47 protein-coding genes and 3 tRNA genes (1 of these 50 running past the window's edge) are annotated in these 57671 nt (G+C 61.2%); 31 read left to right on the top strand and 19 right to left on the bottom strand.

Annotated features, from left to right (window positions below; translation table 11 throughout):
- Positions 1-85: 85 nt before the first annotated feature.
- From LJ738_RS03615 to LJ738_RS03630, 4 genes are all read right to left on the bottom strand, one after another.
- On the bottom strand, positions 86-1555 hold the full coding sequence (locus tag LJ738_RS03615; RefSeq protein ID WP_227784954.1) for a T9SS type A sorting domain-containing protein: 1470 nt from the start codon (positions 1553-1555) through the stop codon (positions 86-88).
- A 300-nt stretch (positions 1556-1855) separates the two neighbouring features.
- A tRNA-Arg gene (locus LJ738_RS03620) sits at positions 1856-1929 on the bottom strand.
- Between the two features lie 19 nt (positions 1930-1948).
- Positions 1949-2022, bottom strand: a tRNA-Pro gene (locus LJ738_RS03625).
- A gap of 78 nt (positions 2023-2100) precedes the next feature.
- A tRNA-Ser gene (locus tag LJ738_RS03630) sits at positions 2101-2188 on the bottom strand.
- 156 nt (positions 2189-2344) lie between these two features.
- Here LJ738_RS03630 and LJ738_RS03635 point away from each other — a divergent pair.
- From LJ738_RS03635 to LJ738_RS03685, 11 genes are all read left to right on the top strand, one after another.
- Positions 2345-3319: a VWA domain-containing protein gene (locus LJ738_RS03635; protein ID WP_227784955.1), complete on the top strand. Its 975-nt coding sequence runs from the start codon at positions 2345-2347 to the stop codon at positions 3317-3319.
- Positions 3316-4323, top strand: coding sequence for a hypothetical protein (locus tag LJ738_RS03640; protein WP_227784956.1), 1008 nt, complete (start codon positions 3316-3318; stop codon positions 4321-4323). Before LJ738_RS03635 ends, LJ738_RS03640 begins: the two co-directional genes overlap by 4 nt.
- A gap of 141 nt (positions 4324-4464) precedes the next feature.
- Positions 4465-5649 (top strand): acetyl-CoA C-acyltransferase, encoded by a 1185-nt coding sequence (locus tag LJ738_RS03645; RefSeq protein ID WP_227784957.1) that lies wholly within the window; start codon positions 4465-4467, stop codon positions 5647-5649.
- A gap of 118 nt (positions 5650-5767) precedes the next feature.
- On the top strand, positions 5768-7210 hold the full coding sequence (locus tag LJ738_RS03650; RefSeq protein ID WP_227784958.1) for a toxin-antitoxin system YwqK family antitoxin: 1443 nt from the start codon (positions 5768-5770) through the stop codon (positions 7208-7210).
- Positions 7211-7693: 483 nt separating this feature from the next.
- Positions 7694-10243 (top strand): TonB-dependent receptor domain-containing protein, encoded by a 2550-nt coding sequence (locus tag LJ738_RS03655; protein ID WP_227784959.1) that lies wholly within the window; start codon positions 7694-7696, stop codon positions 10241-10243.
- A 198-nt stretch (positions 10244-10441) separates the two neighbouring features.
- A complete protein-coding gene (locus tag LJ738_RS03660) occupies positions 10442-10906 on the top strand; it encodes a transposase (RefSeq protein ID WP_227784960.1) in 465 nt (154 codons plus the stop codon).
- An 83-nt stretch (positions 10907-10989) separates the two neighbouring features.
- Entirely contained in the window at positions 10990-12414 is a 1425-nt protein-coding gene (gene hisS / locus LJ738_RS03665) for a histidine--tRNA ligase (protein ID WP_227784961.1), read from the top strand.
- Between the two features lie 107 nt (positions 12415-12521).
- Positions 12522-14015, top strand: coding sequence for a histidine ammonia-lyase (gene hutH, locus LJ738_RS03670; protein ID WP_227784962.1), 1494 nt, complete (start codon positions 12522-12524; stop codon positions 14013-14015).
- Between the two features lie 112 nt (positions 14016-14127).
- On the top strand, positions 14128-16125 hold the full coding sequence (locus LJ738_RS03675; RefSeq protein ID WP_227784963.1) for a T9SS type B sorting domain-containing protein: 1998 nt from the start codon (positions 14128-14130) through the stop codon (positions 16123-16125).
- A 131-nt stretch (positions 16126-16256) separates the two neighbouring features.
- Entirely contained in the window at positions 16257-16595 is a 339-nt protein-coding gene (locus tag LJ738_RS03680) for a YbaB/EbfC family nucleoid-associated protein (RefSeq protein WP_068194319.1), read from the top strand.
- Positions 16596-16674: 79 nt separating this feature from the next.
- The gene (locus tag LJ738_RS03685; protein ID WP_262907564.1) at positions 16675-17775 is read left to right on the top strand and encodes a glycosyltransferase family 2 protein; all 1101 of its coding nucleotides are present in this window, start codon (positions 16675-16677) and stop codon (positions 17773-17775) included.
- Here LJ738_RS03685 and LJ738_RS03690 read toward each other — a convergent pair.
- Both LJ738_RS03690 and LJ738_RS03695 read right to left on the bottom strand, forming a co-directional pair.
- Positions 17750-18049 (bottom strand): hypothetical protein, encoded by a 300-nt coding sequence (locus LJ738_RS03690; protein WP_227784964.1) that lies wholly within the window; start codon positions 18047-18049, stop codon positions 17750-17752. The genes LJ738_RS03685 and LJ738_RS03690 overlap by 26 nt on opposite strands.
- 46 nt (positions 18050-18095) lie before the next feature.
- Entirely contained in the window at positions 18096-18314 is a 219-nt protein-coding gene (locus LJ738_RS03695; RefSeq protein ID WP_068194309.1) for a PspC domain-containing protein, read from the bottom strand.
- Positions 18315-18476: 162 nt separating this feature from the next.
- Here LJ738_RS03695 and LJ738_RS03700 point away from each other — a divergent pair, with 162 nt between their 5' ends.
- Positions 18477-20285 (top strand): tetratricopeptide repeat protein, encoded by a 1809-nt coding sequence (locus LJ738_RS03700; protein WP_227784965.1) that lies wholly within the window; start codon positions 18477-18479, stop codon positions 20283-20285.
- 72 nt (positions 20286-20357) lie between these two features.
- Entirely contained in the window at positions 20358-21341 is a 984-nt protein-coding gene (locus LJ738_RS03705; RefSeq protein WP_227784966.1) for a pyruvate dehydrogenase complex E1 component subunit beta, read from the top strand.
- A gap of 74 nt (positions 21342-21415) precedes the next feature.
- Here the strand turns inward: LJ738_RS03705 and LJ738_RS03710 are convergent, their stop codons facing one another.
- Positions 21416-22819 (bottom strand): hypothetical protein, encoded by a 1404-nt coding sequence (locus LJ738_RS03710; protein WP_227784967.1) that lies wholly within the window; start codon positions 22817-22819, stop codon positions 21416-21418.
- Positions 22820-22977: 158 nt separating this feature from the next.
- Between LJ738_RS03710 and LJ738_RS03715 the strand changes: the two genes are divergently transcribed.
- Positions 22978-23544: a DinB family protein gene (locus tag LJ738_RS03715; protein ID WP_227784968.1), complete on the top strand. Its 567-nt coding sequence runs from the start codon at positions 22978-22980 to the stop codon at positions 23542-23544.
- Position 23545: 1 nt separating this feature from the next.
- Here LJ738_RS03715 and LJ738_RS03720 read toward each other — a convergent pair whose 3' ends face one another.
- Positions 23546-23974 (bottom strand): thioesterase family protein, encoded by a 429-nt coding sequence (locus LJ738_RS03720; RefSeq protein ID WP_227784969.1) that lies wholly within the window; start codon positions 23972-23974, stop codon positions 23546-23548.
- A gap of 70 nt (positions 23975-24044) precedes the next feature.
- The gene (locus LJ738_RS03725; RefSeq protein WP_227784970.1) at positions 24045-24776 is read right to left on the bottom strand and encodes a class I SAM-dependent methyltransferase; all 732 of its coding nucleotides are present in this window, start codon (positions 24774-24776) and stop codon (positions 24045-24047) included.
- A 142-nt stretch (positions 24777-24918) separates the two neighbouring features.
- On the opposite strand from LJ738_RS03725, the gene LJ738_RS03730 reads away from it, so the two are divergent.
- On the top strand, positions 24919-25092 hold the full coding sequence (locus LJ738_RS03730; protein WP_227784971.1) for a DUF2256 domain-containing protein: 174 nt from the start codon (positions 24919-24921) through the stop codon (positions 25090-25092).
- Between the two features lie 103 nt (positions 25093-25195).
- Positions 25196-25588, top strand: a complete 393-nt coding sequence (locus LJ738_RS03735; RefSeq protein WP_227784972.1) for a hypothetical protein — start codon at positions 25196-25198, stop codon at positions 25586-25588.
- Between the two features lie 174 nt (positions 25589-25762).
- On the opposite strand, the gene LJ738_RS03740 is transcribed toward LJ738_RS03735, so the two are convergent.
- The 5 genes from LJ738_RS03740 to ffh form a co-directional block, all read right to left on the bottom strand.
- Positions 25763-26596 (bottom strand): molybdopterin-dependent oxidoreductase, encoded by an 834-nt coding sequence (locus LJ738_RS03740; protein ID WP_227784973.1) that lies wholly within the window; start codon positions 26594-26596, stop codon positions 25763-25765.
- A gap of 13 nt (positions 26597-26609) precedes the next feature.
- Positions 26610-27335, bottom strand: a complete 726-nt coding sequence (locus LJ738_RS03745; protein WP_227784974.1) for a cytochrome b/b6 domain-containing protein — start codon at positions 27333-27335, stop codon at positions 26610-26612.
- Positions 27336-28478: 1143 nt separating this feature from the next.
- On the bottom strand, positions 28479-30371 hold the full coding sequence (locus LJ738_RS03750; RefSeq protein ID WP_227784975.1) for a CHRD domain-containing protein: 1893 nt from the start codon (positions 30369-30371) through the stop codon (positions 28479-28481).
- Positions 30372-30725: 354 nt separating this feature from the next.
- The gene (locus tag LJ738_RS03755) at positions 30726-31433 is read right to left on the bottom strand and encodes a DUF1345 domain-containing protein (RefSeq protein ID WP_227784976.1); all 708 of its coding nucleotides are present in this window, start codon (positions 31431-31433) and stop codon (positions 30726-30728) included.
- A gap of 56 nt (positions 31434-31489) precedes the next feature.
- Entirely contained in the window at positions 31490-32854 is a 1365-nt protein-coding gene (ffh, locus tag LJ738_RS03760) for a signal recognition particle protein (RefSeq protein WP_227784977.1), read from the bottom strand.
- A 156-nt stretch (positions 32855-33010) separates the two neighbouring features.
- Here ffh and LJ738_RS03765 point away from each other — a divergent pair, with 156 nt between their 5' ends.
- Positions 33011-34324, top strand: a complete 1314-nt coding sequence (locus tag LJ738_RS03765; RefSeq protein ID WP_227784978.1) for a glycosyltransferase family 4 protein — start codon at positions 33011-33013, stop codon at positions 34322-34324.
- A gap of 252 nt (positions 34325-34576) precedes the next feature.
- Here the strand turns inward: LJ738_RS03765 and LJ738_RS03770 are convergent, their stop codons facing one another.
- The 3 genes from LJ738_RS03770 to LJ738_RS03780 all read right to left on the bottom strand — a co-directional run bounded on the left by LJ738_RS03770 (position 34577) and on the right by LJ738_RS03780 (position 38196).
- Positions 34577-35461, bottom strand: a complete 885-nt coding sequence (locus LJ738_RS03770; RefSeq protein ID WP_227784979.1) for an SGNH/GDSL hydrolase family protein — start codon at positions 35459-35461, stop codon at positions 34577-34579.
- Between the two features lie 35 nt (positions 35462-35496).
- Positions 35497-36969, bottom strand: coding sequence for an MBOAT family O-acyltransferase (locus tag LJ738_RS03775; RefSeq protein ID WP_227784980.1), 1473 nt, complete (start codon positions 36967-36969; stop codon positions 35497-35499).
- Positions 36970-37236: 267 nt separating this feature from the next.
- Positions 37237-38196, bottom strand: a complete 960-nt coding sequence (locus LJ738_RS03780; RefSeq protein WP_227784981.1) for a S1C family serine protease — start codon at positions 38194-38196, stop codon at positions 37237-37239.
- Between the two features lie 142 nt (positions 38197-38338).
- Here LJ738_RS03780 and pseB point away from each other — a divergent pair, with 142 nt between their 5' ends.
- The 14 genes from pseB (at position 38339) to LJ738_RS03850 (ending at position 54552) form a co-directional block, all read left to right on the top strand.
- A complete protein-coding gene (gene pseB / locus LJ738_RS03785; protein WP_227784982.1) occupies positions 38339-39358 on the top strand; it encodes a UDP-N-acetylglucosamine 4,6-dehydratase (inverting) in 1020 nt (339 codons plus the stop codon).
- 16 nt (positions 39359-39374) lie between these two features.
- Positions 39375-40562, top strand: a complete 1188-nt coding sequence (gene pseC / locus LJ738_RS03790; RefSeq protein WP_227784983.1) for a UDP-4-amino-4,6-dideoxy-N-acetyl-beta-L-altrosamine transaminase — start codon at positions 39375-39377, stop codon at positions 40560-40562.
- Positions 40563-40641: 79 nt separating this feature from the next.
- On the top strand, positions 40642-41292 hold the full coding sequence (locus LJ738_RS03795; protein WP_227784984.1) for a pseudaminic acid biosynthesis-associated methylase: 651 nt from the start codon (positions 40642-40644) through the stop codon (positions 41290-41292).
- The gene (locus tag LJ738_RS03800) at positions 41292-42026 is read left to right on the top strand and encodes a cytidylyltransferase domain-containing protein (protein ID WP_227784985.1); all 735 of its coding nucleotides are present in this window, start codon (positions 41292-41294) and stop codon (positions 42024-42026) included. The genes LJ738_RS03795 and LJ738_RS03800 overlap by 1 nt, the downstream gene beginning before the upstream one ends.
- Entirely contained in the window at positions 42023-42961 is a 939-nt protein-coding gene (locus LJ738_RS03805) for a class I SAM-dependent methyltransferase (RefSeq protein WP_227784986.1), read from the top strand. The genes LJ738_RS03800 and LJ738_RS03805 overlap by 4 nt, the downstream gene beginning before the upstream one ends.
- 19 nt (positions 42962-42980) lie before the next feature.
- The gene (locus LJ738_RS03810; protein ID WP_227784987.1) at positions 42981-43733 is read left to right on the top strand and encodes a class I SAM-dependent methyltransferase; all 753 of its coding nucleotides are present in this window, start codon (positions 42981-42983) and stop codon (positions 43731-43733) included.
- A 164-nt stretch (positions 43734-43897) separates the two neighbouring features.
- On the top strand, positions 43898-44491 hold the full coding sequence (locus LJ738_RS03815; protein WP_227784988.1) for a GNAT family N-acetyltransferase: 594 nt from the start codon (positions 43898-43900) through the stop codon (positions 44489-44491).
- Entirely contained in the window at positions 44475-46430 is a 1956-nt protein-coding gene (locus LJ738_RS03820) for an NAD-dependent epimerase/dehydratase family protein (protein WP_227784989.1), read from the top strand. Before LJ738_RS03815 ends, LJ738_RS03820 begins: the two co-directional genes overlap by 17 nt.
- A 7-nt stretch (positions 46431-46437) precedes the next feature.
- A complete protein-coding gene (locus LJ738_RS03825; protein ID WP_227784990.1) occupies positions 46438-47115 on the top strand; it encodes an HAD family hydrolase in 678 nt (225 codons plus the stop codon).
- A 75-nt stretch (positions 47116-47190) separates the two neighbouring features.
- Complete coding sequence (gene pseI, locus LJ738_RS03830; RefSeq protein ID WP_227784991.1) at positions 47191-48234, top strand: pseudaminic acid synthase; 1044 nt, start codon at positions 47191-47193, stop codon at positions 48232-48234.
- Positions 48234-49523, top strand: coding sequence for a glycosyltransferase family protein (locus LJ738_RS03835; protein ID WP_227784992.1), 1290 nt, complete (start codon positions 48234-48236; stop codon positions 49521-49523). The genes pseI and LJ738_RS03835 overlap by 1 nt, the downstream gene beginning before the upstream one ends.
- 29 nt (positions 49524-49552) lie before the next feature.
- Positions 49553-51622: a LamG-like jellyroll fold domain-containing protein gene (locus tag LJ738_RS03840; protein ID WP_227784993.1), complete on the top strand. Its 2070-nt coding sequence runs from the start codon at positions 49553-49555 to the stop codon at positions 51620-51622.
- A 190-nt stretch (positions 51623-51812) separates the two neighbouring features.
- A complete protein-coding gene (locus tag LJ738_RS03845) occupies positions 51813-53030 on the top strand; it encodes a DUF7033 domain-containing protein (protein WP_227784994.1) in 1218 nt (405 codons plus the stop codon).
- A gap of 34 nt (positions 53031-53064) precedes the next feature.
- Positions 53065-54552 (top strand): oligosaccharide flippase family protein, encoded by a 1488-nt coding sequence (locus tag LJ738_RS03850; RefSeq protein WP_227784995.1) that lies wholly within the window; start codon positions 53065-53067, stop codon positions 54550-54552.
- A gap of 156 nt (positions 54553-54708) precedes the next feature.
- Here LJ738_RS03850 and LJ738_RS03855 read toward each other — a convergent pair whose 3' ends face one another.
- Together LJ738_RS03855 and LJ738_RS03860 are read right to left on the bottom strand one after the other, a co-directional pair.
- Positions 54709-55761 (bottom strand): methyltransferase domain-containing protein, encoded by a 1053-nt coding sequence (locus LJ738_RS03855; protein ID WP_227784996.1) that lies wholly within the window; start codon positions 55759-55761, stop codon positions 54709-54711.
- Between the two features lie 187 nt (positions 55762-55948).
- Positions 55949-57671, bottom strand: partial view of an efflux RND transporter permease subunit gene (locus tag LJ738_RS03860; RefSeq protein WP_227784997.1) — the 3' portion only. It continues 1427 nt past the right edge of the window; 1723 of the gene's 3150 nt are visible here — the last part of the coding sequence; its start codon lies beyond the right edge, outside the window; it ends in the stop codon at positions 55949-55951.

Genomic DNA, 57671 nt, shown 5'->3' on the forward strand with positions numbered 1-57671 from the left:
GTACATCTTTGGTCGGATGAGGAAAAGGAAATAACCTGGCTGATTTCTTTTTGTCTACCAACTACTTGTGTTTCTTAACAGGCTCTTAGTCAATCACCAGCTTTTGCGTGGCAATGCCTGCGTCGGTGCGCACCTGCAGGGTGTACACGCCGGCTTTTTCGCCGCTCATGTTCAGGGTCACATTTCTGGAGCCAATGGCCGTGGCACTCAGGCCTTGAGAACGTACCTGACGGCCCAGAGCATCCACCACGGTAAGCTGCGCACTGCCTTTTAGCAAAGTACCCAGCTCAACTTTGAACACACCCGAATGGCTGGGGTTTGGGTACGCGCTGAGTACGCTTTGCAGGGCCGCATCGCGGGTAGCGGTCACCGTGCTGTTGGCTCTGAAGATACCGCCCACGCCGTTGGCGTCGGTAGCGGCGCCGGCGTAGCCCGTGGCACTGCCTGCCGGAGCACCCGCGGGGCCCGCAATCAGGTCAAACGAAAAGAAGCCCTGGCTGTTGTTGAGGTTGGTCCAGTTGATGCCGTCGGTGCTATAAGAAGAGCCGAAATCGGCGGCCACTGGCGTGGGGGTGGTCACGGGGAATCGGGCCCCCACGCTGTAGTAGCGCCCATCCACGGCATCAATGTCAAAATGAAAAAAGCTGCCGGTGGCGGTGTTCACTGGCGTAATGGGCGACCAGGTGGCCCCACCATCAGAAGTGCGAATGACATTGACTTCTGAGAAAGCGTTGTTGGCAACCTTATTATTGTAAGCGATGCCGTTCAAATCGTCCTTAAAAGCCAAGCGGGTGATGCCGCCCAGCAAGGTGGTGACGGCGCTGGCCGTCCAGGTGAGCCCCCGGTCAGTGGATTTCAATACCCGCACGGGGGCATTGTCGTTGGAGGACCCTAAGCCAGCCCAGATGGTATTGCCACGGGCAAAAAAGGAGCGGGTGAGGCCGAATTCGTTGGTCAACGGCGCCGGGATGCTGGTTTGGGGCACCCGCGTCCAAGTCACCCCGCCGTCGGTGGTGCGCAGTATTTCAAAATAGCCATTGGTGGGGTCGCCCAGCGAAATGCCCACGCTCGCATCGAACATGTGCACGAAGTTGCAAAAGCCGCCCTGCGTGCCCACAAACTGCGAAGCGGTAGTGACTTTGGTCCAGCTGATGCCGCCGTTGGTGGTGCGCAGTATCTCGCCCCCCGCCGCGCCTTGCGCAATTGGGAAAGTAGCGGCTACGGCCGTGGTAGCCGAAACGCCCACGCTGGAGATATTGCCCGTTTGGTAATTCTGCGAACCGTTGGCGGCGCTCACGGTGCCAAAATTGAACTGGTCGCCCGCCGCATTATTGGTGACAAAGAATGCTGTGGGCTTGCCAATGCTGGAGTTTTCCTCCGCCACCATCCAGGCAATGGTGGGCGACGTCGTTTTCACATCATCTATAAAGTAGCCCGGCGCGAAAGCCCCGCTTCCGACTTTATTAACCTCCACCCACGGCCCCAGGTTGGGGGTTTGGGCGTGCAGGCCAGCGGCAAAGCCCAGCCAGCCCAATAAGAGTAATGTTTTTTTCATGACGAGAAAATGGTAATTACGGGTGGATGACAAAAGCGGGTGATGGCAATGGGGCAACGTGCAAGCAGGCAGCCACCGAACTCAGGCAGGCCCGTTTTTGCGCTCAAGATAAGCAACATGGTTAATGTCTGACAACTACGAAGACTTAAGCACTTGGGAAGTTAGATACTGTATGCGCCTTCTTGAAGTTGAGCTATTCCATTACGGTTGGGCTAATGCACATTGGGAAATCGAGGCCTAAGCCCAATGAGGCTAAAACAAAAAAAGACCCTTCCCGGACGGGGAAGGGTCTTAAAAGAATGGCCCCGTTTGGATTCGAACCAAAGACCGACTACTTAGAAGGTAGTTGCTCTATCCAGCTGAGCTACGGGGTCGAAACGGGGTAAACAAATGTCGGGGTGGCAGGATTCGAACCTACGACCTCCTGCTCCCAAAGCAGGCGCGATACCGGGCTACGCTACACCCCGAAAAAAATAATGTTGAGTTTAGAAAGCTACCTACTGGGTGGAGCCCCAACGGGAAGCTTTCGCAACCCAACATTATAGTGGAGAGGGGGGGATTCGAACCCCCGGTAACCTTTAGAGCTACGGCAGTTTAGCAAACTACTGGTTTCAGCCACTCACCCACCTCTCCAGGCTGGTTTCGCTTCCGTCCGAAGCGGGTGCAAATATACGGGCGGAACTCAAAACGCCACACTTTGGGCGAAAAATTTATCTTTGAGGCACGCAAAGCTGGACATGCGCCGGGCCGGAGGCTTCTTTGCGGTTTGCTATTTCACCTGTATTTCAATTGCTAACCTGGGCATATCCTGATTTTGTAGCGGTGGGGCTGGCCGTAATGTTGGCGCTGCTGCTGTTGCTGGGGCACTGGCAGCGCACGGGCCGGCTGGCCAACGCGCTGAACACCCGCCCGCGGCGCCGCGGCTGGAAGCTGGCGCTCCGGGTGCTGGCCGGCGCCGCGCTCCTGGGCGCGGCGCTGGGCCCCGCCATCGGGGTGAGCCAACGTCCGGTGCGCACCGCCGGTAAAGACGTGTGGCTGCTGGTAGATGTGTCGCGCTCGATGGATGCGCCCGACGTGGCCCCGACCCGACTGCTGCGCGCCCAAGCCGAATTGCAGCAGCTGGTAGCTCAATTTCCGGCCGACCGGCTGGCGCTGGTGGTGTTCGGGACTGAGGCAGTGGTGCAATGCCCGCTGACCTACGACCAGGAAGCGGTGCAGGTGTTCATCAGCACGCTGCGCACCAGCTTGCTGCCAGTGGGCCCCACTACCCTGCGGGCCCCGCTTGAGCTGGTGCTGAGCCGGCTGGTGCCGGGCCGTAGTGCGGCAGCCACGCCCCGGGCCACGACCTTGGTGGTAGTCAGCGATGGCGAGGATTTTGGCGAAAACCTGGAACCGGTGCTCCGGACTCTGGCCCGCACGGGGGCCCGGATTTACACGGTCGGGGTGGGAACGGCTGAGGGCGCTACTATTCCCAAACCCGGCGGGGGCTTTGTGAAAGATGGCCGGGGGCAGTTGGTGCAAACCCGCCTGCAGGAAGCCCCGCTGCTGCAGCTTTCGGCCCAAACCGGCGGGCAGTATGTGGAGCTAAACAACAAGCAAAACGGGTTTGGGACGCTGCTGCGGTCGTTGCGCACCATGCAGGGGGCAGCCGAGCAGGTGCGAACCGTGGCCGTGGCCGACAACCGCTACCGCTATCCACTAGCTGCCGCATTGCTGCTGTTGGCATTGGATATCGTGCTTACCATTACCATTATTCGCCCATGAAATACCTAGTGCTGCTGGTATTGGCATTCGGTGGCCCCACCTGGCGGCTGCTTACGTGGGTGCACGACCGCAATACGGCCGTAACCGTCGGTACGGCCGCTTATCGGCGAGGCGATGCGGCTACGGCCGCAAAAGCATTTGAAGCGGCTTTGGCCGCGAAAGCCCGGCGCACGCCCGACCCTCGGCTGGTGCTCAATCTGGCCCATGCGCAGGCCCGGGCTGGGCAGCTGGGGCTGGCTCAAGCCAGCTACGAGCGGTTGCTGACCGGCAGCCCAGCTCAATTGAGCAGCGTGGCGCGCCAACAACTGGCGGTGCAAGCGGCTCAAAAAGGTGAAATAGCGCAGGCCTTGGGCCTGTTGCGGCAGGCGTTGCTGCTCGACCCCGATAATGCCGGAGCCCGCTTCGATTACGAAGTGCTCAGCGATTATTTAGCCCAACGGCCAGAGGGCCCGAAGATTCCGCCGCCTCAGCCCAAATCGCAGCCCGGTGCCCGCAAGCCCGCCCCGGAAAAGAACGGCGCCGAAAAAAACAAGCCCGCCGAAAAAGCTGGCACTGACCACCAAGGCGAAATTAACGACCAAAAGCCAGCGTCCACCCAGCCTAACTCACCTCCTGAGCAGCGCCCCGATGCGGCCGGCCAGCCCAACAGCAAGCAGCCCAATGCCGCGCCCGGCAAAGCCGCCGCGGGGGGCCGCACGCCCGGCGCGGGCACCCCGCAGCCCGTGGCCAGCGGCGAGACGCCCGGCACCCAGCGCGGGCTCGACCGCGGCAGCAATGCCCCCGCTTCTGCTCCCAACGGCCGCAGCGACCGCCCGGGCACCGATGCGGCTACGCCGGCCGACGTGCGGCTGCAAACCCAACGCGAGCGCCTGCAGGCCATGAATCTGAGCCCGGCGCAGGCTCGCCAGCTGCTGGAAACCCTGCGCGCGCAGGAGCAGCAGTACCTGCAGCAGCAAACCCGGCCCGCCCAGCAGAAGCCCGACCCCAACAAGCCGACCTGGTGATTTCGTTTTCAGCCTATGGCCGTTGGGCCGCCAACTAAATTTCCCGAACGACCGTTAGGCTGGCTACCGTTTTGGGGGTTGTAAATCCGTACTTTTGCGGCCTAATTGAACCTCCCACCCAACCCTTTTACCGTACCTCGTATGCAAACCAGAGAAGTTGTCATCATATCTGCCGTCCGCACGCCCATTGGCTCATTTGGCGGAGCGCTGTCGTCGTTGTCGGCCACGGAGCTGGGCGCCATTGCCTTGAAAGGGGCGTTGGAGAAAGCCGGCGTGGCCCCGTCGGAAGTTGAGCAGGTTATCATGGGCAACGTTATTTCGGCCAACCTCGGCCAGGCTCCCGCCCGCCAGGCCGCAAAGAAAGCCGGCCTGCCCGACACCGTGGAGTGCACCACCGTGAACAAAGTATGCGCTTCGGGCTCCAAGGCCATCATGTTCGCTTCCCAGGCCATTATGCTGGGGCAGGCCGATGTGATTCTGGCCGGCGGCATGGAGAGCATGAGCAACGTGCCATACTACCTCGACAAGGCCCGTTTTGGCGCCAAGTACGGCAACGGCCAGATGATTGACGGCCTGGTGCGCGACGGCCTCTGGGACCCCTACCACGACTACGCCATGGGCAACGCGGCCGAGAACACGGCCAAGGAAATGGGCATTACCCGCGAGCAGCAGGATGCCTTTGCCATCGAGAGCTACACCCGCAGCGCCTCGGCCGCCAAAGCCGGCAAGAAGAAAGACGAAATTGTGCCCGTCACCATCGAGAGCCGCGGCAAAACCACGGTGATGGAGGACGACGAAGAGTACCTGAAAGTGGACTTCTCGAAAGTGCCCGGCCTGAAGCCGGCCTTCATCAAAGAAGGCGGCACCGTGACGGCCGCTAACGCTTCCACGCTGAACGATGGCGCGGCCGCTGTGCTCCTCATGAGCCGCGAAAAGGCCGACGCCCTGGGCCTCACGCCCATCGGCCGCATCCTGGGCTTTGCCGATGCCGAGCAGGCCCCCGAATGGTTCACCACCTCGCCGGCCCTGGCCATTCCGAAAGCGCTGAAAAACGCCGGCAAGACGGCAGCCGACGTGGACTTCTACGAAATCAACGAAGCTTTCTCAGTAGTAAGCTTGGCTAACAACAAGCTGCTGAATCTGGAAGGCACGAAAGTGAACGTGTACGGCGGTGCCGTGAGCCTGGGACACCCACTGGGGGCTTCCGGCGCGCGCATCGTGACCACGCTAATGAACGTGCTCAAGAACGAGGGCGGCAAAATCGGCGTCACCGGCATTTGCAACGGTGGCGGCGGCGCCAGCGCCATTGTAGTCGAGCGACTGTAAGCGGCCCTAGCCACACCAAGTAAGGCCCCATCGAGCGTTCGATGGGGCTTTTTTTGGCCCGAATTTTAGTAAGCTCCTCTCACTGCACGCAAAACCCTTTTTCTGCGTTCTTTCGCCTATGAAATACCTATTGCCTTTTGTTCTACTGATGCTGACCTTGCCCACGCACGGCCAGAAGCTGCGGCGGCTCGTGACGTATTACGACTCGACCAACGTGCACAAGCGCGAGGTGTACACGGCCCGCGTGGCCGCCGACACCGTGCCCCAGGGCACTTACCGGCGCTATTACCGCAACGGCAAACTGGAGCAGCAAACCAGCTTTACCAACGGCAAGCGCGACTCGGCTTACGTCGAATTTCACCCCACCGGCAACCGCCGCCTAGAAACCACCTACCACGACGGCATCCGGCAGGGCCTGTTCAAAACCTACTACGACAACGGCAAGGTGGCCCAGGAAGGCCTGTTCGAGAACGACGAGCCCAACGGCGAGCTCACCTTCTACCACCCCGATGGGTCGGTGAAGCTGCGCACCACCCTCACCAAAGGCCAGCCCAACGGCGCCCTCAAAGCGCTGTACCCCGACGGCAAGACCCAGGCCGAAATCACCTATGTGGACGGCCAGCCCAACGGCGCGGTGAAGTTCTTTTACCCCAACGGCGCGGTGCAGAGCGAGGGCACCTTCACCCGCGGGCTCTTGTCGGGGCCGTACAAAACGTACTATCCCAATGGCCAGATTGAGAACGAAGTACTGGCCGATAAAAACGGCCGCGGCCGCTACCGGAGCTACTACATGAGCGGCAAGCTCCAAACCGAAAGCACCTACGCCCCCGCCCCGCTGGTGCAGCGGCCGGTGAAAAACCGGCTGGGCGACGACCTCACCAAGCGCTTGGCCCCTATCACCGGCACCAACAACCTAGAAGGGCCCTCGACGAGCTACTACGAAAGCGGCCAGGTGAAAACCAAGCTGACCTACCACAACGGTGTGCCCACCGGCCACGCCCTAGAGTACTTCGAAAACGGCAACCTGCGCGAAGACATCGACTACAGCAACAACGGCCACGACCGCAAAATCACCCGCTACCACGACGTGGCTGGAAAGCTGCCACAGGCCGAGGAGCAGTACAAAAACAACCGCCCCGCCGGTACCTGGAAAGAGTTTTATCCCGATGGCAAGACCCCGCGCAAGGCCGAAACCTACGGCCCCACCGGCCGCCTGCTCGGCGACCGGCTGACCTACTTTGAGAACGGGCAGGTGCAAAGCCGCCAGCCCTTTGTCAATGGGTTTTCGTCGGGCGTGGCCCAGGAATATTTCCCGTCGGGCAAGCTGCGCAAGGAAACCACCTACGTGCGCAACGTGCTGCTGGGCCCCTTCAAAGAGCTGCGCGAAGACGGCACGCTTGCCGTGAGCGGGCAGTACCGCAACGGCAAGCAAAGCGGCGTGTGGACCTACTACAAGGAAGACGGCACAACGGAAGCCCGCTCTGTGACTTACCGCAACGGCCTGGCCGTGGACCCCGTGAAGCAAGCTGCCAAGCCCCGCGTACCGGCGAAACGCAAGTAACTATTGAGCTGAACGGGCCGGCCCCTATTAGCCTCATTTTTTGTAAACATCACACAGAGCCCCGGCCATTTGGTCGGGGCTTTTTTGATTTTAATAGAAATAAGCGAAGTCTTCAGGCAACTGCGAGCCGGAGCCTTGCATCTATTCCCGCGTACTGGCGAGGCTTTATCAGCCCAACCATAGGGCAAGCGACTTTTATTTAAAAATTTCTTTTGGCTGAATACCAGCAGCTAAGCTATGACAAACTTGAGCTAGATTAAAAAAATTTGCAACAGTACCTTGCTTTGCAAAGTACCTGCTTTACTTTTGTTCTGTCCTTAGCCCAGTAGCTGAGGTTAGCGTGTACCAAAGATGGCCCGCTACCCAGCCACCGCCACCTCACTCACCTGATAAGGGCGCCCGAGTCACTCCTCTCTCCAGCGGAACCGCGGCCGCTGCCAGACCCAAGTGGCGCCTCGCCCACCTCACCCTCACCTCTGCATTATGAAACTCTTCTCCACTCCAAGTACCCTGATTCATGTTAGCCGCTCCCTGCGCATGTGGGCTTTTGCCTCGCTCCTGCTGCCGTTGGGCGCGGCGGCCCAAACTGCGGGCCCGGGCAGCGTGAGCGGCAGCCTGAAGGAAGACGGCACGGGCAACCCCGTTCCCTTCTCGGATGTGCTGCTGCTCCGCGCGGCCGACTCCACATTTGTGGCCGTGGCCCAAACCAACGACCAGGGCGCCTTCAAGGCCGCTTCCCTGCCGCTGGGCACCTACCTGATGCGGGTGCAGGATTTGAACTACAAGCCCCTGCGCCGCCGCTTCACCCTCACCGCAGCCGCACCGGCAGCCCAACTGCAAGGGCTGAAGCTAACCGCCGCCACCGCCACCAAGCTCAGCGAAGTGGTGGTGACGGGCCAGAAAGCCACAGTGGTAGAAGAGCTGGGCAAGCGCGTAATTAACGTTGAAAAAGACCTGGGCAGCGTGGGCGGCACCGCGGCCAACGTGCTGCAAAACGTGCCCTCGGTGAGCGTAGACGTGAACGGCACCGTGAGCATGCGCGGCACTTCGAACGTGACCATCCTCATCGACGGCAAGCCGGCCGGGGTTAGCAACGGCAACTCCGGCGGCGGCCAGCGCCTCGACCAGATTCCGGCCTCTCGCATCGCCCAGGTGGAGGTGATTACCAACCCCTCGGCCAAGTACGACGCGTCCGGCGGTGGCGGGGTCATTAACCTCATTACCAAGAAAGAAACCAAGGCCGGCACCAACGGCACCGCCGCCCTGAACGTGGGAACCGGCGACAAATACAGCGGCAACCTGAACCTAAGCCGCAAGGTGGGCAAAGCCACGTGGTCGGCAGGCTACAACGGCCGCGACGTGACCTACCAAAGCCACGGCCACTCCGAGCAAACCGCCCTGCTGGGCACCGATTCGGCCCCGCAAACGGTGCGCACCACGCAGGTAGGCATTGGCAGTGAAGTGCACCGCAACCACAACGTGCGGGTGGGCGTTGAGCTGGAATTGCCCAAAAGCCAGACCCTGAGCCTAAATGTGTCGCCCGGCAAAGAAGTGAACCTGGAAGGCGAAGGCCAGGAGCTGACCCAGCAAACCAACAACGGCGCCGTGCAGCGCGCCCGCGGCCGGCAAGACCTCGACGTGCAAGTAAAGGTCCTGAACTACGACGGCAGCTACCGCCGCACCTGGGCCGAGCACAAGGGCCGCGAGCTGACGGCCAACTTCGGCGGCGTGGTGATTGACGCCAATGTGCCAGTAGTGCAGCGGCAGTTTGCCGAAGCCGGCTCCACGCAGGTGGCCCAGCCTGGCACCCGCCAGCAACTGAGCCTCTTGGGCAACATTCAGTTTGGGCAGGTGGATTATACCCACCCCCTGGCCGCAGGCAAAGGCCGCCTGGAAATGGGCGTAAAACTGGAGCGGCAGGCACAGAAGGGCGCCAATGCGTTCGGCTACGCCAGCAGCGAAAGCCGCCCCAACGACTTCCAGGACGACCCCACCCGCTCGCTCACCTACACCTCGGAGCAACTGGTGCCCGCTGCTTACGTGACAGTGCAGCGCCCCCTCGGCCCCAAGTGGAGCGCCCAGGCCGGCCTGCGCTCGGAGTACACCATCCTCAGCGGCACGGTGCAGGGCGGGGCCGGCATTGCCCAGCGCGGCAGCCTCAACCAAGACTACCTCAACTTCTTCCCCTCGGCCACCATCAACCGCGAGTTTGGCAAAGAGCCCGGCCAGAACCGCCTGCAGTTCAGCTACGCCCGCCGCCTCAACCGGCCCAACTTCATGCAGCAGCTGCCCCTGGCCATCTACCAGGACCCACGCAGCTACCGCCTCGGCAACCCCCGCCTGCGGGCCGAGTTCAGCCACAACATTGAGCTGGGCCACCAGCTCAACCTTGGCCAGGCCACTATCACCAGCACCGTGTTTGCCCGCATCACCACCAACTCCATCCAGCGCCTGCGCTTCGTGGATACCCTGGCCACCCGCCTGGCCGGACCCAGCGCCGGCCTCGTCACCGCCGAAACTTACCTCAACGTGGGCCGCACCACCAACCTTGGCGCCGAGCTGAGCGTGAACCAGCCCTTAGCGAAGTGGTGGCGCCTGAATGCCAGCACCTCCATCTACCGCGCCCAGATTGCCTCCAACAGCCAAGGTACCAACCGCCAGGCCTTGGTGGGTACGCTGCGCCTGACCAACAACTTCACCATCCGCCCCACCCTGGACGTGCAGCTGAGCGGCAACCTGCGCTCGGCCTCGCTCACGGTCCAGGGCCGCCAGCTGGCCCAAGGCCAAATGGATATTGCCCTGCGCCAGCGCCTGTTCTCGGACCGCGCTGCCCTAACCCTCCGCGTGTCGGACTTGCTAAATACCCAGCAGTACCGCAGCGAAATCGCCACCGATGCTCTGAGCAGCTACCGCTACGCCAAAGACGAAAGCCGTGTGGGCTGGCTGGGCTTCACCTGGTACATCGGCGCTAGCAAGGCCAAGCCGGGCCGCATCGAGGCCGCGCCCCAGGGCGGTGGCGGCTTCGGCGGCTGAGTTGAGCTAATTCCTGCATAACATAACACCCTGCCTTTCTCTCCTTCTTTCTGCAAAACAGCCCCGTCGTCTGCATGTCAGGCGTCGGGGCTTGTTGTAGGGGCGGGGCTTGTCCCCGCCCGTCGTTGAACAAATCGGTAGCACAGCACATACATCAGGCGGAGGCAAGCCCTACCCCAACGCGTATGTTTGCGCCCAATGGAACTTCCTCCGCAACGGCGCAGCATTCGCTACCATGGCTATGACTACAGCATGGCTGGCTATTACGCGGTGACCATTTGCTGCCGCGATAAGGCCCATTTGCTTGGAGTTCTGGTGCCGGAAGCTTCTTTTCAACCTTCGGCATTGGGCCAGCTTGTGCTAGATGAGCTGCTGGCACTTCCTAATCACTACCCTACCGTTCGAGTCGATACGTGGGTGCTCATGCCCAACCATCTGCACTTCATCCTGGTGCTGACCCAGAACCAAACCTTAGCCGTTAGCCAAGTAGTGGGTGGGTTCAAATCGCGGTGTTATGGGCGGTGGCGAAGCCAACTGCTAGCTGCTGGCTATCAAGCTCCACCTTCGTGCTGGCAGCGCAACTACTACGAACGTATCATTCGCGACACTGCCGAGTTGGAGGGCCAGCGTCGCTACATTCTTGATAATCCCAACCGGTGGTAATGCCAGCTTCTGCACGTGCACTGTTCCAACGATTACGTGCAACGACGGGCGGGGACAAGCCCCACCCCTACCTTTGCCCCGTCATGCAAAAACCTAGTATTCCGAAAGGCACCCGCGACTTCGGGCCAGCCCAAGTGGCGCGTCGCCAGCACATTTTCAACGTTATCCGTCGCACGTTTGAGTCGTATGGCTACGCCCCACTCGAAACCCCGACCCTGGAGAACCTCTCGGTGCTCACCGGCAAGTACGGCGACGAAGGCGACCAGCTTCTCTTTAAAGTCCTGAACTCCGGCGACTTCGCCAAAGAAGTAACAACGGCTGACCTGGAAGTTGGCTCTAAAGCCCTGCTGCCCAAAGTGGCCGAGAAAGGCCTGCGCTACGACCTCACCGTGCCCTTTGCCCGCTACGTGGCCATGAACCGCGGCACGCTCACCTTCCCCTTCAAGCGCTACCAGATGCAGCCCGTGTGGCGCGCCGACCGCCCCCAGCGCGGCCGCTACCGGGAGTTTTACCAGTGCGATGCCGACGTGGTGGGCACCGATTCGCTGCTCTGCGAAGCAGAAATTGTGCTGATGATGGCGCAGGTGCTGAACGGCTTGGGCCTGCACGACTTCACCATCAAAATCAACCACCGCGGGGTGCTGCGCAACATTTACCAGGCCCTGAACGGCGAAGGCCGGGAGTCGGATTTGTTCGTGGCCATCGACAAGCTCGACAAAATCGGGCGCGACGGTGTGACTCGTGAGCTGCTGGAGCGCGGCTTTTCGGAGGCCACCATCGACACGCTTTTTGCGCTGCTGACCACCGATGGCGACTACGAGGAGAAGCTGGTGCGCCTGCTGGCGGGCTTCGTCACGGCCGGCGTAGAGCCAGACGGCCCCCGCCCCACCAACGGCGAAGAAACCGAAGACCCGCAAGCCAGCTACCGCGGCCTCACGGAGCTAGCCACCGTGCGCGACCTGCTCACGGCCTCGGGCTTCAAGCAATTCGACCGCCTCGAGTTTGACCCCACGCTGGCGCGGGGCCTCTCCTATTACACGGGCTGCATTTTCGAAGTCAAGATTAACAACGTGCAGATGGGCAGCGTGAGCGGCGGCGGGCGCTACGACAACCTCACCGGCAGCTTCGGCTTGCCGGGGGTGTCGGGCGTGGGCTTCTCGTTTGGCGTCGACCGCCTGTATGACTGCCTCGAGGCGCTGGACTTGTTCACGGTCACGGCCGAAACGCCTACCCGCTGCCTCATCACGCACTTCGACGTGGCCAGTGGCCGCGCCGCGCTGCCGCTGTTGGCTCAACTTCGGGCCGCCGGCATTCCCAGCGAGTTGTACCCCGACGTGAGCAAGCTGCAGAAGCAGTTCAAGTACGCCGATGCCAAGGGCATCCCGCTGGTGCTGGTGCTGGGCCCGGAGGAGCTGATGGCTGGCGTGGTCAAAATTAAAATCATGAAATCCGGCGAGGAAAAAATGCTGCCCATCGGCGAAGTCGTAACCGCCCTTACGGCGGAATAGCTCAACTACCCTATATACCGCAGCCCTACTCCGAAATCCCCTCCCTGGCAAGGAGGGGATTTTTTTTAGTTCTTTGCAGCCCCCCCGCTCACCCCACCCACCCCTCAATGCCCACCCACCTTATTTCGCCCACTCAGCCCCTCACCCTGGCCGAGCTGGCGGCCCTGCTGGCCGATGGCCGGCCCGTTGCGCTGAGCGACGACGCCAAAGTCCGCATCACCGCCTGCCACCAGTACCTGCATCAACGCCTGGCCCACGACAACTCGCCGATTTATGGCATCAACACCGGCTTTGGCTCGCTTTATAATGTGAGCATCGCTCCGGAGGCCCGCGCCCAGCTGCAGGTCAACCTGATGATGTCGCACGCCTGCGGCACCGGCGCCGAAGTATCCGGCAACCTCGTGCGGCTCATGCTGCTCCTGAAAGCCCAGAGCCTGAGCTACGGCCACAGCGGCGTGCAAGTGGCCACCGCCCAGCGCCTGCTGGATATGTACAACCGCGAAATGCTGCCCGTGGTGTACGAGCAAGGCTCCCTGGGCGCGAGCGGCGACCTGGCCCCCTTGGCCCACCTCTGCCTGCCGCTGCTGGGCTTGGGCGAAGTGAACTACCAGGGCTACCGCCTCAACGCAGCCGACGCCATGAGCCTATTCAGTTGGGCGCCACTTACGCTACAAGCCAAAGAAGGCCTCGCCCTGCTCAACGGCACGCAGTTTATGCTGGCCTACGCGGTCGATGGGGTGCTGCGGGCCCAGCGCCTAGCTGCTGCGGCCGATGTCATCGGGGCACTTTCGACCGATGCTTTTGGCGGCTGCTCCGACCCGTTTCAGCCCAACTTGCACCGCATCCGGCCCCATGCCGGGCAGGTGCGGGTGGCCCAGCGCCTGCGCGAACTCCTGGCCGGCTCCGAGCTGCAAACCCAGCCGCGGATGGCCGTGCAGGACCCCTACTCCTTCCGGTGCCAGCCCCAGGTGCACGGCGCCTCGCGCGATGCCCTGGCCTACGTGGCCCAAGTAGTGGAAACCGAATGCAACTCGGTGACCGACAACCCCAACATCTTCCCCGACGACGACCAGATTTTGAGCGGCGGCAACTTCCATGGCCAGCCCCTGGCCTTGGCGCTCGACCACCTGGCCGTGGCAGTGGCCGAGTTGGGCAGCATCTCGGAGCGCCGCACCTACCAGCTCATTTCCGGGCAGCGGGGCCTACCTACCTACTTAGTGGCCGAGCCGGGCCTGAACTCTGGCCTGATGATTCCGCAATACACCGCCGCGGGCATCGTGAGCCAAAACAAGCAGCTCTGCACGCCTGCTTCCGTCGACAGCATCGTGAGCAGCAACGGCCAGGAAGACCACGTGAGCATGGGCGCCAACGCCGCCACCAAGGCCCGGCGCGTCATCGAAAACGTGGAGCAGGTCTTGGGCATTGAGCTGCTTACGGCTGTGCAGGCGCTGGCCTTCCGCCGCCCAGGCCGTACGTCGGATGCACTGGAGCAGGTGGTAGCAGCGTTTCAGCAGGAGGTTAAATTCGTGGGTCAGGACCGGGTGCTTTACCCTGACCTGCACCGGGCTGCTGACTTCGTCCGTAAGTTTGACTGGCAATAAAGGCGCGGGCTTTTCGTAAAGCCTTTCCCACGGTCTGGCTTTGATAAAAGCAGCCGCCGGAATCTTGCCTTTGCGGGGCCCGGATACCTGCGCAGCGTTTTGAATGCTCCTTATGAAGTTGCTGAGCCGCATTGTTTTCATCGTTCTTCTCTGGCTGGGGGCTGGCGCGGCGCGGGCTCAGTCGTGCGCTTCGCCCAACCCACCGCCCTGCACCTTCACTGCCGTTGATGTGGCCACCGGCCAGGAGGTGCAGGCCTTTTGCGTGGGCCGCAGCGTGCGGTTCGAGCAGTGCGCGGGCCGTAATATTCCCACTAGCCTCCTGTTCTACGGTGTCCTGCCCGGCGTGGGCACCACGTTTCTGCCTTCCTGCAGCCCACCGAATGCGCTGCCGTATGTGTACACGCCCACCAAAGCCGAGGTGGGCCAGGTCACGGTATCGGAGTTGGCAAATGCGCAGTCCGGTGGGGTTGGTGCACCTTCTACGTACTACATCCGCACGTTTCGGGTCTATGATACGGTGGCGCCGGCCTTCAACGTGGCGCCCTGCCCCAGCAGCTCGGCCCTGGTAACCGTCACGGATGCGAACTACGACAGCTACACCGTGCAGGCGGGCGCTGTGCCAGCCCAACCCATCCTGCGCAATAAGCCGACGGTGGTAAACCTGCCGGCGGGCGCTACCTCCATCACGGTCACGGGCGCTTACACGGCCGTCGGCGCGTGCGGTGGCGCCAGCACGCAGACCGTAGTTCCGCTACCACCAGCGCCCGCACCAGCTTTCACCCGCTTGGCGTTGCAGGCCCCACTTCCGGGCGGCACGGCGACCCTGGACGTTGGCCAGCTGCCGGCCGGCTATACTTATACCTTGCAACGAGCCGATGCCAGCCTCCCGGGCGGCTTCCGCTCCGTTACAGCTATAGCCGCCAACAGTACCAGCCTCACCTTATCCAACGCCGCGGCCGGCTGCTACCGGCTGCGACGCACCGACCCCTGCCACCTCGATTCGGCCTTTTCGCCCCTGCTCTGCACGCTCAGCCTAACGGGCAGCTCCACCCAGAACCGCAACCAGCTGCTGCTCAACGATGCGGGCACCGGCAGTAAGTACAGCGTAACACGCAACGGCCAGTCCCTGGCAGGATTCGTTGCCATCCCCGGCGGGCTCGAAGACTCCAACGTGGAATGCGGCACCACTTACACCTACGTCGTCACCGCCACCCAGCCGGGCGGCGGAACCTCGGTTTCCAATTCCGTTTCCATTACCACGCAATCGGCCCTGCCGCCGGCGCAGCCGCGGCTGGTGGCTAGCTTCAACCTGCGCAACGTGGTGGAGCTGACCCCAATTCTGGCCAATGGCGGACTCGCCACCGGCAGTACCCTGCGCTACACCCGCACCGCCAGCGGCAAACCAGCCACCGACTTTGGCACCGCCACCAGCACCCGGGTGCAGCGCGATTCGGCGGGCGTGGATGCCCTGCTAACCCAGCGCCCCTGCTACGCGGTGCGCCTCACCGACGTGTGCGGCAACGCCTCGCCCGAAAGCTCCGAGGCCTGCCCGGCCCTGCTCTCCGCCACCGCGTCCGACCCCGATGGCACCACCGCCACGTTGAGCTGGACGCCCTTCACCGGACCCGACCCCAGCGTGGCCGCCCGCTACTCGCTGCAGCGCCTGGCCGCCGATGGCACCGTGCTGAGCTCCGTGGCCGTGAGCGGTAGCGCTTACACCGACCTAACCCCACCCACCGACCGGCAGGTGCTGCGCTACCGCCTGCAAATCAGCGGAGCCGGCCTGCCAGCGGGCACTTTTAGCTACTCCAACACGGCCACCGTGGTCCGGCGGCTGGCGCTCGTCATCCCCACGGCCTTCACGCCCAACGGCGACGGGCTGAACGACGTGCTGGAAGTAAAAGGCAAGTACCTGCAGAACTACACCTTCCTGATTGTGGACCGCAACGGGCAGGAGGTTTTTCGGGGCACCCAGCGCAGCGACGCCTGGGATGGCACCATCCGCGGGCACGCCCCCGTGCCCGGCGCTTATGTATGGCGGTTTGAGCAAGCCAACGAAGATGGCAGCAAGCCGTTTACGGCTACGGGCTCGGTTAATATTTTAAAATAATCAAACAGCCTTTGTCCGGTTACGAATTGGAGTCCGGCGGCACGGTGCCAAAGTTCTGCGCACTTTCCCGCCTTTTCCTTGTTCATTGCTAACCCGACAATTTCTCACCTGACAAACGACAACCAACGACTATGGCATTCGACCTAACTGGCATGATGGGCAAAGTGAAAGAGCTGCAAGACAAAATGCAGCAGGCCCAGCAGGAAATTCAACACATCACGGCCACGGGCGAAGCCGGAGGCGGCCTGGTGCGCGCTACGGCCAGCGGCCACCGCAAGCTCCTCAAGCTCGAAATCGACGAAACACTGCTCACCCCGCAGGACCGCGACATGCTGGCCGACCTGGTAGTAGCCGCCGTGAACAAGGCGCTGGACGAAGCCGCCGAGCTGGCCCGCCAGGAGCTGCAGCGCAAAACCAGTGGCCTGATGCCCAATGTACCGGGCCTCGACCTGAGCGGTTTTGGCGTCTAGCGCGGACGCCATGCTTAATGCGGAATTGGGAATGAGCAAAGAAGAATTGCAGGCTAAGCAAGCAGAAACAAGCCCTGACTTGAGTGGAGAAAATCCCTCATCTCTCATTCCTCCATCTTCATCGAAGCCCTGTGCCGACGTCGCAATTGTTATTCTGAACTGGAACGGCGCCAATTTCCTGCGCCGCTTCCTGCCCGGGGTGATAGACCACGCCGACGGCGCCCGCGTTATCGTGGCCGACAACGCCTCTACCGACGACTCGGTGGAGCTGCTCGCGCGTGATTTTCCGCTGGTAGAGCTGCTACTGCTGGACCGCAACTTTGGCTTCTGCGAGGGCTACAACCAAGCCATGGCTCAGGTCGACAGCGACTTTGTGGTGCTGCTCAATTCCGACGTGGAAGTGACCCTGGGCTGGCTGCGCCCCCTGCGCGGACTACTGGAAGCCAGCCCGCGCATTGCCGCCGTGCAACCCAAAATCCTGGCCCAAGCCGACCCTACCTATTTTGAATACGCCGGGGCCGGGGGCGGCTACCTCGACCGCCTGGCCTACCCGTTCTGCCGCGGCCGCCTGTTCGACACGCTCGAAAAAGACCACGGCCAGTACGACGACCCGCAGCCCGTGGCCTGGGCCAGCGGCGCCTGCCTGCTGGTGCGGCGCTCGGCGTGGCTGGAGCTCGGTGGGCTGGAGCCGGCCTTTTTCGCGCACATGGAGGAGATAGACTTCTGCTGGCGCCTTTGGAATGCCGGTCACGAAGTGTGGTACCACGGCGGCAGCGCCGTGCACCACGTGGGCGGCGGTACCCTGCCCAAAAGCAGCCCCCGCAAAACCTACCTAAACTTCCGCAACGGGCTGGCCCTGCTTTATAAAAACGCGGCCCCGGGCGAGTTATTTGGCGCCATGCTCCAACGCCTGCTGTTGGACGGGGTGGCCGGGATGCGCTTTTTGGCTAGCGGGCAGGGTGGCAACTTCATGGCCGTGCTAAGGGCGCACTTCAGCTTTTACAAGAAGTTGAGCTACTGGCGCAAGAAGCGGCTGGCCACCCGGCCGCACCTGCAAGTGAAAGACCGAGCCGGCGTGTACGCGGGCAGCCTGGTCTGGGCCTACTTTGCCCAAGGCAAAAAGAAGTTCTCCCAATTGGGTATTTCGGCAGTTGCTACGAGCGCAAAGTTGCCCGGATGAACTGCGCGAAGCGCTTGTACACCAGCAGATTTAGAAAGTGGGGCGCAAGTACCATGGTGCGGTTGTAGTCCCAATTCGTCAGAAAAACCATGCAAAGCGACTCGGCAACCACAAAGGGCAGAATTACCAGCAGCAACAGTCCTTTGAGGTAAAGCCAAACCCAGCCTTTTAGCTGCTTGGGCTGGGCCATCAGGCGGTCAAATGGTTCGCGTGCCAGTTTGGTGTAGCCGTACCAGAAAGCCAGCATCACCGCAATGTGAATGGTCAGAGGCATTGGGAGGTTCGTAAAACTGTCCCAAAATAGCTTGGGGCCAGCTGCTTTACAAATCCCAGACGGTGCTGCGCTGCTGGCGCATGGCCCGGCGTACATTCATCCAGAAAGCCCCTGCAAAGTACAGCACGATGGGAGAGCCAAACGTAAAAAACGAGGCGTAAACGAACGACAGCCGGACGCTCCGTGTGCTAAAGCCCCAGCGCTGGGCCAGCGCAGAGCACAAGCCGAAAGACTGCGTTTCCAAGTAGTTGGTAAACCGATTCATGGATGGGAGCGGGTAGCAAAAGATAGATTCCCTGGGCTAAGATAGGGCTTTAGCGGGGCCAGGGCAAGCGGATGAGCGTAAGTTTGCCAGCCCAGCGCCGACTATTTTAGGGGCTTTTACGTTTGAAGGGTAGGTTTTCGTTTTCCTGCGTTGCGCTTTTTAATGATAAATAATTCGCGGCCACTGGCCCACGGGCTCCTGGCAGCCACTCTTTTATTATCGGCTTGCACCCTGCCGCGGGTGCTGAAGCAAGCCGAAACCGGACGCACCGTGGTGGCCCGCCCCACGCCACTCACGGCCTCGGGCGAGTCGGTACCGTTTGAGGTGATAGCGCGCGCGCCGGCCAAGCACCTGCACAAGGGCGTAGCCTACGAGTTGCTAGTGCGCTACCGCTACGAGCACGGCCTGCGCGAAGACACTCTCGGCCGCATCGCCTTTACGTCCGGCAACTACGTGTACGACGACGAGAACAAAGGCTTTCTCGTGGCCACCCAAAAGTTCAGCTTGCCCAACACACCCGGCCGCAACCCCGGCGAGCTGCTGGCCCACGCCCAGGTGCGTGAGCTGAAAAAGAACGGCCGCGTGCTGCGCGCCGCCGATGACGTGCGCGTGGCCCGCGGCATCGCCGACCCGGCCCGGCAGGTCACCCGCGAAGACACCGTGCTGACTTTCCTGCCCGAGCGCGCCAGCAACAACATGAGCGGCACCCGCGTGCTGCCGTTTTATTTCGATGAAGGGCAATGGTTTATCCGGGGCTACCTCGGCACCAACGTGCAGGCCCTGGAAGACCTGATTGACGCCAACCAGCAAACCAAGCAGGTGCTCATCATTGCGGGCCACTCGCCCGATTCGCTCGATGCCCACAACCGCCTGCTGGCCAGCAAGCGCGTGCGCATGCTGCTCTACTACTACAAGCAGCGCGTGAAGAAATTCTCGTACCTGAATAAGGTCGAAGACATTCGCTTCGACACCCTGGCCTACACCCGGCGCTGGGACACCTTCCTGAGCAAGGTCACCACCTCGGCCCTCAAGCCCGAGCAAATGGATTCGGTGGTCAGCATTATCAACGACACCAAGGGCACGTTTGAGGAAAAAGAGAAGGCTCTGCACCGGCTCACGTACTTCGACTACATTGAGCAGTACATCTACCCCGTGCTGCGTTTCGGCACCGTGGCCGTGACGTACACCGCGCCCAAGCGCTATGATTCGGAGGTGTACCTGCTCTCGAAAAAGATTGTGGAAAAGCAAGTAGAGGCCGATGCCCTCACGCCCGAAGAGCTTCGCTACTCGGCCACACTCACGCCGCTGCTGGCTGAAAAGCAGCGCATCTACGAGACCGCGGCAGCCAATACCAACAGTTGGGAAGCCTTCCACAACCTAGGCGTGGTGCTGCTGCAGCGCGCCGAGAAGGAGCCCACCGAGAAAATTCGCAAGGCCTACTACCGCCGCGCTGCCGTCAACTTTACCCTGGCCGCCCACCGCAACCCCACCGCGGAGTTCTTCTACCACGCCGCCACGGCCTACCACCGCGCCGGCGACCGCCTCGAAGCCCTGCAGAACTACGACTATGCCATCAAGCTGGGCGGCGACAGGCCCCTGCTGCGCAAGATTTTCTCGGACCGCGCGGCCCTCGAAATCGAAGTAGGCCAACCCGACGAAGCCCTGCGCAGCCTGCAATACGCCGGCCCCTCCTACCAAAACGCCCTCAACCGTGGCCTGATTCTAGTGGGTCGCGAAGGCTACGAATCGGCCCTGGAGCAGTACAAACTAGCCCAATCCCTGCGCCCTACGGCCGCCGCGCCGGTGTACGGCATGGCCGTGGTAGCGGCCCGCCAAAAGGATGAAGTCACCATGGGCCAGCTGCTCAAGCAGGCCGTGGCGCTCGACCGCAGCTACGCCCAGCGCGCCGTCGAGGACCTCGAATTTCAGGACTATGCCCAGGGCAAGGTATTTCGGGAGGCGCTGCGCTAATCGTTGCCCATGCGCCCGGCTCATCGTAGCTTTGCCCAACGGCTCAAAACCGCTGTTTACCTAAAGAATATCATGCGTCAAATTCAATTTCGTGAGGCCTTGCGCGAGGCCCTGTCCGAGGAAATGCGCCGCGACCCGCGCGTGTTCCTCATGGGCGAAGAGGTGGCCGAGTACAACGGCGCCTACAAAGTGAGCCAAGGCATGCTCGACGAATTCGGGCCGGAGCGAGTAATTGACACCCCGATTGCTGAGCTCGGCTTTGCCGGCATCGGCGTGGGTGCCGCCGCCAACGGGCTGGTGCCGGTCATCGAATTCATGACCTTCAACTTCTCGCTGGTTGCCATCGACCAGGTGATAAACTCGGCCGCGAAGCTGTATTCGATGTCGGGCGGTCAGTATTCCTGCCCCATCGTGTTCCGCGGCCCTACCGGCAACGCCGGCATGCTCTCGAGCCAGCACTCGCAGAACTTCGAGAACTGGTACGCCAACTGCCCCGGTCTCAAAGTAGTAGTGCCCAGCAACCCATACGATGCCAAAGGCCTGCTGAAAGCTGCCATCCGTGACCCCGACCCCGTAATTTTCATGGAGTCGGAGTTGATGTACGGCGACAAGGGCGACGTGCCTGAGGAAGAATACATCCTCGAAATTGGCAAAGCCAACGTAGTGCGCCAAGGCAAGCACGTGACCCTGGTGAGCTTCGGCAAAATGATGAAAATTGCCTACGCCGCCGCCGATGAGCTGGCCAAGGAAGGCATCGAAGCCGAAGTAATTGATCTGCGCTCGGTGCGGCCGATTGACTACGACACCCTGGTGGAGTCGGTGAAAAAAACCAATCGCATGGTGGTTGTTGAGGAAGCCTGGCCCCTGGCCAGCCTTTCGGGCGAGCTGGCCTACATCGTGCAGCGCCGCGCCTTCGATTACCTCGATGCCCCCGTCATCCGCATTACTTGCGCCGACGTGCCCCTGCCCTACGCGCCTACCCTCATCGAAGCCTCGCTGCCCAACGTGGCCCGCGTGGTGAAAGCGGTGAAGGAAGTAACCTACGCTAAGGCTTAAGGAAGATTTCAGTATCAAAAAAGCCCCGATGGTATTAACCGTCGGGGCTTTTTTGTGCGCTTCTATATTGTGAATTATTCTTGCGGCGCCTCACTGGGCGGCCGTAGCTGATGAGCCGTAGCTTCGGAAAGCTGCCAACAGCCCCACAGCCAGCCCAACGCCAGCCCCAGCACCGCCACCCGCCGCAGCGTCGAGCCCAACGCCCGCCACCACCTCACCGGCTGCCAACTGGCCACAACGCCAGTGAGCGCCAGCAGGTGCAGTGGCAGCAGAAAGCGGCACTCCATAAGCGTAGGCAGCACCAACAAACACGGCAGCAACAGCGCGACCAGCACGGCGGCAGGCACAGAATCGGCATCAAACTGCTGCCGGCCAGAACGACGCAAGCCAACCACTGCCAGACAGGCGCCTAGCCCCAGCAGCACATAGTTGAGCAGACGCAACGCTGTTTGCCCCAGTGGGTGCAGCTGTGTGGGGTAAGGCGTGGGGTATCGAATATCCAGGCCATTGAACAGGTGCCGCAGGTAGCGCCAAACCACCGCCAGTGGTTGACGAACAACAAACTTGAGGTACTGCCCATAGCTCGTGAAGCTGCGGCCGGGCACGTTCGCCATTGCTCGCTGCCCGGCGGGGTCGGCAAAGACCAGCGAGCGAGGAATCTCTGAAATCAGGCTGGACTCGTAGCGCTGGAAACTGGTGCCCCAGCCGAGCTGCTTGAGGTAAAGGGGTCGGCTGCCGGGCAGGCCAGCCAGCACCAGAGGCGTGGGCTGCTGAAAGTGGCGCTGGTTGATAAGCCACTGGGGCAAGAGCACGAGGGCCGCCCCGGCTGCCAGGCTGGCGGTACGCCGCCACAGCTGCTGCGAGGGCCGCGGTATTGCATACAATAGCCACAAGCAGCCGGGCACGCTGGCCACGTATATGGGGCGGATGTTGATGGCCGCCGCCAGCAGCAGCCCGGCCACGCCAGCCCATGCCCAACCGCGCCGGCCCAATGCGGCCAGCCCTAGCAGTAGCAGCGTCAGGGCAGGCATGTCGCTGAGGGTAAAGTTGAAATAGTCGCGCCAGAAGATGAAGGCCAGCGCCACCAGCCCGAGCCAGCGCCCAGCGCCAAGCGGCCGGCGCGCCACCTGGGCCCACAGCTGCGGAATGGCCAGCCCAAAAAGCAAAGCGGCCCAGCCAGCTCCCAGCACCCGCGCCCCCGTGAGCATGGGCCAGCCCGTGACGTGGCACAGCACCCGCGCCGGCAGAATGAGCAGCGGCCCCAGGTAGCCCCGCAACGGCTCATCGAATGCCAGAAGCGAAAAGTGGCCTTGCTGGGTAAACTTGAGCGAGAGCTCCCAGTACTCGGCGGCGTCGAACCTGAACTGCCCGGGTGTGTAGCCACTAAAGGGCAGGTAGACCGCGTACAACAGCAACACCACCAACGGCCGCCACAGGGAAGCCCAAGCAGCACGCAGAGAAGAAAAGATTTGGCCCATGCAGAGCAAAACTAGGTCCGCGGGCGGAAAGCAAACCGTATAAGGTGCATAATGCAGAGAATCAAGGCGCAGTAGTTGAGCTTCGTGCTAATTCAACCGGTCGCCGTACCTTTTGGCCCTTACGCCTCCCCGCCCGCTCCTCCAAAAATCCCACCCCTATGAACCACCGCTTCCACCTCAAGTTTGAACAACTGGAACGGGCCACCGAACACCTGCTGGCCACGGCCGAAGCGCTTGGGCCGGACGCTGCCAAAGCCCCCGCTCCCGGCAAATGGTCGGCCACGCAAGTGGTGCACCACCTGCTGTTCATCGAAAGCAACATCGTCAAATACGTCGAGAAGAAAGTGCACGCCGCCGAGCAGCTGCCCAAAGTTGGGCTGTTTACGCGGCTGCGGGCGCAGCTGGTGCGCTTGATGTTGCGCTTGCCCGGCGTCAAATTCAAGGCCCCGCGCGGGGTAGCCACCCTCACCGATAGTGGCGAGGTGCCCTCGTTGCCCGAGCTGCGCCACAGCTGGGAAGCCCTGCGGCGGCAGCTCGAGCGCCTGCTTAACGAGTTCCCGAGCCGGCTGCACAACCGCGCCATTTTCCCGCACCCGCGCTCCGGCCGCATCACCATCGGCCAGGTCATGGAGTTCCTGCTCGACCACCTGCTGCATCACCAGCAGCAGCTCGACCGCATTACCAAGGCGCTGAAGGCGGGGCCTTCTACGCTGGTGAAAAGCTAAATCAGCGGGGTTGGGCTTCGTAGAGCGGCATGGTACCGAATGCGGCGGCCAGCTCGGCGGGCGGTACGGTCAGCTTGCGGCGGTCGAGGTCGAGCCAGGCGCCGTCCACGGTTACGGTGGCGGCCACCCGGCCGTCGGCCTTGTAGATGGTGTGCACGATGGTCCAGCGCGAGCCGTCGGGCGCTGCCGAGGCCAGCTGGCCGTCAACGCGGATTTCTTCGCCGATGCTTACTTCTTTTAAAAACCTGGTTTCTTCCCGAAAGAGAATGGGGCCCAGGCGCAGGCGCGCGAATTCGGCCACTCCGTAGCCCCAGTTGGCCAGCAGCACCACGCGCTGGTCGGCGGCGTAGTCGGCGTAGGCGGAGTGGCGCATGTGGCCGTTGGGGTCCATGTCGGCCCAGCGGGTCCGGTAGGTGATGGTATCAGTCATTGGTTTTTAGCAGCAGGAATTCAAAATCAGAAGTGAAGACGAGACCAGTGGCTCAATTCATCATTCTTAATTAATTTAACGGGGTGAGCCGGACGAGGTACTGTTCATCGTCGTCCTCGCCCAGGAATTCGGCGGAGTAGCCCGCGGTTTCGGCCGCATCGTTGAGCAGCGCCGGGTCGACGAACAGCCAGGGGAACGAAACCCCGGTTTCGCCTTTATAGCTCAGGGAATATTCTACCTCGCCGTAGTACGGGCCGTTGAGGTTGAGCAGCAGCGAGCCGTCCTCGTCTTCGTAGAGGTAGCGCACGTCCGACGACGTGGCCAGAATCTGGCCGTTGGGCGCCAGCAGCGTGCGGGCATGCGCCAGAAATTTGTCGAGGCCAGCCAGTGTACCCGTCAGGCCCAAGCCGTTCATTAAGAGCAGGATGGTGTCGAAGGGCAGCTCGTTGGTAGGCAGCGGGGCAAATAAATCGTGGCGGGCCACGGTTTGCACGCCGCGTTCGGCCATCACCTGCACGGCGCCCGCCGATACGTCCACGGCCTTCACGTCGAAGCCGCGGCTTTGCAGCTCCAGGGTGTGGCAGCCGGCGCCGGCGCCCAGGTCGAGCACGCGGCCCCGGCTTTCGTCGAGGGCCAGGCGTTCCAGCTCGGGCATTTGCAATAGGGTGCGGAAGAAATACGCGGCCGGCAGCGGCTCGTCATCGGCCACGTTGCAATGCACAGTGAGCGCGGCATCGGCATCGCCGTGATGGTAGGCCAGCAGGGCCTTGCCCAAGATATCGGGGGCGGTGGTCGTCGTCATGAGTAAAGAGGTCAAAAAGCCCGGGCAGTGAGTAAGCTGGACAATGGTATTCTGGCCACTAACCGCTTCGGGCCCGAAAAGTACCCAAAACTTCGCGGTGGAGCTTGGCGTTTGGGATAGCAGTGCCCCCAATGAACGCCCCATGCTTCCCGCTAAACTCCGTAAAGGCCAGCTGCCTACCAAACTCTGCGCTACCTGCGGCCGCCCCTTCGAGTACCGCAAAAAGTGGCGCGCCAATTGGGCCGACGTTAAATATTGCGGAGAGAAATGCCAGCGCAACCGACCCGCAACGGCCAGCCCCTCTCCCACCGCCTGAGGGCAGCAAGCGGATAGCTGTATCTTTTCGCGCCTGCTGCCGTTTTCAGCGGAGGTTACTAGTTTCTTCGCCCCCTTTATCCCTTAGCACTTCCCTTTTCACCATGGCTTCCAACCTCGATTACCTTGACCCCGCTTTGATTCCGCTGGAAGAGAAAGTGAATGCTTACCTGGAGGCAGAAAAGGCGCTGCAACGAGCCACCGCCGCTCTTAAAAGCGAGCCCCTGCACGACAAGGAAGTAGCCGCCGCAGCTGCCCAATTTGAGCAGCGCCCTCCCACCGGCAGCTTCAACCAGGAAGCCGACGAGCGCAACCAGAAGATCGAAAACCTGCGCACCGACCTGGCCCTGCTGGAGCGGGAAATCATCGCCCTGATTCCTACCCGTGACGAATGGGTAAAAGTGAACCTGGGCTACGGCCCCAGCCGCGTAGGTGCCTGGCATGTGCCCGCCCTCGGCGGCAAACCGGAACGGTATGAGCTGCGCATTGTGCACTAATGCGAGTTTTTCAGCACAACGGCTGAACACTTAAGTTACTGCTAATAGCGCTTACTTCTTAGGCAGCAAAAAGCCCCGACTTATCATAGAGCCGGGGCTTTTTGTATTTACTGGAATGCTGGTAAAATCGGTCGGGAAAGGGCTCTGCCAGTCACTCAGCAGCTTAGTTGCCGCCTAGTGTCCGGCATCCCAATCGTAGCCGAGCTCAGCCCAATAATCCTTGGGGCGCGTGTCGGCGAAGGCGATGGTGCCGATGCGCTTGAGGTGTTTGATGCCGTATTTGAGCGGGGTGACGAGGCGGAGAGGTGCGCCGTGCGCTGGAGTGAGCGGCTGGCCGTTCATCTCGTAGCACAGCAGCGTTTGGGGGTGCAGGGCGCTGTGCATATCGAGGCCCACGTAGTAGGCGCCGTCGGGTGTGCGCATGCCCACGTAGGGAGCCAGGTCGGCGGGTGGGTTGAGCGGGTCGGCGGGCTGGCCGCTGCGGGTGGCCAGCGGGTAGCGGGCCAGGAAATCGGAGAGGCGTGCGCCGGCCCAGTGCACCACCACGCTCCAGCCCTCAATGCACTTGAGCTCGGTGGTCATCTGAATTTTGGGCAGGGCCTGGATATCAGCCAGGGTGAATTCCTGGACTTTACCGGAGCCATAACCTTTCACCTGCAGGCGCCACGCGGCGGGGACTAGGGGCTGGTCGAGGCCCACTTTGCCGTTTACCCGGGGCGTGCGGGCCCGGCTACGGGCAAACTCGGGGGCCAGCCGCGTTTCTTTGAAATAGGCGCTGCTCAGGCGGCTGTTGGCGTCGAGCACCTTGCGCAGGGGGCGCGGAATGCCGGCGTCGTTGGGCTGGGAAATCAGCCAGTTCCACCCGCCAAGGCCAGCCAACCCAGCGAGGCCCAGCCCAATAAACGCGCGCCGCGAACGACGACGCGCTTCGGCCAGCACCTCCGCTTCGGTGGGGAGCGGCTCGCGCGGGCCCGCGGCCGGAGTGGGCGCAGATGTTTCGTCAGTCATACCGAAGGAAAAGTTAGTTGGGCAAAAGGGACGAATCGGCGGGCGGCAGCGCCGTGGGGCCGGCCTTCAGCTCGTGGGTGGTGGGGTCCACTTCCACAATTTCGAACCCGGCCACCATGGCCCGGAAATTATTCCAGCCCGCCCGCACCACCTGGGTAATGTGCACGATAAAGAACAGCACGTAGCCAATAGTGAGGGCAAAGTGCAGGATGCGGGCAAACTCGTAGCCGCCGAGCAGCTGCGTAAGCCAGCCAAACTGCGTGGGCTTGTAGATGGCCAGCCCCGTGAGCAAAGACCCCAGGCCCATGAGAATCACCGAGGTGTAGGCTATCTGCTGGGCGCCGTTGAACTTGCGCACCGGCGGGTGCTCCTTGCGCAAGCCCAGGTCATAGAGCGTGACCTGGATGGCTTCCTTAAACGAGTGGCGGGTGGGCAACAGGTAGCGCCACTCGCCCGAAACCAGGGTGTAGAGCACGTACAGCAAGCCATTCAGGAAGAAAACCCACATCAGCACGAAGTGCCAAGCCATGCCCTGGGCCAGCTTGTGGTCCATGTGAAAGGCCTGGTAAAACGACTGCGGGAAGAACTTGAACAAGGTGGTATTGCCCCAGCCCAAGCGGTACACGTCGTTGGCCCAATAAATCCACAAGCCGCTCCAAATCATGAGGCTGAGGACTGGAAAATTGACCCAGTGAAACCAGCGAATGGCCAGCGGGTGCTTTTCAACAAGTTGCTTCATACACTGCGGGGTGACCAGTTAACGGGCGGAAGGTACGCCGGGCGCCCGGCTTGGCCCTCCCCTTGCTTGACGCCCAGGGCGGTCCAGCCTTACACCAAAGTCGAGTATTTCGGGCCAATAAATTGTAGCCGCTGCGCGTCTGGGTATTCCATCCTTGACTTGGCCAAACGCAGTTACAGGCGCTTCGAGTTTCTGCCATCCAATGGTAAACGGCTACTTAAGGAATGTCATCTGATGATATATCCTGAAAAATGCGAGCCCCTTCATTATTAATAACTTTCTAATATTATTTTATATATATTTGCTATCACAGGTTGTGCTTATGAGTTTAAACGATTAAGATTTAACGACTCTCAGTACCACTTTACGAAAATCGTGCATGAGCACGAGCGCCAACCGGGCGCCCCACATTTCTCCGCTGTCCTTGTAGCGGGGCTCATTGGCTAATTTCTTATAGCAGAACCAAATGTGGAACAACTGCAGCCTCCTGCTGCTCCTCTTGGCCAGTAGCGGCGTGCAATCTTGCATGACTACCGTTCCGGCATTTGGCGTCGTCAGGCAACCCAGAATCGGCCTAACCCAAAGCGTCTCCGAGCAACTCGTCAGGCAGCGGTACCGGTGCACTGGTTGTGGTAAGCTGGCGGAAGCCAACTCCTTCCCTAACAGGGAAATGTGCCCCCGGAATGCCGGCACTTCCACAGCGGGGCATTCGTGGGGCGATGCGAAGGAAAACGAAGAGGCCAGGCTCACCTGTATTCATTGCAACGCGCCTTTTTTCAACTCGCCTGGCTCAAATGGCAGCAGATGTCCAAAATCCGAAGCCGGGCACCGGTGGGGAACCCGCCCTGCGGGCCTCTAGCACGAGCACATCTTCAACACGAAATAGGTCTTCTTAAATGGGAAGCCTTGCCGAGTATTTCCATGAAATTGAGCTAATTTCTTTTGGGCAAACCGCAAAAAAAGGCAGAAGGGAAACCCTTCTGCCTTTCCATACCAAAACACCTTAAAAAACTATTCTTTCACGAGATAGCTAACAAGAATTGCACCAAAAGATTCCGCGAGTTTCAAAAAAAGTTGCTGAATCTATCAACAGAACCAGAGCCGGCCGACAGCGCCCCACGGACTGACGAGCCTGGGCCGGCTTTATTCTTTCGCCACGCGCGTAACCAGGCGGGAATCGCCCACTTGCAGGGTAAGCAAGTACAGCCCCGGCGCGATGCTGGGCAGCGCCAACGGCATGGAATTGAGTCCCGGCCGCAGGGGAACGGCCCGGCTGGCTACCGGACGGCCCAGCACATCGGTAAGGCAGAGCTGGCCAGCCCCGGCGGCGCGGGATTCAAACGAAAGCATCAGCCCTGTGCTGAATGGGTTGGGCGCCGTGCCAAAGGTGCCGGCCACGACCAGGGCGGGCCGGGTGGCGAGCACGCGCTGCAGGTTGCGGGCGCCGCGGTATACCTGCCCGCGGATTTCGCCGCCCGGAAACGCCGCAGTATGCAGGTTCATGTACATGCTGTCGGCGCGGAACTGCAGCGAGCGCCGCAGCGTGAACGGCTGGCCGGTGTTGTCGCTGGTCCAGTATCCGTACACGGCGGCCGGTGCGGCGGCATTATCGAAGTACGGCGCCAGGTTGAATACCACTGGGCCCGCCTGGGTGGAGAGGCCGGTGTGGAAGTGGCCCATGGTGGCTGGGCCCGTGAGTCCGCCCCACACGCTCATGAAGTGGGCGTTGGTCTGGTCGCGGTCGATGCTCACGATGCCCACGCCGTAGCCGGGGCTGGTGGTGGGCGTGGGCCGCTCCTGCGCCCCGTTGAGCGAGATGGTATAGCCTTCGCGCGCCAGGCGGTACACCTGCCCCCGCACTTCGCCGTTGGGATTGGCGGCGGTGGTGAGCACCACGTTTAGGTTGCCCCGCAGCAGCAGGTTGATAAAGGCGGGGTTCAGGCTAGGCGCTACTAGCTCAAAGCTGGTGACGTTGCCCGCCGTGTTGCCGCCCGCGCCCGCGGCGATGGGCACCGAGCCCAGCAGGTTGGCAGTAGCATTGGCCTGGCCGGCCGCACTGTTATAAAAATTGATAGCCAGCGGCGGGCCGCTCAGGCCAGTATAGCCCACTTGCACCCGAATGGTATCCAAGGTGGCGCCCAGCCGGGCTACGGCTACGGCCTTGGCGGCGGTGCTCACGGCCGGCACCATCTGGGCGCCATCGAAGCGGGCATCGAAGGTGAGGCCGCGGGTTTCGGGAATCACCTGGGCCCGGATTTCGCCGCCGGGGTTGGTGGTGGTGTGCACGTTGATGTATATCTGCCGCTGCAGCAGCGAGGTGAGGAAAGCGGGCGTGGGCACAATCTCGCCTTCGATAACATTATTGCTGAGAAAAGGAAGCAAATCGACCACCACGGGGCCACTCACGCCCACGGCCCCGGTGTGGAAGTGAGTCGCCGTAATGGGGCTGCTCAACCCCGACACCACCACCCGGAATTTTAGTTTGTCCTGGCTTTGGCTGAGGGTAAATACGCCCAGGCCGGTGCCCGAGGTGGCCACGGGGGGCACTTCCTGGGCGCCGTTGAGAGTGCCCGCCAGTGCCAGGTCGGTTTCTACCAGTATCTGCCCGCGGATTTCGCCGTTGGGGTTGGCCGCGGTGTGCACGTTTATGTAGTACTGCCCAAGCAGGTACTTGGCCAGCTTTTCTTTCGAAATATCGGCCCCGGTGAGGAAGCCCGAAATGCGGTTGCCGCGCACCATGGGCATCAGGCTGGTGATAATTCCCCCCGCCACGCCCACGGCCCCTTCGTGCACGTGCGCACCGGTGATGGGGCCGCTCAGGCCGCTAAAGGCCGCCTGCACAAAGAGCGTGTCGCGGGTTTCATTCAGGGTAAAGGCGGCCACGCCCTGGGCCGCAGTGCTCACGGGCGGAGTTTCCTGGGCCCCATTCATGCGGGCCGACAGGAGCAGGTGCGCATGCAAATGGTCGGCCGAGGCCGCCAACGGTGCAGCCATCACCAGGGCCGCAACCAACGAGTGCAGTAGTCTTTTCAACATGGCATTGGAGGTTAGGTAAGTGAGACATCGGAACGACGCTACCGGCACGGAGCCTGCCCTCTCCAACTCGAAATGGCGGGCCCGTTCGTTGCCTGCGGCGCTGGGGTTCTTGGTTGTTTTACTACGACCTGCTCACGCCGAAAAAAGTTTGTAAATAGTTTTGCTAAACATCTAATTATTAAGCAGTACCATAGCTAATCCAATGCCTTCTAGGCTCATCGCACCCATAAGGAAGTGGTTACCAATACCTAAATTTTATGCCCCGGAAATTGGGCTGGAATTGAGCTAAACCCACGTAAAAAAGGGTTGCTACCCACTGAATACAGCTCCCTTACCTAGCTAATATTGAGTTGCTTATAGCAACCCGGCCAGGATATTTATGCTCAGGGCCAGGATAGCCGTGTTGAAGCCAAAGGACAGCATACTGTGAAACAGCACCATTTGGCGCATTCGGAATGAGGTCACCGCTACGTCAGCGGTTTGGGCCGTCATTCCAATTACAAAGGCGAAATACACAAAGTCCCAGTACAGGGTCGGGGGTGTGCCAATGAACCCCAGCCCACCCTGCTGGCGCTCGGGCTGAACACCCCGCTCGGGGCAGAAGTACGTGTGGGCGTAATGCAGGGCAAACAGGGTGTGGAGCATGAGCCAGGTGCCCACCACGGCCACTATCGAAACCATGATGTGCTCTAGGCGCTCTTCCAAATCCATGGTGAAGAGGCCCCGCAAGAGCAGCGTAACCGCCAGCAGGCTGGTGGCGATGCCCACAAAGGAGACGAGCAAGAGCAGGCCCCACGTGCGGTTGGGGTGCAGCACCCGGGCCACCCGCTGAATATCGGCGGTGCTGGCTTGCAAAATGGTGAGCCAGGTGAGCAGCAAAATGCCCACCAGGAAACCATCCCAACCCAGCAGCAGGCTGGTTACGAGCTCAAAATCGGGCGGCGCCAGCCAGTAGCAAAAGCCCGCCATAAGCATGGCCAGCCCCACCCGCAGGAAGCGCGCCGGCAAGCCCAGCCGGAGCAGCATCGGAACCGCGGGCTGGGAAGGCGTATAAATATCCATGGCGTAAGAAACAGGTGCACCACCTGCTTCTTACGCCATGTTTGGGGTGGCGTTGCTTAGCGCATCATGCCGCCGGGCCCGCCTTTCATGCCGCCCATCATCTTGGCCATCTGGGCCATACCGCCCTTGGTCTGGCTCATTTTGTTCATGGTGCGCATCATTTTGCGCATGTCGTCAAACTGCTTCATCAGGGCGTTTACCTGCTGAATATCGGTGCCGGAACCCTTGGCCAACCGGCGCTTGCGCGAGCCGTTGAGGATGTCGGGGTTGGCCCGCTCCTGCTTGGTCATGCTTTTGATGATGGCCTCGACGGGCTTGAAGGCGTCGTCGTCGATTTCCACGTCTTTCATGGCCTTGCTCATGCCCGGAATCATGCCCATCAAATCCTTGATGTTGCCCATCTTCTTGATTTGCTCGAGCTGAGAGAGGAAGTCATCGAAGTTGAACTGGTTTTTCCGGATTTTGGCGTTGATGCGCTTGGCTTCGTCCTCGTCGAACTGCTGCTGGGCGCGCTCAACGAGCGAAATCACGTCGCCCATGCCCAGGATGCGCTGGGCCATGCGGTCGGGGTAGAATAGGTCCAGCGCGTCCATCTTCTCGCCCGTCGAGATGAACTTGATGGGCTTCTCCACCACGGCCCGGATGCTGAGGGCCGCACCACCGCGCGAGTCGCCGTCGAGCTTGGTGAGCACCACGCCGTCGAAGTTGAGCCGGTCGTTGAAGGTTTTGGCCGTGTTCACGGCGTCCTGGCCAGTCATGGAGTCCACCACAAACAGTGTTTCGCTGGGGTTGATGGCCGCCTTCACGGCCTCAATCTCGCGCATCATCTGCTCGTCGACGGCCAAGCGGCCGGCGGTGTCGATGATGACTACCTTTTTGTTGTTCTTTTTCGCGTACTCAATGGCGTTGCGCGAGATTTCGACCGGGTTTTTGTTCTCGACTTCCGAGTACACTTCCACGCCGATTTGCTCGCCGAGCACCTTGAGCTGGTCGATGGCCGCGGGGCGGTACACGTCGCAGGCCACGAGCAGCACCGTGCGGTTCTGCTTCTTCACGTAGCTGGCCAGTTTGCCGGCAAACGTGGTTTTGCCCGAGCCCTGGAGGCCCGAGAGCAGGATAACGGCCGGGTCGCCCTTGATGGTGATGTCCTTCTTTTCGCCGCCCATGAGCTCGGTCAGCTCATCGTACACGATTTTGACCATGAGCTGGCCCGGCGACACGGCCGTGAGCACGTCGCGGCCCATGGCGGCCTCCTTAATCTTGTCGGTTACATCTTTGGCAACCTTGTAGTTAACGTCGGCATCGACCAGCGCGCGGCGGATTTCCTTGATGGTGGCCGCAACGTTGATTTCCGAGATGCTGCCCTGGCCTTTCAGGGTCTTAATGGCCCGGTCGAGCTTAGTGGAGAGATTATCGAACATGAGTCGCTGAGTTGAGCGGAATTTACGGAGGGGGCTGATTCGGTACCGGACGAGTTACCGGGAATCAGGCTGGAACTGAACCCCAAAAGTAACCATAAATGCCCGAAAACCGGCAAACCACGTACCTTCGCGCCCCGCTAGTTGTCTCCTCCTTTCGTGCCCTCCCCTCGCCCGTTGCGCCTGCTCGTCATCACCTACTATTGGCCGCCCTCGGGCGGGGCCGGCGTGCAGCGCTGCCTGAAGTTTGTGAAGCACCTGGGTTCCTTCGGCATCGAGCCCACCGTGATAACCGTGGACCCCGCCGAAGCGACCTACCCGGTGCTCGACGAAAGCCTGCTGGCCGAGGTGCCCGCCGGCGTGCGCGTCATTCGCACGGGCACTTCCGAGCCGTTTGAGAGCTACAAAAAGCTAACGGGCCGGGCCGTGCCATACGGCGGCTTTGCCAACGAAGGCAAGCCCGGGCTCATGCAGAAGGCCATGCGCTTTGTGCGCGGCAACCTGTTTATCCCGGACCCGCGCCGGGGCTGGAACCGCCACGCCCTGGCCGCCGTGGAGCAGCTTCTGGCCGCGGGCGAAACGTTCGACGCCGTACTCACGTCCTCGCCGCCACATTCCACTCAGCTCATTGGGCTGGAACTGCAACGGCGCCACGGCCTGCGCTGGCTGGCCGACCTGCGCGACCCCTGGACGGACATCTACTACTACAAAGACCTGCACCACACCCCCCTGGCTGCCTGGCTCGATGCGCGCTACGAGCGCCGCGTGCTCACCCAAGCCGATGCCGTGCTGGTGACTTCGCCCGAAACCAAGCGCCTCTTTCTGGCCAAGCTCCCGGACTTGCCTTCGGCCAAATTCCACGTGCTGCCCAACGGCTACGACGAGTCGGATTTTCAGCAGCCCTCGCAGCCCCCCACCGACTGCCTGCGCATCACCCACACCGGCACCATCACGGAGCTCTATCACATCAACCGCCTGCTGGAAGCAGTGGCCGCCTGTGCCACCCGCAATCCCGACGTGCCCCTGCGGCTGCGCTTCGTGGGCCAGGTATCGGCGGAGCTCCGCCACCAGATTGAGCTAGCCGGCCTGCTGCCCACCACTGAGTTTCTCGCTTTTGTGCCACACGACGAATCGGTAAAGCACCTGCTCTGCGCGTCGGCGCTCCTCATGGCCATCCCCGATGTGCCGCGCAACTTCGGCATCTTACCCGGCAAGGTGTTCGAGTACCTCGCCGCCAATAAGCCCATACTGTGCGTGGGCCCCGCCGGCTGCGATGCCGACATTCTACTGCAGGAATGCGCCGCGGGCCACGCCCTGCCCTACCAGGATTACGCCCTCATGCTGGAAACGCTGGAAGGCATGGTAGACCAATGGCGCAAAAACCCCAACTTGGACCTGCCGGCCATCAGCCACGAGCGGTATTCTCGGGTATCGCTCACCAAGCGGCTGGCAGAGCTGGTGCGCGTGAAGTGAAGTGAACGAGGGTGAACCTCACCCCCGGCCCCTCTCCAAAAGAGAGGGGAGCCGAACGTTAATCCAAAAACAGAAAGCATCAGCTCAATGGAGCTGGTGCTTTCTGTTTTTGGAAATTGTGCTAACTCTTGGAAATTGAGGCAGTTCTTGTGCCGTGGCTCCCCTCTCTTTTGGAGAGGGGCCGGGGGTGAGGTTCCTCGGGGCAACAACTTACCCTGTCCCCCCTTCAATCAGCAAGCCGGCCTCCAGAATCTAAATCTGCTTTAAATCCTTGGCCAGCTGCTCGCTGAATGTTTTACTAGCGGCCTTTTGCAAGTGGTTGCCATCCGTGGTAGCATAAGGCTGGGTGCTATAATCCAGGTATGGCACCGATTGGTTATCAGCCATTTCGCGCATGAGCTGGTCGAATTTGGGCTGGTAGCTTAGCTCAAGTTGATACAGCGAAGGCCCAACCGGCAAACGGACCAAGTACACACGGCCATGTTGCTTGAGTAGCTCAATGGTTTGACGCAACGCCTGCAAGCGGCCGGCAGAAAGGTGCTCAGTGGCTGCCAGTTGGCGATAGTCTTGCAATTTGCGGGCGGTGCGGGCCCGCACCTGGGCGCTGTCCGTGCCGATGTTTACTTCCAGCCAGCCGTCGGGGTGCAGGCGCTCGGTGGCGGTGGCATAGTCGAGCAGCAGGCGGTACAGGGGCTTGGTTTGGTAGCGCGTGAGGTAGGCCAGGTTGGGATTCTGACTAACCTGGTTGAGCTGGCCAATGAAGGAATTGTCTTCCGGATACGTACCCTCCCGCCCGGTTAGGGAGAGTGACCAAGGGTCAACAGCTATGATGAAAAGGCCATTTTTCACCTCAGGGCGCAGCTTGCGCTGGATGCTGCGCAAATAAGCCGGGCCATATGGTGAGTGCGTGAGCGTGAAAGCATAATTGAGCAACGGTGGCTCGAACCTGGGGCCTAGGCTTGCCGTGAGCACCGCGGGCTGGAGGCCCTGCGCCGCTCGCGACGTACCTATAATAAGCGACCCAGCCTGCGGGCTGGTGAAGCGGCCATAAAACGCATCGACGTGGCCACCCAGCACCACCGGGCCCAGCAACAGCAGCCCCGCCACGCATGCGGCGGCCAGCAGCAGCAAGCGCATCAGAAGTCGGGAAACAGCGGGTGACAACGGGCGTATCAGAATTGAAAGTATATAAAGGAGGTGCTGTTGAAAATGCCCAGGTACAGGATGAGCAGCGTGAGTCCCACATAGCCCACCCACCGCACCCGAAATGGCTGCGCGGTCATCCAGCCTTGCAGGCTGCGGTTGCGGCCCAGGTATTCGACCAGCATCATCAGAAAAACGGCAAACAAGGCCATCGCCAGCTCGGGCCGGTAGTGCTGGGAGAAGTCCAGCAGCAGGGGTCCTATCCGGCGTCCATTCAGCGCAGTCCACCCGGTGCCCAGGTGCCGGCTGATGTACAAGGCATCTGCCAAGCTATTGGCTCTAAAGAAAATCCAGGCGTAGGTTACCAGGGTGAATGTTACCAGCACGCCCAGCCCCTGCCGCAGCCGCGGATGGGCGGCCAGCCCCGTAAGTTGAGCCAGTCGCTCGCGCAGGGGCTTGGCCCAGGTGCTGAGCACCAAGTACAGCCCGTGCAAGCCACCCCAGACCAGGAACGTCCAGTTGGCGCCATGCCACAGGCCGCTAATGAGGAACACGGCCATCAGGTTGCCGTAGGCGCGAGCCGGAGCCACGCGGCTGCCCCCCAGCGGGATGTACACGTAGTCGCGGAACCAACTGGAGAGCGAAATGTGCCAGCGCCGCCAGAATTCGGGCACCGAAGCCGACAGATAAGGCTGCCGGAAGTTGAGGTTAAAATCGAAGCCCAGCACTCGGGCCGCCCCCCGCGCCATGTCGGTGTAACCGGAGAAGTCGCCGTAAATCTGAAACGCGAAGGCCAGCGTGGCCAGCACCAGCAGCGGCCCTTCCGGGTGCTGCTGCGGGTTGTTGAATATGGGGTTAACGAACAGGGCCAGCCGGTCGGCCACCACCACTTTTTTGAACAAACCCCAGGCCATCAGGCGCAGCCCACTCACCACCCGCTGATAATCAAACGCGTGGGTTTGCCGGTACTGCGGCAGCATGTGGCCGCCCCGCTCGATGGGGCCTGCCACCAGTTGCGGAAAAAAGGCCACAAACAAGGCAAACCGCCCGAAATTCCGCTCCGCTTCCAGCCGCCCCTGGTACACATCGATGATGTAGCCCACCGACTGAAACGTGTAAAACGAAACGCCCACCGGCAGCAGCAGGCCCAGGGCCGGCCAGGAGGCGTGCGGCAAGTGCAGCGCGCCGGCCAGTTGCAAAGCCGCGTCCCGGAAAAAGTTGAAGTACTTGAATACGAACAGTGTGCCTAGGTTGCTCACCAAGCTGAGGTAGAGGTAGGGCCGCCGCTCCTGCTTGGTGGGCAGCTGGCTCATGCGGTAGCCGCTGTAGTAGTCTACCAGCGTGGTGGCCAGAAGCAGCAGGGCGTAGGCCGCCCGCCAGCTCATGTAGAAATAGTAGCTGGCCAGCAATAGCAGCGGCCCGCGCCACCGCGGCGGCAGGCCGTAATAGAGCCCGACTACTATCGGAAAAAACACCAGAAAATGAAGGGAATTGAATAGCATTCGCAACGCGGAAGAAGCTCCGGCGGCCAAAGGTCGGGAGCCGCGAGCGTTTCTGGGCAGAAATCTCACAGACTGCGTGGTCATGAACTAAAAAGCCTGACGTGCTAAGCGCCGTGGAATCATCCTTATAACTGCATTTGTCTGTCATGCTGAGGCACGAAGCATCTTATCAACTCAGCACGACTCGTTGAGCCATGAATCGTTTTGACCTGACAATCTGCTTCGTCCGCATGCCAAGTAACGACTGACACACTTACTTCCAGCTACCTACGCGGCTACCGGTCGCACCCGGGCTTGGCCCGCACTGTTATCTACGGGCGTGATACGCAAGTCTAGTTTCTGCTGGCCGCGCAGGACGGTGAGGTACTGAAAGGCCCCGATTTTTTCGTGCGTCAGCAACCGGAACAGGTCGTCGCTGCTGGCCACGGGCTGGTCGGCAAATGCCACGACAAAGTCGCCTTCGCGCAGGCCGCCCGCTTCGGCCGGTGAGCCCGCCTCCACACTTACCACAAACAATGCCTGGTGGGTGGGCAATTGGTGAAAGTTCACTACCCGCGGGTGCAGGGCAATCTGCTGGGTCATGACCCCGAGGTAGCCGCGCCGCACCCGTCCTTCGGCGAGCAGGGCCGGCAGAATGGTCGTGGCCGTGTTGATGCCAATGGCAAAGCACAGCCCCTGCGCGCCCCGAATGGTGGCCGTGTTCACGCCCAGCACCTGCCCGTCGGCATCGATGAGCGGCCCGCCGCTGTTGCCGGGGTTCAGGGCGGCATCGGTCTGGATGATGTTGTCGATGAGGCGCCCGGTTTCGGTGCGCAGGGTGCGGCCCAGCGCGCTCACCACGCCGCTGGTTACGGTGTGCTGGAAGCCGTAGGGGTTGCCAATGGCAATGACAAGCTGGCCGATTTGAATGGCCGAGGAGTCGCCGAGACGGGCGGCCGGGTGCCCCGCAGCCGGCGTGTGCAGCAGGGCCAGGTCCGAATCGGGGTCTTCGCCGACCAGCGTGGCCGGGTGCTCGCCCCCGTCGGTGAAGGTGAGGCGGATGTCTTCGGCCCCGTGCACCACGTGGCTGTTGGTGAAGACGTAGCCGTCGGTGGAAAACAAAAACCCGGAGCCCGAGCCCGCCGGGGCCAGTTTTTGCTGCTTGTTTTTCTTCCGTACGTCAATCTTCACGACGGAATGCCGGGCCGCTTCTACGGCCGAAATAACGATTTGCGAATAGGAATCCATGGGAATTACCGGTTAAGCCAAAAGACGCAGCCGATTGACTGGCAAATAGTTGGCCGCCTGAAAAGCCCGCGCCACTATGGCAGGCAAGGCAGCCAACCTTGCCTGAACTACTTTTGTGGTCCTATTCGGCTTCCCTTTTTTCATGGCTCTCGACCTCAACCACAAGTCCATCCTCGTTACGGGCGGCACCGGCTCGTTCGGCAAGCAATTCGTACGCACCGTTTTCGAAAAATTCCCGCATGTAAAGCGCCTCGTGGTGTTCTCGCGCGACGAGTTGAAGCAGTACGAAATGAGCCAGGAGTTTAGCCCAACAAAGTACCCGGCCATCCGCTATTTCATTGGCGATGTGCGCGATGCCGAGCGCATGCACCGCGCCTGCGAGGGCATCGACATCGTGATTCACGCCGCGGCCCTCAAGCAAGTGCCCGCCGCCGAGTACAACCCGATGGAATGCATCAAGACCAACATCTTCGGAGCCGAGAACGTCATCAACGCCGCGCTCGACTGCGGCGTGAAGGAAGTGGTGGCCCTAAGCACCGACAAAGCGGCCGCCCCTATCAACCTCTACGGCGCCACCAAGCTGTGCTCGGACAAGCTGTTTGTGGCTGCCAACAACATGAAAGGCGCGCGCGACCTGCGCTTTTCAGTGGTGCGCTACGGCAACGTAATCGGCTCGCGCGGGTCGGTGGTGCCGTTTTTCTTGCAGCAGCGCCACACCGGCGTGCTGCCCATCACCCACCCAGACATGACGCGCTTCAACATCTCGCTCGAAGAAGGCGTCGATTTGGTGCTGTATGCGCTGGAGCATTCCTGGGGCGGCGAAATCTTTGTACCGAAAATCCCGAGCTACAAAATCACGGAAGTGGCACGCGCCATCGGCCCGGAGTGCGAGCAGAAGATTGTGGGCATCCGCCCCGGCGAGAAGCTACACGAGGCCATGATTACCGAGACCGACGCCCTGAGCACCGTGGAGCTGGACCGTTACTACGTCATCCTGCCGTCGATGCCGACCTGGGACGTGGACAAGTTCATTGCCGAATTCAACGGCAAGCGCGTGCCGCTAGGCTTCCAGTATGACTCGGCCAACAACCAGGAATGGCTCAACGCCGAGCAGATTCGGGACGAAATCCGGCTGCACGTAGACGCGGACTTTCAGGCCTAATTTTACTGCTGGCCCCATGTCCGAATCAGCCTTCCACCCCACTCGCGCCCTGCCCTACGGCCGTCAGAACATCACCGATGCGGATGTAGCGGCCGTGACGGCGGCCCTGCACGCCGATTACCTCACGCAGGGGCCCACGGTGGCCGAGTTCGAGAAGCAATTCGCTGCTTACGTAGGAGCTAAATATGCCGTGGCCGTGAGCAACGGTACGGCTGCCCTGCACCTCTGCGCCATGGCACTTAAAGTGCAGGCGGGCCAGCGCGTTATCACCACGCCGCTCACGTTCTCGGCCTCGGCCAACTGCGTGCGCTACTGCGGCGGCGAGGTTCACTTTGCGGACATCGACCCGGCCACCGGGCTTATCGATTTGCTTCAAGTACAGGCCCTGTTGGAAGCGCACCCTAAGGGCCATTTCACGGGCATAATTCCCGTGGATTTTGCCGGCCTAGCCGTGGATTTGGAAGCCACCCGGCAGTTGGCCGACCAATACGGCCTTTGGATAATTGAAGACTCCTGCCACGCACCGGGCGGTTTTTTCATTGACTCCCAGGGCCAGGAGCAGCTTTGCGGCAATGGCAACTTTGCTGACCTGGCCATCTTCAGCTTCCACCCGGTCAAGCACATTGCCACCGGCGAAGGCGGCATGATTACCACCAACAGCGAGCAGCTGTTTCATCACCTGCTCCGCCTGCGCACCCACGGCATAACGCGGGACCCGGCCGACCTCAAGCGCGAGCCCGATGGCGGCTGGTACATGGAAATGCAGGAATTGGGCTACAACTACCGCCTGCCCGACCTCAACTGCGCCCTCGGCCTCAGCCAGCTAACCCGCGCCGATGCCGGCCTGGCCCGCCGCCGCTTGCTCGCCGCCCGCTACCACGTAGCATTTGCCCAAGTGCCCGGCGTGACGGTGCTGGCTCCCGGCCGCAAAGGCCACGCTTACCACCTGTACGTCATCGAAGTAGCCGACCGCAAAGGCCTCTACGACTTCCTCAAAACCAAGCAGATTTTTGCCCAAGTGCACTACATCCCGGTACACCGCATGCCTTACTACGAGGGCTTGGGTTGGAAGGCCGGCGACTTTCCGCTGGCGGAAGAATACTATGCCCACTGCCTCAGCATCCCCCTTTTCCCGACCCTAACGGATGAAGAACAGGATTACGTGGTAGCGTGCATTTCGGAATTTTTGAGTGTTGAATGTTGAGTGTTGAATGGCCTTTTTGTAAGCCTTTCCAATCAATATTTAAAACTCAACCCTTAACATTCAACACTCAAAACTGATTTTGAATACCCAACAAGAAGATTTCTGGGCCGGCGATTTCGGCCGGGAATACACCGACCGCAACTCCCGTCCGCTCGATGAGTGGAACGCGTTTTACCGCGACCTCTACGGCCACACCAAGCTGGAAATGAACGCCGAATTTCTCGGCGACCTGCCGCGCGATGCCCGCATTCTGGAAGTGGGCTGCAACACCGGCATGCAACTGGTAGGTTTACAAGCGGCCGGCTTCACCAACCTATATGGCATTGAGCTGCAGCAGTACGCCGTGGAGAAGGCGCGCGACTTTGTACGGGGGGTCAACATTCTGCAAGGCAGCGGCTTCGACCTGCCGTTCAAGGACAATTACTTTGATGTGGTGTGCACCAACGGCGTGCTCATTCACATCGCACCCGAAGACCTGCCGCGCATCATGGGCGAAATGGTGCGCTGCTCCGGCCGCTACATCATGGGCTACGAGTACTACGCGCCCGAAACCACTCCCATCAAGTACCGCGGCAACGAAGGCTTCCTCTGGAAAACCGACTTTGCCCAAGTCTTCCTGAATAATTTCCCGGAGCTGCGCCTCGTGAAGCAGAAGCTCTACCCCTACATCAAGGACGCTGAGCGCGGCAACCAGGACGTGGTGTACCTGCTCGAAAAAACCAACGCCTAATGCAACGCGCCGGTATTATTTCGCAGGTGCGGATGGGCAGCACCCGGCTACCAAGTAAGGTGCTGCTGCCCGCCGCGGGCCGCCCCTTGCTCGACTACCACGTGGCCCGGCTGCGCCAAAGCGGCCTGCCCGTCATCCTAGCCACCACCACCGAGCCAGCCGACGACGTGCTGGCCGCCTACGCAGAAGCCAACCACCTGCCCTACCACCGCGGCAGCGAAGCCGACGTGCTGGCCCGCTACTACGAAACGGCTCAAAAATTCGGCCTCGACGTAATTGTGCGCGTCACCAGCGACTGCCCGCTGGTTGACGGCCCCCTGATTGGCGCCGCCGTGGCCCGCTACCTCGAGGAAGGCAACCCGCTGGTGTACCGCTCCAATTCCATTGTCCGCACCTTTCCCCGGGGGCTCGACTTTGAGATTTTCTCGATGGAGCTACTGGCCGAGGCCTATGCCAACGCTACTTCGCCCTACGAGCGGGAGCACGTGACGCCCTATATCAAAGCCAATCCGGCCGCGGCCGGCCGCGTGATTTACCGCGACGAAGTGTGGCCCGGCGGCGATTTCAGCCGCTTCCGCATCACGCTCGACACGGCCGAAGACTACGAAGTACTGCGCGCCTTGATTGAGCAGTACGGCGCGGCCGATTTGGGCGTAGCCGACCTGCTGGCCCTGCTCGAAGCGCACCCGGAAATCATGGCCCTGAATGCGCACATCGAGCAAAAAACCACATGAACCTGCCCGATACCCTGCGCCTGAACGAGTTTGGCTTTTACGAAATCAAGCACAAGCCCACGCCGGAGGAGCTGCGCGAATACTACGCCCAGCGCTACTACCAGGAAAATCTAACCACCTACCAAGCCTCCTACCCGCCCGAGGAACTGGAGCACATTGAGGGGAAGCTGAAACTGCGGCACTGGGTGCTGGCAGATTTGCGCAATCAAGGCGCAGGCGCCACTGATGCAACTGCTACTGGAGCAACTGATTTAGCTCAACTTCCCACTGGGTCTTTCCTCGACATCGGCTGCGGCGAAGGCTGGGCCCTGGATTATTTTCAGCGCCAGGGCTGGGACGTACTTGGGCTGGATTTCAGCAGCTTCAGCCTGGAGAAGTTTCATCCGGCCCTGCGGGAGCGGCTGCGCACCGGCGACTTGTACGAGGAGCTGGAAAAGTTTGTGGCAGCGGGCCAGCAGTTCGACGTGCTGTGGCTGGACAACGTGCTGGAGCATGTACTCGAGCCCGCCGAGTTACTTCGCCTCTGCCGCACGCTCGTGAAGCCCAACGGCGTGCTGATGGTGGACGTGCCCAACGATTTTTCGGCCCTGCAACAACACTTGCTCGACGGTGGCCACATCGACCGGCCGTTCTGGGTCGTGCTGCCCGACCACCTCTCTTACTTTAACCAAACCGGCCTGCGCAACCTGGCCCAGGACACCGGTTGGCATGTGGCAAAAGTTATTGGTGACCAACCGATTGACATCAATCTGCTAAACCCGGCTACTAACTACGTCATGGACCGTGCGGCCGGCAAAGCTGCCCACCGCGCCCGCCTCGAGCAAGACAACCTGTTGCTGCGCACCGCCCCGCTGCCCGCCGTGGCGGCCTACTACGAGGCCATGGCCGGCGTGGGCTTGGGCCGCAGTATTGTCGCATTTTTGCAGCCGGCGTAGTCGCCGCCCAGCTTTTCTTATGTCAGCCACCGCCCCTATTTCCGTCCTCAGCGGAGCCTCCGCTCCCGAGCAGGCCCGCCGCGAAAACTTCGCCCAAACCCTGCGCGAGTCGCCCATTCCCAACACCGAGCTGCTCAACAACCTGGGGCTATACCTGAACCGGCAGACGTTTTCGCGCCTGCTGTTTTTCACCGAGCTCTACCAGCAAATCATCCCGGTACACGGCGTGGCGATGGAGTTTGGCGTGCGCTGGGGCCAGAACCTGGCCCTTATGCATGCACTGCGCGGCATCTACGAGCCGTTCAATTACAACCGCAAAATTATTGGATTCGACACCTTCGGAGGATTCCCATCGGTCGACCCCAAGGACGGCGACCGAGTGAAGGAAGGCGACTACGGCGTGACGGAGAATTACCAGGAATACCTCACCCAAATCCTGGCCTTGCACGAGGCCGACAGCCCCATTCCGCACAAGCGCAAGTTTGAACTAGTGGCCGGCGACGCCTCCGAAACCGTGCCCCGCTACCTGAAGGACCATCCCGAAACCGTCATCGCCTTCGCCTATTTCGATTTCGACATCTACGCCCCCACCAAGGCCTGCCTCGAAGCCATCCGCCCCCGCCTGACCAAGGGCGCCGTTGTAGCGTTTGATGAGCTTAACTGCCCGGAATTCCCTGGCGAAACACTGGCCTTCGACGAAGTATTCGGCGTGGCCAACTACGCCCTGCGCCGCAGCCCGCTTAATCCGCTGATTTCGTACATGGTTGTCTGATTCTAATTAGCACGTCATGCTGAGCGCAGCCGAAGCATCTCGCGTGCTGTCACGAAATCACTCATTAGCTGCGCTGACCTTCGGTTCAACGATGCGAGCGAGATGCTTCGGCTGCGCTCAGCATGACTGACGTGCTAATTAGATGATGTCCTAGTTTCTCTGCCTTGACTGCCTACCGCCCCCTCCCCCAAACCGAATACCGCTGGGAAGACTACCGGCTCATTCCCATTCGCTACGAAGACCGGGAGCCCATCCGGGCCTGGCGCAACGCTCAGTTGGAGGTACTGCGCCAAGCCGAGCCACTCTCGATTGAGCAGCAAGACGGTTATTTCCAGCGTGTGGTAATGCCCTTGTTTGACCAGGAAAAGCCCGGGCAGTTGCTTTTTTCCCTACTGCACCACGACAAGCTAGTGGCATACGGGGGCCTTGTGCACATTTCCTGGGCTGACAGCCGGGCCGAAGTATCCTTTCTAGCCGAACCCGGGCGGGCTGCGGAGCCGGAAATCTACCGTAACGACTTTCGGGCCCACCTCTGCCTCTTGGGCCAGGCCGCTTTTGTTGGGTTGAAATTCAACCGGCTCTTCACCGAAACCTATGACATTCGGACGGCGCACGTCGCCATTCTGGAAGAAGCGGGCTTTCGGCTCGAAGGACGCCTGCGCCAGCACGTGCGCCTGGCTCCGGATACCTTTGCCGACTCACTGATGCACGGCCAACTGGCCACCGACTATGCCACAACCTTTGGTTCTGCCCTTTAAACGAATTTTTATCAGCGGCGGCGCTGGCGTTATTGGCCAGGAAATGGTGCGCCGCCTGGCCACCTTGCCCGCCGATATTCAGGTTCTGGTCGGTGACATCAAGCCCCGGCCGGCCGATTTCCCGACCCGCTTCCAGTACCGCCAGGGCGACCTCAGCTACCTCACTGAGCAGGAAATTGGCGCTTTTGGGCCCGACCTGTTTATCCATCTGGCGGCCACGTTTGAGCGCTCGACGGAAACTTATGGTTTCTGGGAGGAAAACTTTCAGCACAACGTACGCCTTAGCCATCACCTGATGACGGTGCAGAAGGACCTGCCTTCGCTGCGCCGAGTGGTGTTTGCCTCGAGCTACCTCATCTACGACCCCGCGCTGTACAACTTTGCCGAGGTGCCGGCCCAGGCCCGCAGCTTGCGCGAAGACGACCCCATCCTGCCCCGCAACCTGACGGGCATGGCCAAACTGGCGCACGAAATTGAGCTACGCTTCCTGCAAACCTTTCGGGCCGAGCAGTTCAGCACGGCTATTCCGCGCATCTACCGCGGCTACGGCCGCAACGGGCGCGATATCACTTCACGCTGGGTGCGCATGCTGCTGGCCGGCGAGGAAATCACGGTCTATGGCGCCGAGTCGTACTTCGACTATCTCTACGCTGCCGACACGGCCGAGGGCCTGCTCCGCCTTGCCGCGGCCGAAACTGTCACGGGCATCATCAACCTAGGCACTGGCCGCGCCCGCCGCGTAAGCGACGTAGTGGATGTGCTGAAGCAAAACTTCCCCGACCTACGGGCCAAGTACGTGGCGTCGGATATTCCCTTCGAAGCCTCGCAGGCCGATATGACGCTGTGGTCGAGCCAGATTGATTGGCTGCCGCCGACGACCTTGGAAACGGCCATCCCCGAAATCATCGCCTACGAGCAAGCCCGGGTGAATGCCCCAACCGCCAAAGCACCCGGCCATGTGCTCATTAGCAGCGTAGCGGCCAAGGTGCCTTTGGTGCGCGCCGTGCAGGCAGCCGCCAAACGCCTGCATCCGGACATAAAAGTGGTGGGCGGCGACATGAACCATGCATGCCTGGGCCAGCACTTTACCGATGAATTCTGGCTAATGCCCGCCACGGCCGATGAGCACCTGCCGAATATCATCCGCCACTGCCTCGACCATGGCATTGGGCACATTATACCCACCCGCGACGGCGAGCTGGCCTTCTGGAGCCGGCACCGCACCGAGCTGGCCGAAGCCGGCATTGCTGTGCTGGTGAGTGCACCGGAGGCCGTAAACCGCTGCATTGACAAGCTGGAGTTCTCAACTTTCGGGCAGGAAAACGGCTTGCCCATAATCCCAGCCGCCCTGGGGCCGGATGCGCTGGGCATAACCACCGATGTTCACGGCTCGGCCACGCCCGGGTTTGTGGTGAAGGAAAGGCACGGCGCCGGCTCTCTCAGCCTGGGTCTCAACCTACCGGAAGCGGCGGCCCTGACTCATGCGCATGCGCTGCAGGAGCCCATTTTTCAGCCCTTTGTCGAGGGCCGGGAAATTAGCGTGGATGCCTACGTTGACCGGCGCGGCAAAGTCCGCGGACTGGTACCCCGCACCCGCGACGTCATCATTCATGGCGAATCGCAGGTAACGACTACGCTGGACGCCCCCGGACTGGTGGCCCGCCTCATTCCCATCGTCGAAAAACTGGGCTTGTACGGCCCCCTGGTACTACAAGCCCTGCTCACCCCCGATGGCGGACTGCACATTATTGAGTGCAACTGCCGCTTTGGGGGTGCCTCTACGCTGGGCATCGCGGCCGGAGTGGATTCGTTTTTCTGGTTTTTGCAGGAAGCGGCCGGTGCCGATTTAAACCTGTTTCCGTTCCAGCCTGCGGCGGGGCCACTGCGCCAGGTGCGGGCGGCCGCCGATGTGGTGACCCGCGTTGCCAACCACCAGTAGCCGCGCCATGCCGGTTCTCGTTTTTGACCTCGACGACACGCTCTACCCCGAATTGAGCTACGTGCACAGCGGTTTTCGGGCCGTGGCCGAGTTCCTAAGCCCGCTGCTAGGCGTGCCGGCCGAAACGCTGGCCGCCGGCATGATAGCCGAGGAAGGCACCCAAGGCCGAGGCCAGGTATTTGATAACGTGCTGCGCCAGCACGGCCGCTGGAGCAAGACCCTGGTGGCCGCCTGCCTGCGCGCTTACCGCCTGCATCGCCCCGAGCTGGCCTTGTACCCGGACTCGGAGCGGTGTCTGGCTCGCTTTGCCGCATGGCCGCTGTACCTCGTCACCGATGGGCACAAGGAAGTGCAGGCCCGCAAGGCCGTGGCGCTGCAAGTGGCTGCCATCGTGCGGCATGCCTATCTCACCAACCGCTACGGCCGCCACCGGGCCAAGCCCGACCCCTACGTTTTTGGGCTGATTTGCCAGCGCGAGCGAGTGGAGCCCGGACAGGTTATCTACGTGGGCGATAACCCCCGAAAGGACTTTGTGGGCATCAAGCCGCTGGGATTCCGCACCGTTCGCATTTTGCGCGGCAACTACGCCCATTTGGAGGCCGATGCCGCCCACGAAGCCGACCGGCGCATCCACACTTTGGATGAACTGACAGTGGAGTTTGTCACCGAATTGCTGGGGCAATAGGACCCATCGTGCCGACTGCACCGTTCGCGAGACGACGCGCCTACCTTTGCGGCTCGAAATAGCCTTAGCCAAAACATGACCGAAATCAACATCGGGGGCCAGCCCGTGGGGCCGGCGCACAAGCCGTTTATCATCGCCGAGATGTCGGGCAACCACAACCAGAGCCTGGAGCGCGCGCTGGCCCTGGTAGATGCCGCCGCCTCGGCCGGCGTTGATGCCCTCAAGCTGCAGACCTACACTGCCGATACCATCACCATGGACACTGGCTTTGCCATCGACGAAGAAGGCCAGTCGCTGTGGGAAGGCAAGAATTTGTATAAGCTCTACGAGGAAGCCCACACGCCCTGGGAGTGGCACGCCGAGCTGTTTGCCCGGGCCCGGCAGCACGGCATGCTGGCGTTCAGCTCACCGTTTGATGAGACGGCGGTGGATTTCCTGGAGCAGTTGGACGTGCCGGCCTACAAAATTGCCTCGTTTGAAAATGCCCACTGGCCGCTCCTCCGCAAAGTAGCCGCCACTGGCAAGCCCGTTATTGTGAGCACCGGTGCCGCCACCCTAGCCGAAATCGACGACGCTGTGCGGGTATTGCGCGAAGCCGGCTGCCGCGAGCTGGTGCTGCTTAAGTGCACCAGCACCTACCCTGCCTCGCCGGCCAATACCAACCTGCGCACCATTCCGGTGCTGGCCGAAACCTTCGGCTGCCCCATCGGCTTGAGCGACCACACCATGGGCGTGGGCGCGAGCGTGGCCGCCGTGGCCCTGGGCGCCTGCGTCATTGAAAAGCACTTTACCCTGAGCCGGGCCGAGGGTGGCGTGGACTCCGCCTTTTCGCTGGAGCCCCACGAGCTGAAAATGCTGGTGGAAGAAACCGAGCGGGCCCACCAGGCGCTAGGCACGGTGCAGCTCTGCATCCAGACCGGCGAAGAAAAAAGCCGGCTCTACAAACGCAGCATCTACGTAGCCAAGCCTATCGCGGCCGGCGAAGCTTTCACGACCGACAACCTGAAAATTATCCGCCCCGGCGACGGCCTCTGGCCCCGGCACTGGGACGTGGTGCTGGGCCGCAAAGCCACCCGCGACCTGAAGCCCGGCACGCCCCTGACGTGGGAGGCGCTCTAATGCCACCGCGTACGTTGCCACTCATCCCGCGGCTGCGCGACATTCTGCAGCTGCGCTTCACAGCGGTGTTTGCGGCGCTGCCACCAGCCGCCCTGGCCAGTATTTCGCCGGCCAATCCGCTCAAACGGCTGGCGCGGGTGCTGGGCTACGCGGGCTTGCGGCTGGTGGGCAACATCTTCCAGCCCATCCGGAATCGGGAAGACCTGCACGGCAAAGTGTGGCTGTACGTGGTGAGCGCCAACAACTACGACGCGCTGGAATTCATCAAGCAAGCCCGGCCCGATGCCATGCTAGTGGCGGGCCAAGCCAAGAATATCGGCCGGTATAATGCCACGGTGAACCGGCTCTCATTGCGCCGCAAGCTGTTGTATTACTGGCAATTTCCACTGGCGCTGATTGGGATGCTGCGCACGGATGGCGCACGCGCCTGGCGGTTTTTCGACTTCATTTTTTACGCCATCGGCTACTACGAGGTCTACCGCCGGGCCCTGCGCCATTACCGGCCGCGGGCAGTGGTTTTTTCCAACGACCACAACGACGACACCCGTTCCTTGCTGTTAGCCTGCCGCGCCGAGGGCGTGCCCACGGCCTACGTACAACACGCCAGCGTAAGTGCCAATTTCCCCCCCCTAGGCTTCGACCTCAGCCTGCTGGAAGGCCAGGACGCACTGGATAAATACCGCCTCTGCGGCCCCGTGGAAGGCCAGGTTGAGCTGGTGGGCATGCCTAAAGCCGATGCCTACCTTTCCCGGCGCAACACCGCGCCCGCCGTGCGCCGGGTCGGCGTGGCCTGCAACATCCATGACCCGCTTGGCCCACTGACCGAGGCGCTGGTATACCTGCTGCGCGAGCTACCGGAGCTCACGTTCACCCTGCGCCCCCACCCCAGCGACGGACGCGACTTTGAGCCGTTGCGTAAGTTGCTGCCCAAATTGCAATGGTCGAGCGCGCGAGAAGAAAACGTCTTCGATTTCCTGTTGCGACAGGATGCGTTGGTAGCCGCCGATACTTCCACCCACTTAGAAGCCACGCTGCTGAATGTAGCAAGCATCTACTACCGCTTCAGTACCAACCCGCACACCGACGACTACTACGGCTACGCCGCCCACGGACTGGTAGAACGCGCCAACAACCCGGTGGAGCTAGCGGCAGCACTGCGCCGATACGCCCAGCACAAACCCGCCGACTTGTACCGCCGCGCCGCTTACTACAACGCCACCCTGGGCACGCCCTACGAGGGAAATAGCCAGCAATTAGCCGCCACCATTCTTTCAGAATGGATTGGGTAGCTTTGGCCGCTCCTATATCTTCTGTACTTATGCTGGCGCTGCCCGCCTACTCTACCGCACTACGTTTCCTTCGTATTTACCAGGCATTTGCACTGCTGCTGTTTTTGGCGCTGGGGCTTCCTTGCCAACAGGCTTTGGCACAGGCGGTGTCGTTGCCAGGTTCAGGCAATTCGCTGCTGTTTAACGGCACCAGCAGCTACGTGGATTGTGGCCCCACCAATCGCGAAATACGCCAGACCTTGAATGTGAGTGCCTGGGTAAAAACCCAAAGCTCCGCTTATCAAGGCATTGTAAGTAAATTTTCGGATGGCGGTGCCGTGGACAAAGGGTTTTACCTGTTCACCTCGGGTGGCAAAGCGGGTTTTAGCGGACGAAACGGGTCGGGCCAGCTCCTGAGCTCGGGCTTCTCCACCTCCCGCATCGACGACGGGCGCTGGCACCATGTAGCGGGCACCTGCAACCAGAACACTTGGCTGATTATCGTGGACGGCATCCTGGAAAACTTGGGAACCTACTCAGGTGCCAGCGCGGGACTGGCCAGTTCCGCTCCCCTTCTCATCGGGTGTGACTACGTGCCAAACGGACACTTTTTCAGCGGGGAAATCGACGAGGTGCTCATCGGCCTTTATCCATGGAATCAATACGACATCCAACAACGGATGTGCAGCAAGTACACCACCGCGCCGCCGGCCCTGTGTTTCAATTACCGCTTTGACCTAAGCAGCGGCACCACTTTGGTTGACAACGGCTCGCGCCCAGCCGATGGTGTCCTCATCAACTTCGGCAGCAATCCGTGGCGTACCTCCGGCGCACCTATAGGGGACGTTTCGATGGCCGTCTACCAGGACGTGTGGACTCCGTTGAATCGACGGTGGCAAATAACTTCTGTGGAGGGCGATACCATCTTTATCGACAACATTTCGGCACCGACGAGGGGCGTGCACATTTACTGCGTCAACGAAGCGCCATCCATTGCGCCGGCGGGGCCGGCCGCGGCAACTTACTTCGGCGTCTTTACCGTCGGCGACCCCAGCACGAGCAGCTACTCCCTGCGCATCAGCCCGGCCACTGGGCCGGCTTGCCGCAACGCGTATACCCGGCTGAGTAACGAAATGCAGTGGACTTTGCCTGTTCAGCTAGCTACTACCGCTACATCGCTGCTGGTACCCACTACGCTTTACCGTAGCGAGCACATTCTGACAGAAAGCGTGGGTGTTACCGCGGCCATCACGGGCGACTCGGTGGTGTGCACAGGCGGCCGCACGCAGCTTGGTGTAATGGCTCCTGGTAGTAGCAGCATACTCTGGAATACCGGTGCAAGTACTGCCACCTTGGCGAACGTCGTGCCCGGCACCTACACGGTCCGGGTCAGCTACCCCTCGGGCTGCTCGCGGATGCTGCGCCGCACCGTGCGGGCGGCCGCGGTGCCTGCAATGGCCATCAGCGGCGATTCGAGCCTATGCATCGGCAAAAACACTGCTCTTACGGCCAGTGCCGCTGGCGCCACTGCCTACCGCTGGAGCACCGGGGCCACCACGCCCATCCTGCTGGTTGCCCAACCAGGGGTGTATTCGGTGACGGCTACCTTCGGGCCAGGCTGCACCACCACGGCCCGGCGCGAAGTCCGGATGAACGCAGCCATGCCGCCCGCCTTTACCCTTGGCGTCGACACCACGCTTTGCGAGGGCGACCAACTACTCTTGCAGGGGCCCGCCGGGCCGGGGCTGCGCTATCAGTGGTCCGATGGCTCCACAGGCCGGCAACTACTGGCGCGGGCCGCCGGATACTATACCCTGCTGGTACTCACGGCCTGCGGCGAACAGAGAGCCGAGCGTACCATTTCACAAAATTCCTGCGTGAAGGTGCCAAACATCATCACGGTCAATGCCGATACCCGCAACGACCGGTTTGCCGTGCAGGGGCTGAAAGGCGAAGGCTGGGCCCTGGACATTTATAACCGCTGGGGGCGCGCCGTTTTCCGAACCGCGAACTACCACAACGACTGGGGTTCGGACGCGGCCCCGGGCTTGTACTACGTCTTGCTGCGCCATCCAGCCACCAAGTACCTTTACAAAGGTTGGCTGGAAGTGCTGCGCTAACTAGGTGAGTGCCTCACCTAACTTCGCTGCAATGGCTGCCCTTATTTTATCCGAGTCCTTGCCCGTGCCTGCCTCTACATGCCCTACCGCTACTATGCGCTTGGCTTATGTGCTACAGCACTTTCGGCTCGCTTACCCAGATGCACCGACAGTAGAAATTGGGCATAATTCCTCTCCGAATGGAGTGAGGGTGGTTGATTGCACATACGACTTCTTTAGTGGCACCACGCCGTATCCGGAGGCACCTAGTTGGCGCGAGTGGCGGGGGCAGTCGGTGCCGTTCTTTTTTGATGCTGCCCCAGAGGCGCCGTTGCTGGAGCTGAGCCCGGGACGCGCCACTATCAATGCTGATATCATTGCTGCCGCCTTTTACCTGCTGAGCGGTTGGCAAGAATACTTTTCGGCTGCGCGCGACTGGCACGGGCGGTTTCCATATGCCGAAAGCGTGCAAAAGCGGTATGGCATTGTGGCTTTGCCAGTAGTCAATTATTATTTCGACGTGCTGAAGACGGCCATCGAACACGTAACTGGCCAAAAGCTTCAGCTAAGAAACTGGGCTGAAAAAGCCCCATTCGCCGCCTTTATCAGCCACGACATAGACAACCTGCGCAGCGGCTGGAAAGCCTCCGCGAAAGCTGCCTTGCAGCAGCGAAATTGGGCTGATTTTGGCCGCAAGGTTTGGCAGCATCTCACCCGGCCTGACGCCTGGGACAACCTGGAAGCGGTGGCGAAAGCCACGGCCGCACACGGCGCGAAGTCTACTTTTTTTATCCTGCCGAATCACCAGCTGGGCGCCGATGGCACTCCCAACGCAGATTACCAACTCACGCCGCAGCTACGCCAACGTTTCGTTGAGCTAAAAAAGCAGGGCTGTGAGCTGGGCCTGCACGGCAGCATTGGCACGGCTACCGAGGCGCGGCAACTTACGCAGGAGCTCCACTCCCTGCAAATTGAGCCACTGGGGCTGCGTTTTCATTACCTGCGCTGGGAGCCCCGGCGCACGCCCGCTGTAGTCGATAAAGCCGGCTTTGCCTACGATTCCACGCTGGGCTTTGCCGAGCATTTCGGCTTTCGCAACTCCTACTGCCATCCCTTCTACCCCTTCAACTTCGAAACCGGCACCAGCCACCACTTCCTGGAAATCCCGCTCAATGTGATGGATGCCACCCTGCACCACCCCAACTACCTGCAGCTGGGCCCGGAAGAAATTCTGCCGGCTTTGACTCCGCTATTTGCTGAAATTGAGAAGTTTGCCGGGGTAGCCTCGGTGCTCTGGCACAATGAGAACTTTGACCCCGCCAACGAAACCACCGGCCCCCGCCAGTTTCACGAAATCATGCAGCACCTAAGCCAGCGGGGCGCTGCCTTCCTCACTGGGCGCGAAATCTGCCAGCAGTTTTCTGTTTAGCCCAACTTCTTCACTTCCTCATTCCCGCACTCTTTTGGGCATCGTTCAACGCCAGGGCATCCGCAACACCCTGATTTCTTATGTGGGCCTGGCCATTGGCTTTGCCAATACCATTCTGGTGTTGCCGCGGCTGCTCTCGCCGGCTCAGATTGGCCTGGTGGGCAGCGTGCTGGTACCCATGGCTACTATTGGGGCGCAGGTGGCGGCTTTTGGCTTTGCGAATGCCGGCATGCGCTACTTCCCTTTTTTCCGCAACCAGGGGCGCAACCACGCGGGTTTTCTGCCACTGCTGCTTGGCCCACCACTCATCGGCTTTGGGATGGTGGCGCTGCTGATGTGGGTGGGTAAGCCGCTGCTGTTGCAGTGGTATGCCAAGGGCGATGCGGACTTGCTGGCGCCTCACTATCTGGCGGCCATTGGGCTGGCGGGCTGCATTATGCTGGGCTCGCTGCAGGATGCGTACCTGCGCTCGCTGTTTCACACGTCTTTTTCCTCGTTTTGCCAGGAGATTCTGCTGCGGCTCATGCTGGTGGGCGCGGCCGTGGCATATAGCCAGGACTACCTGAGCTTTCACGGTTTCGTGCTGGCGTATGTGGGGGCGTATGCCGTGGTGGCGCTGCTGCTCGCGGCCTACCTGGCGGCCATCGGCGAGTTGCACCTGCGCCCCACGCGGGCGGCCCTGCGCATCAAGCCGCTACGTGAGATGCTGGGCTTCGGGGCTTTTGTGCTGCTGAGCAACATTTCGGGCACGGTGCTGCTCAACATCGACAGCCTCATGGTGGGCACCAAAAAAGGCTTTGCCATGGCCGGCATCTACCTCATTGCCACCAACGTGAGCACGGCGCTGGTGCTGCCTTTCCGGGCACTGTACAAAACGGCTTTCTCGCTTATCGCCGAGTATTGGAAGGAAGGCGACATGGCCAAGATGGCCGACTTCTACCGGCGCAGCACCCGCATCAACACGCTGCTGGGCTGCTACCTGGCCCTGGGCATTGGGCTGAATCTGAACTTTATCTACGGGCTGATTCACCGGCCGGAATACGCCGCGGGCACCACTGCCGTGCTCCTGCTGCTGGCCGGCCGGTTGGTCGATGGCATCACGGGCGTCAACGGCATCATCGTGGCCACCTCGCCCCGCTACCGCTTCGACCTGGTTTTCAACATCTCGCTTGCCGCTGCCGTGGTCGTGCTCAACTGGTTACTGATTCCGTGGCTGGGGCTGGCCGGCGCGGCCCTGGCTTACTGCATTGCGCTGGTCGGCATCAACACGGCGCGCACCTGGTTTGTGTGGCGCACCTACGGCATGCAGCCGTTTGATGGCCGCATTGCGCGCATTCTGGCGGTGGCCACTGTGGCGGGCCTGGCCGCCTGGGCCCCACCCGAATTGCCCAACGCCTGGCTCACGCTGCTGCTGCGCGGCAGCATTCTCACGGTGGTATACGGCGCGGGCGTTCTGCTCACCCGCACCGCGCCCGAGCTTACTACCCTGATGGCCAACCTGAAAGCCCGCCTAACGCGGTAGTGGGCGACTCGTATTGCCAAATAAAAGAACGGTCATGCTGAGCGCAGCCGAAGCATCTCTACCACGGGAGTAATTACTTACGCGGTAGAGATGCTTCGGCTGCGCTCAGCATGACCGTTCTTTTATGAGAAGCCCTGCTTTTATCAGGCACAGACCCTAGCAGCAGCTACCGCCCACTGCTTCGCCCGAGGCCTTGGCTGTGGCCGGTGCCGGGCCGCAATCGAACAAGCCAAAGTGCCGGCTTTTGTCGCCGACCACTTGGAAATGCGGTGCGTAGCGCGTGTCGCTGACCATGGCGGCGGTGTTGCCGCACACCAGCATGGGCCGGCCAGTCTCGAAGGTGTGGTGGTCGTCGAGCACAAACTGGGTGGGCTGGCCGGGCACGGTGCCCAGGTAGGTGGCTACCTGGCCGTGGTCTTCGCAGCGGTCTTCCAGGTCGAGCTTGAAGGCGCGCACCGTGAACGAGTAGAAGCCGATGTTGCCGACTTTGGCTTCGATTTCGGGGTTGTTGATGGTGAGGCGGCGGCTGGAAAACAGGCGGTAGTCGTGTACGCCCAGGCTCAGGAGCAGGCGCCGGAAATCCTCGGTATAGAGCGCGCCGCTCAGGCACTCGCCGTAGAGAATCGGGTCCTGGCGCAGGGCTTCCGGCACGCGACGGTCGGCAAACACGTCAGCGATAAACAGCTCACCGCCGGGCTTGAGCACCCGGAAAATCTCGCGGTAGGTAGCCTCCTTGTCGGTGCTGAGGTTGAGCACGCAGTTGCTTACCACGAGGTCCACGCTGTTGTCGGGCAGGCCGGCGGCTAGCAAATCTTCGATGTAGCCGTGGCGAAACTCCACGTTGGGCTGGGCGTAGCCAAACTTTTCGGTGTGAAATTCAACGTGGCGACGGGCTACGTCGAGCTGCTCCTCCGTCATGTCGACGCCGATAACGCGGCCGTTTTCGCCCACCAGTTTGGAGAGTAGGAAGGCGTCGCGGCCCGACCCACTGCCCAAATCCAGCACCGTGAGGCCCTCAATGGCATCGGGCACGCACACGCCGCAGCCGTAGTATTTGTCGAGCACCTCGGGTGCGAGTTGAGCCAGAATGCGGCGGTGGGCCAGCGGAATATCGTCGGTGCAGCAGGCATTGGTGAGCAGGTCCTGGCTGGTTTGCAGTTGGGTGCCGTAGTAGTCCTGGACCTGGGCATGCGTGTCGGGAGAAGCCATTTTAAGGGATTAACGAGGAGATTATTGGGCAAGAATACGTTGCCCGGAGAACAACTGGTTTGCTTAAGCGTTGTTATTTCTGTAGCAAAAAGTAAGACGGACTTTGTAGTCCGCGTCCCCGAGCCGCAAGCTCGTTCTGGGACGCGGACTACAAAGTCCGCGCTACTTGTTGTGTCATAATACGCTGCTACGCGCCTACCAGCACCGGCCGCGCTGCTTCTACCTGCTCCGGCGTGGGGCCGTCCTGGTGCATTTCGCGGTAGAAGAAGGCGAAGATTAGCGGGAAAATCAGGAGCGTTAGTACCGTAGCCGTCACCAGCCCGCCAATCACCACAATGGCCAAGGGCTTCTGTGTTTCGGAGCCGATACCGGTGCTGAGCGCGGCCGGGAATAGGCCAATCATGGCCATGAGGGCCGTCATCACCACGGGGCGCACGCGGGAGGCCACGCCCAGGCGGAGGCTTTCGGCCAAGCTCATCTTTTTCCGCAGATTCTCTTTGAACACCGTAATTAGCACAATGCCGTTCTGAATACATATACCAAGCAAGGCGATGAAACCGATGCCCGCCGAGATGCTGAAGTTCACGCCCGTGAGGTGTAACGCCGCGATGCCACCGATTAGCGCAAACGGCACGTTGGTGAGCACCAGGGCCGCATCTTTGCCGTTGCCGAAGGTGATGAACAGCAAAATGAAGATGATGACCAGCGACACTGGCACCACTTGGGTTAGGCGCTTGGTGGCGCGCACCTGGTTTTCAAACTCGCCGGCCCACTCAATGCGGTAGCCCTTGTCGAGCTTGATGGCCTTGTCCATCTTCTTCTGGGCCTCGGCAATGGTGGAGCCCATGTCGCGGTCCCGGATGCTGAACTTCACAGCGATGAAGCGCTGGCCGTTGTCGTGGTACACGAAGGCCGGGCCGTTTTCGGTTTTGATGGTGGCTATTTCCTTCAGTGCCACCTTACTGCCCCGGATGGTGGGCACGCGCAGCTCCCCTATTTTGGCTTCGGTGTCGCGGTCCTGCTTTGGGTAGCGCACGGTCACGTCAAACTTGCGCTCGCCTTCATATATCTGCGTCGCGGCTTTGCCGCCTACGGCCATTTCCACTACGGTCTGCGCGTCGGCGGTTTGCACGCCGTAGGCCGCCATGCGGGTCTGGTCGAGCTTCACGCTCATCTCGGGCTGGCCCAGGTTGCGCAATATGCCTAGGTCTTTTACGCCCGGCACCGTGCTCAGCACCTTCATTACTTCGTTGGCCTTGCCATCGAGCGCCTTGAGGTCGTTGCCGAAAATCTTCACGGCCAGGGCGGCGTTGATGCCCGCCACGGCCTCTTCCACGTTGTCGATAATCGGCTGCGAGTAGTTGAACACGATGCCCGGGTACTCTTTCAGCTTCTTGTCCATCTCGTCAATCAGCTGCTCCTTGGTGATGTTGCGCTTCCACTCCTCCTTGGGCTTGAGGTTGACCTGGGCCTGCACGTAGTAGATGCCCGAGGGGTCGGTGCCGTCGTTGGAGCGGCCGGTTTGCGAGAGCACCGATGTCACCTCCGGAAACGAGCGCAGAATTCGGCGGTAGTTGGCCGCCATCTTGTTGGTTTCCGTCAGCGACGACGACATGGGCAGCTTGGTTTCCACCCAAAGCGCGCCCTCGTTTAGCTCCGGCAAGAACTCCGAGCCCAGGAACTTGAACGAGTACAAACCCAGCGCCACCACTGCCAGCGCCGTGCCCACGCTCAGCAGCTTGTGCCGGTAGGTGAAGGCAAACGCGCCGGTCACGATGCGGTCGAAGAAGTTCACCACCGGGTTGTGCTTCTCCTTCACGTTTTTGTTGAGCAGCAGCGAGCACAGCACCGGTACCAGCGTAAGCGTGAGAATAAGCGCGCCCACCAATGCAAAGCCCAGCGTGTAGGCC

The organism is Hymenobacter plasmatis (assembly GCF_020711255.1).
In the GTDB taxonomy this organism is placed as follows: Bacteria; Bacteroidota; Bacteroidia; order Cytophagales; family Hymenobacteraceae; genus Hymenobacter.

Coding starts and splice junctions, on each gene's coding strand:
- LJ738_RS03730 (WP_227784971.1), top strand. CDS start 24,919: ATGCTTCCCGCTAAACTCCGTAAAGGCCAGCTGCCTACCAAACTCTGC.
- LJ738_RS03825 (WP_227784990.1), top strand. CDS start 46,438: ATGCCGGTTCTCGTTTTTGACCTCGACGACACGCTCTACCCCGAATTG.
- LJ738_RS03810 (WP_227784987.1), top strand. CDS start 42,981: ATGTCAGCCACCGCCCCTATTTCCGTCCTCAGCGGAGCCTCCGCTCCC.
- LJ738_RS03615 (WP_227784954.1), bottom strand. CDS start 1,555: ATGAAAAAAACATTACTCTTATTGGGCTGGCTGGGCTTTGCCGCTGGC.
- LJ738_RS03725 (WP_227784970.1), bottom strand. CDS start 24,776: ATGACGACGACCACCGCCCCCGATATCTTGGGCAAGGCCCTGCTGGCC.
- LJ738_RS03805 (WP_227784986.1), top strand. CDS start 42,023: ATGAACCTGCCCGATACCCTGCGCCTGAACGAGTTTGGCTTTTACGAA.
- LJ738_RS03655 (WP_227784959.1), top strand. CDS start 7,694: ATGAAACTCTTCTCCACTCCAAGTACCCTGATTCATGTTAGCCGCTCC.
- LJ738_RS03770 (WP_227784979.1), bottom strand. CDS start 35,461: ATGCGCTTGCTGCTGCTGGCCGCCGCATGCGTGGCGGGGCTGCTGTTG.
- hutH (WP_227784962.1), top strand. CDS start 12,522: ATGCCCACCCACCTTATTTCGCCCACTCAGCCCCTCACCCTGGCCGAG.
- LJ738_RS03775 (WP_227784980.1), bottom strand. CDS start 36,969: ATGCTATTCAATTCCCTTCATTTTCTGGTGTTTTTTCCGATAGTAGTC.
- LJ738_RS03650 (WP_227784958.1), top strand. CDS start 5,768: ATGAAATACCTATTGCCTTTTGTTCTACTGATGCTGACCTTGCCCACG.
- LJ738_RS03660 (WP_227784960.1), top strand. CDS start 10,442: ATGGAACTTCCTCCGCAACGGCGCAGCATTCGCTACCATGGCTATGAC.
- pseI (WP_227784991.1), top strand. CDS start 47,191: ATGACCGAAATCAACATCGGGGGCCAGCCCGTGGGGCCGGCGCACAAG.
- LJ738_RS03755 (WP_227784976.1), bottom strand. CDS start 31,433: ATGGATATTTATACGCCTTCCCAGCCCGCGGTTCCGATGCTGCTCCGG.
- LJ738_RS03835 (WP_227784992.1), top strand. CDS start 48,234: ATGCCACCGCGTACGTTGCCACTCATCCCGCGGCTGCGCGACATTCTG.
- LJ738_RS03640 (WP_227784956.1), top strand. CDS start 3,316: ATGAAATACCTAGTGCTGCTGGTATTGGCATTCGGTGGCCCCACCTGG.
- pseC (WP_227784983.1), top strand. CDS start 39,375: ATGTCCGAATCAGCCTTCCACCCCACTCGCGCCCTGCCCTACGGCCGT.
- LJ738_RS03715 (WP_227784968.1), top strand. CDS start 22,978: ATGAACCACCGCTTCCACCTCAAGTTTGAACAACTGGAACGGGCCACC.
- LJ738_RS03800 (WP_227784985.1), top strand. CDS start 41,292: ATGCAACGCGCCGGTATTATTTCGCAGGTGCGGATGGGCAGCACCCGG.
- LJ738_RS03710 (WP_227784967.1), bottom strand. CDS start 22,819: ATGGGCCAAATCTTTTCTTCTCTGCGTGCTGCTTGGGCTTCCCTGTGG.
- LJ738_RS03780 (WP_227784981.1), bottom strand. CDS start 38,196: ATGGATTCCTATTCGCAAATCGTTATTTCGGCCGTAGAAGCGGCCCGG.
- LJ738_RS03750 (WP_227784975.1), bottom strand. CDS start 30,371: ATGTTGAAAAGACTACTGCACTCGTTGGTTGCGGCCCTGGTGATGGCT.
- LJ738_RS03840 (WP_227784993.1), top strand. CDS start 49,553: ATGCTGGCGCTGCCCGCCTACTCTACCGCACTACGTTTCCTTCGTATT.
- LJ738_RS03745 (WP_227784974.1), bottom strand. CDS start 27,335: ATGAAGCAACTTGTTGAAAAGCACCCGCTGGCCATTCGCTGGTTTCAC.
- LJ738_RS03675 (WP_227784963.1), top strand. CDS start 14,128: ATGAAGTTGCTGAGCCGCATTGTTTTCATCGTTCTTCTCTGGCTGGGG.
- LJ738_RS03695 (WP_068194309.1), bottom strand. CDS start 18,314: ATGAATCGGTTTACCAACTACTTGGAAACGCAGTCTTTCGGCTTGTGC.
- LJ738_RS03720 (WP_227784969.1), bottom strand. CDS start 23,974: ATGACTGATACCATCACCTACCGGACCCGCTGGGCCGACATGGACCCC.
- LJ738_RS03700 (WP_227784965.1), top strand. CDS start 18,477: ATGATAAATAATTCGCGGCCACTGGCCCACGGGCTCCTGGCAGCCACT.
- pseB (WP_227784982.1), top strand. CDS start 38,339: ATGGCTCTCGACCTCAACCACAAGTCCATCCTCGTTACGGGCGGCACC.
- LJ738_RS03690 (WP_227784964.1), bottom strand. CDS start 18,049: ATGCCTCTGACCATTCACATTGCGGTGATGCTGGCTTTCTGGTACGGC.
- LJ738_RS03735 (WP_227784972.1), top strand. CDS start 25,196: ATGGCTTCCAACCTCGATTACCTTGACCCCGCTTTGATTCCGCTGGAA.
- hisS (WP_227784961.1), top strand. CDS start 10,990: ATGCAAAAACCTAGTATTCCGAAAGGCACCCGCGACTTCGGGCCAGCC.
- ffh (WP_227784977.1), bottom strand. CDS start 32,854: ATGTTCGATAATCTCTCCACTAAGCTCGACCGGGCCATTAAGACCCTG.
- LJ738_RS03680 (WP_068194319.1), top strand. CDS start 16,257: ATGGCATTCGACCTAACTGGCATGATGGGCAAAGTGAAAGAGCTGCAA.
- LJ738_RS03705 (WP_227784966.1), top strand. CDS start 20,358: ATGCGTCAAATTCAATTTCGTGAGGCCTTGCGCGAGGCCCTGTCCGAG.
- LJ738_RS03645 (WP_227784957.1), top strand. CDS start 4,465: ATGCAAACCAGAGAAGTTGTCATCATATCTGCCGTCCGCACGCCCATT.
- LJ738_RS03855 (WP_227784996.1), bottom strand. CDS start 55,761: ATGGCTTCTCCCGACACGCATGCCCAGGTCCAGGACTACTACGGCACC.
- LJ738_RS03740 (WP_227784973.1), bottom strand. CDS start 26,596: ATGACTGACGAAACATCTGCGCCCACTCCGGCCGCGGGCCCGCGCGAG.